Origin of the sequence: Dictyobacter alpinus (genome assembly GCF_003967575.1) — a bacterium.
GTDB lineage: Bacteria > Chloroflexota > Ktedonobacteria > Ktedonobacterales > Ktedonobacteraceae > Dictyobacter > Dictyobacter alpinus.
In genome coordinates this window covers 461,371-519,041 of the sequence record NZ_BIFT01000002.1, presented here as the reverse complement: position 1 = coordinate 519,041, position 57,671 = coordinate 461,371, and the positions used below count along the sequence as shown (strand labels likewise).

The following is a 57,671-nucleotide window of genomic DNA, read 5'->3' as shown; positions in this document are numbered from 1 at the left end:
CACTTCATCCAGCGTCTCTTGGAGGAAATGACCAGTCACGGTCAAACACTCCAGATTGAGGAGATCCCGTAGCTCTTGCATCAGCGCGGGCACACCTCCAGCTTCATCGAAATCTGGCATTAGGAATTTCCCCGATGGTTGTAAGTTTAAGAGCATCGGTGTTCTTCGCGCATATGCATCAAAGTCGTCCAATGTTAGCGGGACGCGCAGCCGTTGGGCGATCGCAATGAGATGAATGACCGCATTGGTCGAGCCGCCAATGGACATATAGACGCGCAAGGCATTCTCGAAGGCCGCGCGCGTCATGATCTGAGAGGGTCGGAGATCCTGCCACACCAATTCAACGCTGCGCCGACCACTGGCCTCAGCTGCCGCCAGTCGCCGAGCGTCCATGGCGGGAATGGTTGCAGTATGCGGAAGCATCATGCCAAGTGCTTCGGAGAGGACCGTCATGGTTGAAGCGGTCCCCATCGTATTACAGGTACCGATACCGCAGGAATAGTTCTTCTCGAACGCCTGCCAGTCTTGTTCGCTCACCTCTCCCATACGGTAGGCATCCAGATAGTGCCAGAGATCGGTCCCCGAACCAAGTTCGTGTCCCTTCCAGCGGCTAGCGCTACGGGTTCCAGCACAGACCTGAATTGCTGGGAGATTGGCGCTAGCCGCACCCATCAGTTGAGCCGGTGTCGTTTTATCGCATCCTGTGAGCAGCACAACCCCATCAATGGGATAGGCCCGGAGTGTTTCCTCAAGCTCCATCGCTAGCAAGTTGCGATACAACATGGCGCTGGGTTTCATGAGTTCCTCACCCAGGGAAATGGTATTAAACTCCAGTGGTACTCCTCCCGCTGCGATCACCCCTCGTTTCACCGCCTCTGCCACCGCCTTGAGTCCGAGATTGCAGGTATTGAGCTCGCTCCAGGAGTTCGCAATGCCGATGACCGGTTTGCCCGTAAAAAACTCTCTGGTCCAGCCCAGGGACCGGAGGACTGAACGGCTCTGCAAGCCCAGTTCGTCGCGACCTTCAAACCATTCTTGACTCCGTAAATTGACCTTATTTCTCTGTTCATTGCTTGCTGATGTCTCCACGATATCTTTCCTTGTTCTCTCTAGTCATTGCATCATCCCTGAAGTGATGACAGGATCTTGTTTTGGCCGCCTACTTAATCGCACCGATTACCATGCCCCTGCGAATATAGCTCTGCAGAAAAATGTAGATCAGGATGGGGGGAACAGATGCCATTAAGAGACTGGTCATCAGCAATGGATAATCAGTGGCATAGCGCCCTCCGATGGTGGCGATGGCGGCCGTGATGGTCTGTTTGTTATCCGTTTGTAAAAACAGTAACGGTGTCAGTAGATCATTCCACCACGCAGTTACATTAAAAATGCTAATAGTAACAATACCAGAGATGCTCATCGGCATCGCAATGCGTACCAATTGATGAAAATAGTTTGCTCCATCAACCCTGGTCGCCTCTAAGATCTCGCCTGGCAGTCCGCGCATTAATGATGTCAGCAGGAAGACCGAGCCCGGAATACTGGTTGCCGCCCACAGTAATACTACTGACAGAAAATTATCGACCAATCCTAGATGGGCCATCGACAGATAGTTGGGAATAATAAAAGTCATGCCAGGGATAATCAGGCTAGCAATAATCAACAGAAAGAAGAGGCGTCGATACGGAAAGCGTAGTTTGGCCAGGGTAAATGAGGCGGGAATCGATACGATGAGTGAGAGTAGCAGGGCCAGCAGGATATACCCGATAGTATTCAAGAGGAGCTGCAGCATATCCAGACTGCTAAACATCGCGATAAAATTATCCAGGTAGGTGATGTGTTGTGGCAAAGCCATCGGGCTAGTAGTGTATTCAACCGTCGTTTTAAAGCTGGTGAAGAGCATGAACAGCAGTGGATAAATCGCGGCCACCGCCAGTAGTGCCAGGATGAGCAGTATTCCTGTGCGTGTCAATGATGATGAAAAGTTCTTCATGCTGGTATCCTTTTTTTAGGAAGCCGCTTTACTCGGCTCCCACTTTATCAAAGAACGCTATCTGCATCCAGGAAAGGATGAGTACAAGAATGAGGAGAATCACTGCCAGGGCGCTGGCATAGCCCAGTGAGCCTCCTGCGAACGCTTTGACGTAGATCATGTAGTCGATGGGTGTCGTCTCATAGCCGGGTCCACCACGAGTGATTGAATACACCAGGGCAAACAGACCAATGAAAATGTAGATGATATTGGTAATCAAAAAGTAAGAAATGGCAGAAGAGAGCGAAGGAACAATGATATGAAACAGGCGTTGCCACCAGTTTGCTCCATCGATGCGCGCCGCCTCGATGAGATCGGTTGAGATCGTCGATAATCCTGCCAGAAAGATCAGCACACCCTGCCCCAGTGTTTGCCAGTAGAATGCTAGAATCAGCACCAGAAATGCCGTTGGGGCGCTATCGATCCACGGCTGTGCCAGCGAACCGAGTCCAAGGGTGGTCAGGACCTGATTGACGGCGCCCTGTGAATCAAAGAGTGTTTTCATGAGAAAGCCCACCACAACCGCTGACAAAATCGTCGGCAGATAGTAGACTGAGCGGAAAAACTTCCAGCCAACTGTCTGTTCAAATAAGAGGACAGACACGATCAGCGTGATCAGTAAGATACCAGGAATTGAGAGTAAAAAGATGAAATTGTTGCGCAGCAGCAATAAAAGTTGTCCCGAAGTAAAAATACTCACATAATTCGTCAGACCAATCCAGCGCTCATTGTCCCCATCCCAGACCGTAAAACTATGGTAGATCGCAACGGCCAGAGGATACCACATAAAGATCAGGATCAAAAGAAAGGCTGGCAGCAGTGAAAGATAGGCGGTAAGCCCCTCCCGCTGGTGTTGAGGCATACGTGTAGAACTGGCAGGTTTGGTGGATACACGAGCGACGTTCAGATTAATGGGCGCGGCTTGTTTTCTATTGACCATAGTTGGCTTCCTTTCATTGGGTGCTCATCGGGCAACTGTGCACAATTCAGAGGCCATTTGACCTCTCTTCAGGTTGTGTGCACAGGTCCTATCATGATGCTTATAATTTGGGCTCCATCAGCAGCTGGTCACGTTTGGCATCAAGTTGTTGTAAAAATTGTCGCGCGCTGTTCTTCCCATTCCAGGTCAACTGCGCCTGGGCGCTGAGTTCGGTTGTCAGTTCACTGGGATAAATATTATCTGGCCAGAAGATGAGGGTAGGATCAAGCGCCCACTGTTGTACCTGGCGTTTGACGGGATTTTTAAAGAGCGCATTTACATCGACATCGACCACATTACTCAAATTCGAGCTGGTTGCAGCCTGGGCGGCCTGTTCTGGCTGGCTCATCAAGAACTTGACGAATTGCACAGCGAGCTCTTTGTGGTGTGAATAGCTGGAAACAATCAGTCCATTGCCTGATCCACCGATCCCCGTATTTTTGATCGTGACCTGTTCGTTATAATCAGGAAGCTTATGCACTCCCAGGTCATTGCCCATCGCCTGACCCATATTCTCTATGGCCCAGGCACCATGAACGATCATTGCGGCTCGACCCTGATAGAAAAGTTGCTCTGCTTCTCCGGCTCCCATGGTTGAGGCGCCCGCGATGGTATATGGTTTTAAGCGTTGCCATTTCTGAATCACATCGACGAGTTCTGGCGTGTTAAAATTACGTTTCCCGGCAATCAGATCTGAGATGCCGGCATCGCCGTTCACCACCTGGGCAATCCAGTAATCCAGACTGAATAAACTATAGCCGTTATCAAACAGGGCGAACGGCGTAGTGCCACTGGCCTTGATTTTTTCCAGTATGCTCAGAAAAGCATCAAAGTTGTGGGGCCAATCCGTTTCTGGCTGGATACCGGCCTTTGCCAGAGCCTTCTTACTGTAATAGATTGCAGTGATGCCGTCAGTACTACAAGGAACGCCATAGATCGTGCCTTTACCAGGAGTGAAGCCGCTGGTGACTGCGTTCCATCCGCGAATACGTCCGATTTCTGTCGGCGTGAAATAGTTGTTGAGCGGTTCCAGATAATGTTTGAATTGCATTAAATAATTGCCGCTCCACAGAGACATCACATCAGGACCCGTTTTGGCGATGCTGGCCACGCGATAAGCCGTGAACATATCTGTCGAGCCTGGCATGACCTGCATATCGATCTTAACTCCAGGATGCTGATCTTCAAAACGTTGAATTGCTTTGTAAATATAGTACTGGTCGCGTGCCTTGGTTTTATCCAATGGATCCGTCGTTGGATAGACCGTGTTCCAGAACCTCAGCCGGACTGTAGTGGATGGTGTCTGTATCATGGGCGCGCAGGCCGATAAGAGTGTTGCGGCGCCAATCGTTGTTCCGCTTCGATGCAGGAACGCACGACGGGATAGGTGGAGAGGAGACATAGGCGTTTACTCCTTTGTAATTTCTTCTCTTCTGATATGAGAAGTGTGATGGTTTACGTCATGTAAATCGAAGGTAAGCAATGCACCACGCGCGAAACGCCCGGCATCGAGAACCGAGAAATCGAGGTGCGCGGCCTCATTGAGCACATCGCTAAGATCCAGGGTGGTTCTGTTATGAAGAAGCAAGGCACTGGCGGCACGAGCGATACCGGCATGCAGGGTGATGCCATGTCCATTCAGTCCGACGGCATGATAGAAATTTTCCAGTCGGGTATCGCGTGAAACGATGGGGAAACCATCCTCGGTGGTTCCGTAGACACAGCACCAGCCATTGAGGAACTGGCTATGGGGCAGATGCCAGTAGCGTCGATAGACCTGTTCTACTGCCTGTGGGTAGTCTGGATCATTGATGCGTTGGACATAATCTGGATCAACGGTGTAGCCTGCTCTGGTCGTGTTGTGATGTTGCCCAAAGAGCAGGGTTCCGCCCAATTCGCCGCGGCACCAGACCGCTTCGCCATTGACCGATGCTGGTATACCGGTCAGGGGGGCCTGCTCTACGCCATCATCGAAGGCTGTGGCAACGCAGACCTGAATGCGTTGTGGCGTGAGTGCTAGTTCTGATCCAGCGAGCGCGGCAACTCTGGCTCCCCATGGTCCACCTGCATTGAGCACCAAGCCCACCTGCCAGTGTCCACGCCGTGTCACCAGTGAGGTGATCCGCTCGCCATCCCGGCGTATTTGCAGCACAGGCGTATTGCGTTTGATCTCCACACGACTGGTCGCGACCGCAAGCCGTTCGTATAACGCCACCAATTCATATGGATCGATAAAGCCTTGATTGGGATAGAAGACCCCGCCTTTAACCCCTTCAGGTTGAATCCAGGGATAGCGGTGTCGCAATGTAGCCGGCTCCAGGAATTCCTGGTGGTAGATACTTTCCGCCCCACCACCAAAGCGTTGCTGATAGGCATCAGGCTCTGGTGGAAAAGTACCGGGCTCATAGACGACCGTGAGTGAGCCCCAGGTGGTGAGCGTAAAGGCATGCTCACGTCGGAGGTGTTGATAACGCTGATAGCCAACGAGCGTTAAAGCGGCATACAATTCACCCATATCATGGAGACATACGACTCCTGCCGAACCACCAGTAGTGCCGCTGGCAGGATTTTGTTTATCAAACACCACAATGTGTTTGGCCCCCTGCATTGCCAGCTCGTAGGCACAACTCATGCCAATAATACCGCCGCCAATAATGGCGATATCTGCTCTCTGCTGTTCCATCTGTTCTGTCCTTGCTTCCCTGTCAATATGCCCGGGAAAGGCACGTGCAAAACGGCTGCGGCCCCCTCATACGTATGAAAAGGCAAATAGTCAATGCTGGTCGCGAGTGATCGTTGCATATCTACTGATATGTATTCGAAGAGTCTCTCTGAAAGCTTGACAGTTGGATCAGATTGTCTTTTTGTATACAAAATATTGTTTGAAAAAGTTCTGAGATACCTGTATGACAAAACTTTGAAGAGGTTTCTATGGCAATAGCGTACCTTGTTTCTCTCGTTTTTGTCAAGACAATGCAACTAATATTCCCAAATCACGGAAATATTAGTTGTGATACCGTCACTATAAGTAGAGTATCTTTTTTGAAATTTTTGCTGCATTGCCATTTTGGCAGGCAAATAGATTGACATGTGCCATAAAGATAGCGTATCCTTGTATACAAAGCATGATGCTTATGCTTTGTGACCTATAAAAATACAAAAAAAGGTGAACCTATGCAAAATCCCCTGGGACCTCTTGCTGTGCCGAAAGCGCCGGGTTATCGAGAAGCTGCTTTTCATGCGATCAAAGAGGCGATTCTGTCTGGACAATTAAAATATGACCAGCCGCTGGTTGAAGAAGATATTGCCATCAAACTACAGGTGAGCCGCACACCTGTACGTGAGGCTCTTGCTATTCTGCATCATGAAGGCTTGATTGCTCCACGTAGTGGACGAGGTTTTTATGTGTGCCGTTTGACCCGCGAGGAGTTTGTTGCTCTTTTTACCGCCAATGAAGTGATCGAGCCATATCTGGTACGCGGCGCGGCGCTGCGCGCGAGTGAGGCCCAACTGCATGATATGGAAGATGCTATCACGCTCGGTAAGCAGTCTGTAGAACAGAACGATATCCCTGGCATGCTCCGCTCTGGTCGTAACTTTCATCGTGTTGTTGGAAGCGCGGCAGGTAATAGCCCGCTGACCCAATTTGTGGTCAGCAACGAAGAGCGTACCGACTTATACTTACTCAGTTGTGAACAGGTCTTAGATATCGCGCAAATGAGCCACTCAAATCAGGAACACGAGCGGATCTATCAGGCCATTGCCCAGCGTGATCCCGAGACCGCCGCTCGGCTGGTCGTCTATCATACGCAATCGGTCCGTGAGCGCCTGTCACCATTTTTCAACGAGGGTGAAACGCAACAGCACGCATAACATTTCCTCAATTGGCTTAGAAGAATAATGAAATAGTGCCTGTAGATAGGATAGAGGATTATGACCACCAAAATTAGCATTATTGGTGCGGGGAGTGCCGTCTTTTCGCTGAGTATTATCCGTGATCTCTGCCTGACTCCCAATTTGAAAGGGAGTACCGTCTGTTTTATGGATATTAACCAGGAGCGGCTGGATGCAGCTTATAATTTGTGCGCGCGTTTTGCCGCGGAAGTTGATGCTACATTACACTTGGAAAAAACGACGGATCGCCTGGAGGCACTACAAGGGTCTGATTTTGTGATTAATACTGCTCTGGTCGGAGGCCATGAAGGATTGCGTGCAGGTTGGGATATTGCCAGGAAGCATGGCTATCGCTTTGGAGGGAGTCTGCATGTGATGCATGATGAGCCCTTCTGGAATAACTTCTATCAACTGCAGTTATTTGATTCGGTGATTCAGGATATTCTGGCGATTTGTCCTGATGCCTGGTATGTCCAATCCGCCAATCCCGTGATGGGTGGCATCACTCACCTGGCCCGTAAATATCCTCAGGCGAAGATTGTTGGTTTGTGTCATGGGTATGGTGAGATTTATGAGATTGCAAAGGTACTGGGACTGGAAGACCGCGAGCAACTGAGCTTTGAAATACCAGGGGTTAACCATTTCGTCTGGCTGACCAAGGCCTACTACAAGGGCGAGAATTTTTACCATGTGCTCGATAAATGGATCGAGACGGAGTCCGAGCAGTACTGGGCCACCATGGATAGACATGGCAGTCTGCGGCCCAAACAGATCGATCTCTATCAACGCTTTGGGGTCCTGCCAATTGGTGATACCGGAAGTGTTGGTGGTGGTTCATGGGGCTGGTGGTATCACACTGACGAACAGACACAGCAACGCTGGCAAGAGGATCCCGAGGACTGGTGGCATTGGTATTTCCAGGCAACGGAAGGCGGTGTTGCCGAGATGAAGCGTATTAGTGCAGATACCAGTACTCGTGTCACCGATCATTATCCGCCCGAGCACTCGCACGAAAGTATCATCACCCTGATTGAATCGTTGGCCTGTGATATTCCCCGTGTCTTAATTGTTGATGTCCAAAACGCTGGCGAATATGTTCCTGGCATTCCCCGTGACTTTGCGGTAGAAGTTCCGGCACTTGTCAGTAAGCGTGGCATTGACGCCATCCAGACGCATGCCTTGCCGCCTGGACCACTCAACTACGCGTTACGCGACTGTGTTGCTCCCTGGAATCTGGAACTGGCCGCCTATGACACTCATCGTAAGCAGGCTCTACTCGAATTGATCTTCATGGATCCCTGGACGAAATCGGAGCAGCAAGCCCAAGCATTGCTGGAAGAGATTCTTGCCCTGCCCGAACATACGGCCATGCGTGAATATTATCGTTAGATCCAGCAATGGAAGGAGAAGGGAACCTATGGCCACTATAGCCTCACGTTCTCAGGAAATCATTGAACAGGCACAACGTTTCATCCCTGGGGGGGTCAGTAGCGCTAATCGTCTGGTAGAGCCTAATCTGGTGTTTACCCGCGCGCAAGGTGCCTATATTTTTGATGCCGAAGGCAAGCGCTATATTGATTACCATGCTGCCTTTGGTCCGCCATTATTGGGACACTGCCAGCCTGAAGTTCAGCAAAGAGTCGTAGAGGCCATGTCGCATACAGATGTCATCGGTGTTGGCTCTAGCGACCTGGAGGCACAACTGGCTGAGAAGATCTGTGAGCATGTGCCCTCCGCCGAAAAAGTTCTTTTTTGTAATTCTGGTTCTGAAGCGACCTACGCCGCTTTACGCCTGGCGCGGGCCATCACGGGTCGTCAGAAAATCATCAAGTTTCAAGGCTGCTATCATGGCTGGCACGATGCTATCCTGATGAATGTCATCACCCCAGCTGAAAAAATAGGCCAGCGTGATCCTCTTTCCGCAGGTATGTTGCCCCAGGCTATCGAGAATACCCTGGTCCTGCCGTTTAATGATCTGAACGCTGTGCAGCAGGTATTGCAAGAGCAGGGTACAGAGATTGCCGCGATTATTCTTGAACTGATTCCACACAATATTGGGACGGTGCTCCCCCAGCAAGCCTTTGTGCAAGGCTTACGGGATCTGACACGGCAACACCAGATTGTGTTGATCTTTGACGAAGTAGTGACCGGTTTCAGACATGGATTGGGAGGCTATCAAAAAGTGCTTGGCGTGACGCCGGACCTGACCACGATGGCCAAGTCCATTGCCAATGGCTTTCCACTGGCTGCCCTGGCCGGGCGGGCCGATCTCCTTGATCACTGTGCCCCTGGTGGGGACGTATTTTTTGCCGGAACCTTTAACGCCCATCCTGCCAGTGTCGCAGCCTCACTGGCCACGATTGAAATTCTTGAGCGACCAGACAGTTATGCCCACCTGTTCAATCTGGGCAAGCGTATGCGTGATGGATTGGCTGAAATCGTGCAGCGCCATGGCATCACAGCGACCGTGGCTGGATTTGGTTCAATTTTTCTGCTGTACTTCATGGAGCCACCAATTGAAAGCTATACAGACCTGTTACGCAATGACGCCAAAAAGTTTGTCGACTATCGGTGTGCATTGATCACACGTGGCATCTACGAATTACCCGTCAATCTCAAACGTAACCATATCAGCCTGGCTCATAGCGCCGCCGATATTGATCAATCGCTGGAAGCAGCCAACGAAGTGTTGAAAGCATTGTAACAGGGAGCGTTATCCAAGGAGGAGTATCGACTATGCGTGGTCTTCAAGGAAAAGGAGTCCTGATTACCGGTGGCAGCAGAGGCATCGGACAGGCAACTGCCCGGCGCTTTCTGGAAGAGGGAGCGCGTGTCTGTATTTGCGGACTTGAGCAAGACGAGGTCGAGCAGACCGTCCAGACATTCTCCGCGCTCGGAGAGATTACTGGCTTTGTGGGGGATGTCAGTGTTGAGGAGCAGGCCCAACACATTGTGGCCGAAGCCGAACGTACGCTTGTTGGCATCGACATCCTGATAGATAATGCAGGCATTGCCTGGGAAGAACCGTTTTTAGAGATAACCAGTGAACACTGGGACAAGATTATCGCTGTCAATCTGCGTGGGATGTTTCTGATTGCTCGTGAAGCGGCTCGTCGTATGGTGGCGCGCGGCAAAGGTGGCGCGATTGTCTTGATGTCTTCAAAAAATGGGCTGGCCAGTGAAGTAAAATACGCGCACTACAACGCATCCAAGGGGGCCATTGTGATGTTGATGAAAACAATGGCCCTGGAACTGGGTCCACAGGGGATCCGTGTCAATGCCCTCTGCCCCGGCTACATCCTTACCCCGCTGGCTGAATCCATTGATTCACCAGAGTTTATCGCCAATTATGTCAACAATATTCCTCTAGGACGCCTGGGACGCCCTGAAGATGTGGCAGCGGCCTATGCATTTCTGGCTTCAGATGATGCCGCATTTATGCATGGAACCGAACTTCTCCTCGATGGCGGCCAGCTGGCTCAGTAGGAAGTTCATCAGTATAGGATCGATGATGAACGTTCGTATGCTGCTGAAATACATCAAGAGAAGAGGCGATGATGAAGGGAGGTAACCGGCAGCCCCGCTAGTTGAAGAATGCCAAGGGGGACGGCGTGGTGCTGCCAGGTTTGTCCATGACCATGATCCTGCGTACAAAAGAAGGACGCCCCAATGGCTCGTTCAGCGTAGTTGGAGCCATCCTGCTGACCTATAGCACGCTGGCTTATCTGGCTTGTTGCTCACCATCATTTTTGTGCTGGCTCAGACTCCGCTTGTCATGCTGGATGCAGTGCCGCTCTTGCTCATGGTCTGGCTCTTATTGAGCGCGAACTACTGGGGACCGTTGCTTGTTGCCGATCACCAGCAGGATCGCTTTGTTGTGCTCAAAGCCTCGATCACATTCACCTGGCGCTATCCTGGACAGACGCTGTTGACAGGCATCATTGTGTTGCTGGCATTGGGTATTGGAATTGGTTCAGTCGCGGGCTTCTTTGTGATTATTCCTATATTCATTACACTGCTTCAGCAGAAGCGTTACCTGTGGATCGTTGAGCGGGAGGAACGTAAGCAGAATGGGACGTCAGGCAAGCCACGTGTGGCTTGTGATACTACACAATTGTTAGACAATAAAGAAAGGGCACGTTTACGGCACAAGATCGCCGAAAGCGTGTAAAAACGTATGACTATACTCACGACGCGCACGTCTCGCTACGACCTTACCTGTCAGAGTGAGAATCCTGCTTTTCAGACAGAGATAGCCGTTACCGCAGTAGAACCAGGGATCGATCTGGTTTCTATCAGACTCACCACAAGCGAACCGGCCATCCCATCTCCAGTCACCATTGCCTGGACACTCCCCATTGTGGATATACACTCTTCGTGGAATCCGGCCAGTGATCTGGAGAAGAATTTATTAATCTCAAGTGGTTTTGGTGCCAAAGTAACGACAAAGGCACCGGTGATCAGTCTCCATAATCTGGCAGGGCACAACCGTTTGACTTTTGCCTACTCCGATGGCCTGCATGCGGTCCGTATGCAAGCCGAAGTTCATGATCAAAGTTCGACCTATGCCTGTGCCGTCAGGCTTTTTACAGAAGGGGCCACACCCTTTACCGTGTATGAAGAGACACTGCGGCTGGATACACGAGACGTCCCGTTTTATACATCTCTGGATGATGTGCAACGCTGGTGGGCGATTCGACCAGACTATGCGCCGATTGCTGTCCCTGAGCATGCCCGGTTGCCCATGTATTCTTCCTGGTATAGTTTCCGTCAGCACGTGAGTGCAGACGCGCTTGAGCACCAATGTCGATTGGCGAAAGCACTGGGTTGTGAGGGCATTATCGTCGATGATGGTTGGCAGACCGTCGATACGAGCGCGGGTTATGGCTATTGTGGGGATTGGAGCGTCGCGCGTGAGAAGATTCCGGACATGAAAGCGCACGTTGCTCGTGTGCACGAACTGGGCATGAAATATTTGCTCTGGTATGCCACGCCCTTTGCCGGTAAATATAGTCAGGCCTATCAACGCTTTGCAGATCGTCTGTTAAACTATCGTGAAGAGGTCTACCAGGCGGGTGTCCTGGATCCTCGTTATCCTGATATACGTGAGTATCTGATCACCATATTTGAGCGGGCATTGCGCGACTGGGACCTGGATGGGTTCAAGCTCGATTTTATTGATAGCTTTAGCCTGCAATCCGATACTGCCTATGCACAGCAACGAGGTGAGGGACAGGACTATGTGCTGGTGGTGGATGCGGTGGATCGCCTCCTGGCAGAGATGATCCAGCGTTTGCAAAAGATCAAACCAGATGTCTTGATCGAGTTTCGCCAGTCCTATATCGGGCCACGCCTCAAAAAATATGCCAATATGTTTCGTGCTGTGGATTGTCCTAATGACGCGCTAGTCAACCGGGCCCGAACGATTGATGTTCGCCTGCTCAACGGCAGGAGCGCCACCCATTCTGATATGTTTACCTGGAATAGTGAAGAGCCCGTGGAGAGTGCCGCGCTGCAACTGATCAATGGTTTGTTCTCAGTCCCACAACTCTCCGTCATGATCGATACACTTCCGCAGCGGCATATCGATATGGTGCGTTTCTGGCTCTCCTTCTGGCGCGAGCATCGTGATGTCTTGCTGGATGGCACGCTCATGCCTGTTCATCCGGAAGGCCTCTATCCACTTGTGCAGGCAGTCACAGACAAGAAACATATCGCTGTGATCTATCACGATATGGTTGTCAATCCTGGTTTGCATGTTCCTCGTGAACTAATGCTTGTCAACGGAACCCAGACAGGACGCGTTGTGTTGGAATTGGATGAGGCGATCGGTAGCAGGACCTGCGAAATACGCGATTGTTGTGGTGTCGTCTTGTCCGATGAAAAGCGTTTGTTTGACAAAGGGTTGACACGCCTGGAAATTCCAGCCTCAGGTCTGGCAATCCTCAAGTGATTCTGGCAGGCCTGATTCCCTTCGAGTTTCTGAGTCGGCAACACATAGAGTGTGTGCCCCTGTGAAAAAGAGAGAAGGAAGACATCGTGAGTCATAATTGGGATATTAGGATTGGGACATTGGTTGATGGCAAAGGGAGTAATCCTGCTGAATTTATCCGGCAAATACTCCCGTACGGTTTTGAAAGTTTTTCATTGACATTCTGGGAAACGCTGGGTGAGGTTGATCTACGGCAACTGGCCGCCTCAGTGCAAGAGGTACTGGCCGATACGGATGTGACGATCAGCGCCTTGAGCATTTTTGGTAATCCACTGGAGGAGACAGAGGTTGATCGAGAGACACTTCGTGGCTGGGAGGCGCTGATCGATCATGCACATCTCTTTGGGGCAGATATCGTGAGCGGCTTTACCGGTCGCGTGCGCGGTCAATCCATTGATGCCTCCATCCCGCGTTTTACGCATATATTTGAGCCATTGACCAGACGTGCCGCCGACAACGGTATACGGCTCGCCTTTGAAAATTGTAGCATGGAAGGAACGTGGCAGACGGGAGATTGGAATATTGCCCATGGGCCTGACGCCTGGGAATTGCTATTTCATGCCTTGCCGGCTGAAAATCTTGGACTCGAATGGGAGCCATGCCATCAGTTGGTCAACTTGATTGATCCTCTGCCCCAGTTACGTGACTGGGTGAAAAAGATCTTCCATGTTCATGGCAAAGATTGTACTATTCGGTGGGATACAATCAAGAAATATGGTATTCATGGATCGCAATCATATGCCAATCACCGCACACCCGGCTTTGGTGAAAGTAATTGGACCGATATCATCAGTGAATTGCGGCGAGGCGGTTTTACCGGTGCTATTGATATTGAAGGAGCGCATGATCCTGTCTATACCGGGGAACTTGAGATGACTGGTCAGGTTCATGGCTTACAGTATCTCAAAACTTGTCGCGGTGGTGAGTACATTCCCAATCCTAATGTATAAATAGACAAGTGGCCAAATGAGTCATCTCGAATGGAATGAAAGGGATCCTATCTGCTCTGGAACAGATAGGATCCCTTTGCCTGTGCTGATCTATCGAGACAATCACACTGATAGTTGGACGCCACCTGTGCCATACCAATCGAACTCGACGGTCCTGCCATTGATCAACCATCTTCGTGGACTGGTTGTCTCCAGGACATCTAATGGCTGTGCGGGCGCGTGTACTTGAGCGGCCTGTTCAAAGGCCATACGTAACGCTTTTTCTTGCTCAATTCCTACTGCATCGGCCGCAGCTGAAACAAACAGTGGTGTACCGCTCTCGGCCAGGAGTTGGAGCCATTGTCGATTCAGTTCCCAGGGCACATCTCTGGTTAAGCCCACACAATCCGCATCTACCGCGAAAAAGGTGGTATGTTGCGGCATACGGAACGCCAGTGTATTCACCCCCATCTTGCGCGTACGCTCCCACTCGCGACCACTGGTATCATCACCAGTACGTTGCAACGCAAACACGCCTGCAGCCAGATGTCCAACCGTATTACAGCCCATTACCAGTGCATTGCCTGCCGATTCCGCAATACACCGATAGAATTGCACAATGATTTCAGCGCTCGTCTTGCTACGATCAGCAAATGCCCACTGGTGTTCGGTTAATTTTGCACCCATCTGGAACCCCCATAACCCAAAAATATCAAAGGTGCTAAAATCATGTTTGAGGAGCTCAAATCCCCAATCTACCAAGCGCTTGATCGACGTTCCTATATATTCGCGTACCTCCCCCAGACTGGGATCAAGGACCAGACCATCACCAGACATTGCCAGACGTCCCGTTGCAAACGTCCAATCAGATGGGACCTTCTCGCTGGTCAGCAAGGGTCGAAACCAGATACCTGGCCGCACCCCAGTCCGCTTCATCTCAGTTGCCAGCTTTTGCATATCCTCAAAATCGCGATTAGGGAGCCAGGGACCTCCATTACCGTTTTTGCTATGACAAAGCTGCCAGCCATCATCAATGACCATAAATGGATGATGAGGGCTGGCAGAGGCTAGCGAGGCCATCAGTTTTGAGTCATCGAGAATTTCCTGATACGAGCTATTGCCATACGCATGATACCAGTTATTTCCTCCATAAACTGGCTGTTTTGGTAAGACAGGGCGTGCACACATTTGACGACAAAACTGTTGGGCTGCCGCAAACAGCCCTTCACCTTCATTTCCTAGACGAGACACAATCTCCGCGACCAGAAGCTCACGCGTCCCCAGTTCTACCCCTGCACTCCCATTGCGTACATCCAGCCACAGGCTTACCCCGCTACTATCCACCTGCCAGAAACAAAATGCAGCCGCCCCGGTTTTAACGCCGTATCCATGCACCAGGCTGCCATCATAAGTAAGAAAGTACCAGGGCAAAATACGCTCAGGCACGAGGTTGCGCCAGCCAAGCTCCCCATATCCCCGTTCCCATTCATCGCTTAAATATACTAACTCAGGTGCAACTCGTTGCTGCCAGCGCAATACCAGCCGTTTCAACGGCCGTTGGCTTTCACGTACGATTACCTGTTGTTCATAGGTAGCTTCCCCTACAAACAATGCCAGCTCTCGCAGTTGCCAGTTGCCAGCATTCCTTTGGTGTAACTCCATCCATCCATCGTCGAACTGTGCCCGTACACTATCGGGCGAACGCTTAATATCTAAATATTGCATCATCACAAAGCATCTTTCTATCCTGTCTACATTTCTCATATACGATAGACCAAAGAAAACGTTCTATTTATTAGTCTCCCTGGAAATCAAGACGGCAGATCCAACACCCGACACAGGTATCGCTGGTGTGGATGTCGGGGTACGTTATCTGGCTGTCACGAGTGACACCAAGGGCGCATGGACCTTCCCCGGGAGCTTCAACGCAGTTTTTGTTATGCAAGAACGAGAGAGCAATACCAGATTGAAAAAGGGTGGGGAATGTCACGTTTCCTCAGAGAAAACGTACTATTTATAGCGATATTTTGTCACAATATTTACTGAAATAGTTGTCTTGATGAGAAATAAGAACTCCTATGATGGAAGAGGGAACGATGAAGTACGAAGAGTTCATTGAACAGGTACAAACGCGCGCCCAGCTTGCTTCGAATAGTGAGGCGGGGCGTGCCACACGCGCTATGCTTGAAACGCTCGCGGAGTGTATATCGAAGGACGAACGCTATGACGCGGCTTCTCAACTGCCGAGAGGACTCGCGCTATACCTGAAGCAGCCATTTCTCGGCATCAGTAAGCAACCAGGTCCACGTCCCGGGCGAGAGTGTTCTTTGGACGATTTTTTCCAACGTATGAGCATACGAGAAGATGTGCCACTAGCAACTGCTCGTGAACATGCTCGTGTTGTGATGAGTGTATTAAGTGATGCTTTGTCAAAAGGTGAATTGGAACATATTCGTGAGCAGCTACCAATCGAATTCTTCTATGAATTTTTTGCGAAGAAGTAGAATTTGATGGAAGTTCGTAAAAGGAGCTATAGAAATAGCAGAGAATGAGGGACATAATATGCCGAAAAGACATCAAAGGCGCCCAACGTTGGAGATTATCCATGGACGTACGAATCCTGATAAGAGTACTGTTATCACAACTGGAACCTATAAGAAGAAAGAAACCTATGAGAAAGAGGCGCGTGAGCACGACAATCCCGCCAAATTGCCGCAGGGAACCAAAGTTCCTCCAAAAAGGGTGTTTCCTCCTGAGGTAACGACAAAGAAACAGAACTCCAAGGCAATGATGGAAGAAGGGAAACGTCGGAGTGGTAGCGACTCAAACGCGACCAAACCTCGCAAAGATTCCAGGCTGCCTCCGAACCCGCAGAAAGAGCCAAGACCTAAACATGTTCAGGAAGACGATTTTGTGGCGGATTTACGGCCCGATAACTTTGCGGGAGCAAACTATGGTCTGCTCTCTGAGCCTCAAGATATAGGACTTCGAGCTAGCGATATTAAGGAGTTGTATGGTACGTTAGCCGATCTTACCCATGATGAATTGCGTAATATCGTGATCGTGCCGCTAGGAACCCCTCTCGAGCAAGGGGCAAAGTATATTGATCTGCAACATCTAGAGAGGGGCGAGTTTGTCGCCATGGCTGGGATGGTTGCGGATGAGGATCATTACTATGTTCCTAAGAAGCGCACTGATTATGTGCTCTGGAACCGTCTCAGACAAATACACAATCCAGCACGTCTCGATGAGCCAGAAACCTCAGATGGGTAATACATCTATAGATACAATGTATCAGGAATTGCATGGCTTATCCGAAATTTGGAATGGGCCTGTTTCTTGCTGGATTTGTTTATCGTTATCATGCTTGGGTGCGCCCCCGAGCATGCGTCCTCTGCACCTCATCCTTGTGCCATCCTGGCAGTTGAGGCGGCCATACCGCGCCCAAAGTACGACGCTGCGAGGAGAAATCGCGGCGTCGTACTTTGGCTGTGACCTACATACCTTACCCAAGCACTGGAATCATCTCATTAAAAGGGAGCTCGATCGGCCGTTACATTACTTATGCTTCTACGAAGAAGTATTGAGTATCAGTGGTCCGTTCTCGCCTATGTTCTGGCCATCTGCAGTACGATGCAGCCAGAGACTGTCACGATGTTGCAGGACCTGGGTGTCAAAGCGCAGGCTGTTCAGGCAGACTTAAACGCACCAAGCGTCGTGACCGAGAGTAAGCGCATGGTCGAAGATGTCGCAGAGCACTTCGGACGCCTTGGTTGAATCAAAGGTCACTGTATTCCAGCCGATGTTTCATCCCGAACGTAAATATGTCATTGTTGGGACATTTCAGACTGGTTCAATGACAATGATGGCACGACCGACAAGTACAATTGATCCGAAAAAAATGAAAAGAAACGAGTCCATCAAAGAAAATCTAGCTCAAGAGAGGGATGCACTCCAGAAAGTCCTGGATACATATTGTCCTTCGAAGTAATTCCCATGTGTGAGGAGACGGACGAGTAGCAGCCGAAACATCGCTATCTGGAGAAGCATCCTGCTCGCTTGCATCTTTCGCTCGTCATTTTTTGAGAGACCCCTATCATGGGGGGAGCGCTGTGGAATAGGCGGATGACCTGGCCTTTTTCCATTAGCACTTCCCCAGATAGTGGTTGGAGTATGCACCGTATCTACGCGCCTCTGATAGGCCCGAGGCGATCCCGTCCATGTCATGGAATAGTAGTATCCTGTGAGGCACCCTTGCCAGAGTGCCGGAGTTGCGATGTCAACAAAGAATCCACCCACATTCCTTACATTTCAATTCTCTCTATCCTCCGCTGGTCGTTTCCAGGAGCTTTTTCAAGTTCGCAAAGTCTGTGGCATTCTGATGTTGGATACTTTGAACAAGAAAAGGCGCAAGAAGTTTACGCAGGCCACGTCCGTTCAGGTCTACCTGTATCTGCATGCGTGTTCCTTGAGGTGTGGGTTCAAAGGTCATGATACCTGTTGAAGGAAGAGGACCTTCCATCCGAAATCCTCGCCGGTAAGGTGGCTGAAACTCGGTTACTTCCCAGGAAACCCGCATTGTTCGACCGAAAAGCTGTCGCGTTTCCACGACCTGCGTTCCTATGCCCAGAGGGCCCTTGGAGACAATTTTTGCTTCTTTGACTCCGTGTTGCCAGCGTGGGTATGCTGAAAAATCGTGAACAAAATGAAAAACATCCTCGATAGGACGATAAATGACAATGCTTGAGGCAACGTGTGCCATTGGTCTGGTCCTTTCTTTCTTCCAGATGAATAACAGCAAAAGCTCCTCTGTCATTCGTCTTTTTCAATTGCTGATGCATCCATTGGAATACCATCTATCTTCCAGTGTCTTACAGCACCTGTTGCAGACCAATCAAGTTTCCTTCCGGGTCCTTAAAACGGCGTACTCTGGCTTGCCCGCCTTCGGGCAGGTCGAGCGTGGCAATCACTTCGAAACGGACTCCTTTTGCCTCCAATGCATCTCCTGCGGCATCAATGTCATCCACCGTAAACACGAGATGATCATAGCCAGCAGGATTGTGCATAAACTGCGGAATAGAACGAGATAGACCTTTTTCGGCACTATCTGTCTGGAAAACGACAAACTTTGCTGCCCCCAATTGCGCGAAAAAAGCGGTGGCATCTGGTGTAAGGGGAGGAGACTGCAACCCCAACACCTCTGTGTAGAAGTGATACATTCGAGGAAGATTATGAACAGCGATACCGATATTATCCAGAGATTTGAGAGAGGTCCTATCAGACGTAGAGATGCTTTCGTTGCCTGCCATAAGAGAAAACTCCTGTACTTTTGTGCTACACTATTCACATCATGAAGGTGAACCGTAGTTCACCTTTTTAGTATAGTGAACTATGGTTCACTTTGTCAAGGGATGAAAGGAGAAAATGCCAACGTGACTTCTGGAAAAAAGCGACCGCAACGGCGGGCCGATGCTCAACGGAACCGCCCCCGTATCCTTGAAGCTGCTCGTACACGCTTTGCAGTCGAAGGATTACATGCACAGGTGGATGATATCGCCCGTGATGCTGCTGTGGCTGTGGGAACGATTTATCATCATTTTGGCACCAAGGAAGGACTTTTAGAGGCGGTCGTGCTGGATCGATTCCGAGAAACGGCTGAATATATACACACCCTCCTCATGGATGGCGACGCCTGGAGTGGCATCGAACGCGTCCTACGCTACCTTGCTGAGCGACAACTTACTGATCGAGCCTTTAAGGAGGTCGTTGCAGCCCATCAAGAGTTGCGTGAACGAGTATCGCTGGTGATGCATGAAATGACACCACTCCTCCAACAGCTAGTAGATCGCGCCCAGGCTGCGAAGCAATTACGTGCAGATGTGATGGCAGAGGATCTTTTGCTCCTCGTGGCGATTCTACCTGGGAGTGAGATTGATCCTGCGAAACGGACGCGCTACCTTGAGATTATCATTGATGGACTGAGAATACGTGGAAATTCTTCTATAGGGGACCGTACCCAATGAGTTATGCATGTACTGCAATATGGTTGTTTCCTGGATATGTATGATGTGGATCAGAAGAAGTTTATTCGAGCCTTAATCAGCTCATCTCAAAAACATGACGTTAACATCATGTTTTGGTCAAAAAAAGCCTGCTCATTGTTCTCTTTTTTCAAGCCAGCGCTCGAAGCGTTCGATATTGGCCTGGAGATCAACACGAAATTGCTGTAGCGCACCGATTTTCTGGTCTGCATCGGCCAGATGCTGGCGCAAGATGGCGAGAACTTTCTGTTTTGGCTGTATTCCACCAGGATCAGTGAAATAGAGGTCGATAACGTCACGTATTTCATCCAGGCTGAGTCCAAGTTTCTTGAGCTGATCAATTTTGCGCAGGCGGGCAAGCGTCTCCTCGGTATAATAGTGCTGACCATGGCCTTCACGCTCACCTGGGGGGATCAGTCCAATGCTCTCGTAATAGCGAACGGTGCGCGCAGTTACCCCTGCTCGTTCCGTCACATCACCGATGCGCATACGGTCATTCATCGCTCATCTCTCAAATATTACGTTAACGTCATGTTGATAGAATAGAATTTGAGCGAGGCATTGGTCAAGGCCTATCTCTGAAATTTCCAATGATACATTCATCTTCGGAAGTCATTATCTGATGTGTGCTCATATCTGCCAGTGCTTGCAGATCGCGTTCAAGGTGATCGATCATACTTGCCGAATACCGCTTCTATTCAATATCTCCACTGCTTCCATGGAGCACGCAATGACGGAATATTCTGTCCAGGGGTGTGGGTTTATATATATATGTAAGCAACAAAAACACGAATGTTTCTTCCCCACTGTTGCTAAAACGGTCGCTACAGAGCTGCGCCAACCATTTCCCAACACGCTTGGTATTTTAACCACAAACTCTCTTTCCCAGTCATTGATGAGCGTAAGAGGGCAAGATACTGTCGACCAGTCAGATACAATGGCCGCGCCCGGTGAGGCGTGAGACAGAATACAGATAGAGCAACAACAAAATGATACGGATCCAGCCCCTGTTAGCGGCTGTACACCATACACTTATGTTATCAACACTCCTTAATTCAGAACAAGAACAGTGCAACGATCTGCATGTGGCTGTGCTTCCCCTGGAGGCAACACAGCAGGTTGATCAACCAACGAGCTCATTGCTCGATGAAAATGAAGATGAATTTGCCCGCGTCGATACCGAGGATGATGAAGCGATAGATGAGGATGAAGCCATAGCATCTGGCGAGGAGGGAGAGAAGGCTACGTCATTTGGTTCGACCGAGGCAACTTCCGACGAGGCGATTACTCTGTACCTGCGCGAGATCGGGCGCGCGCCACTGCTGTGCTACGAGCAAGAGATGCGTCTGGGACACATGATCGCTATGGCCTGCCAGGAGCAGGTTCGGGCCGCCCAGTCCAATACTCTCCCCCCATCGTCATATTTTACAGGCCGGTGAACGGGCCAGATGCCAGATGATCGAGGCAAACTTGCGTCTGGTAGTCAGCGTGGCCAGAAAATATGTGGGCCGTGGACTCAGCTTGCTCGACCTGATTCAGGAGGGCAATAATGGCCTGATGCAGGCAGTTGAGCGCTACGATTATACCAGAGGATACCGCTTAAGCACCTATGCAACGTGGACGATCCGTCACTCTATCATCCGTGCGATCGCGAATCAGGGACGCGCAATCCGGTTGCCGGTCCACTTGATTGAAGAGTTGAACCAGTTCAGACCGCTAATACAATTTCCTTCGGACCGAGGATGAGAGCCCGCCTCTCAAAGGTCCCAGGTACATATATGAGTACAGTACAAGAGAATGTATCCAAACAGCCGCGCCGTAAAGCCATTCCGCTGACCATGGCCAGTGGACCAAGCCATTACACCCCTGGTGAGCAAGAGCTGCCGGTTCAGCTCACCTCTATGGAAGAGATGCTGCAGTGGGCTCAGAACTGGGCGCGCTCGAAGTCCGTCTGGCCTCTGGGCTATGGCCTGGCCTGTTGCGCGATCGAAATGATGGCGTCGGCTCAGGCGCACTACGATCTGTCGCGCTTTGGGTCCGAGGTGTTCCGTTCGAGTCCCCGACAGGCGGACCTGATGATTGTCGCGGGCACCGTATCCACGAAGATGGCGCCCCGCCTGCGCTTGTTGTGGGAACAGATGCCAGAGCCTAAATGGGTGATCAGCATGGGGCAGTGCGCCAATTCTGGCGGCGAATTCTACGATAGCTACTACACTGTGCAAGGCGTCGATACCATCGTCCCGGTGGATGTCTATGTCCCCGGTTGCCCACCACGTCCAGAGGCGTTAATCGAGGGCATCCTCAAACTACGTGAGAAAATCGCCAAGCAGGGTTTGCATATCCGCGGCGAGGAAGAGCTGGAGCTTGCTACAAAATAGCAGTTCTCAGCTCCTTATCATCAGCTTTGCTGGAAAGTCTTATAGTCGTTTATTCCTGATTTTTGTCCTCCGAGGACGCTTCAGTGGAGGTGACATAGATCACGCTGTCCCAGGAGTTATGGATGCCGATGAGGAGAAAGAGAATCGCAGCCACGCCGAAGACGAACATGGCGATCTTTGAATTGCCCTCAAGCAGCCCGGCCCCGAGGAGCAGGGAGGCATAGGCTAGAAACGGAAAGACCGTATGCCAGAGCCAGTCTTCCAGCACCGGATGATACGCCGTCTGTCTTCGCGCACGCCAGGCAGTAACCAGACAGTAGATAGCTCCAGCCAGACCACATATCCCCATAAGCAGGCTTACATTCCAGAGTGCAGACCAGGGAGCGCTGAGAATCACAGAGACAAGGAAAGCAGCGCAAAAATGTACGACCGTTGGTGTCGTGAATGCGCCGATAGCTTGAGCCGATCGGATCCGTGCTCGCGCTCTTTCCGCCATCAAGGTCACAACCACAAACACCAATCCGGTCAGTGCCGCAGAGGCGGAACCAACGATCACATAAAAACTTTCCCAGGTACTCGGTAGCAATGCCGCCGGCTGTTGCATAGCCTTCTTCTGCCTTTCACGATCCAGACCTATGCTGGAGGTCATCGAGAGCAATTGTGACTCGCCCATACTCTTTATTAAATAGGGACATGTCTATTTATAGAGAATACGTTCAGGATGGCAATGCCGATACAGGAGCCACGGCCTATGAAATTTTTTGCAGAGAAGAGAGTCTTTAGCAGAAACAGACTCACCCAAGCCGTTCTATGAGCTGAGGAAGCAGGAAACCATGATCCGCGATTAATATGGGTACCTGATCAGGCAAGGTGGCCCAAAAGAACTTGAAGAGAGGCCAATCATGTGAAGTAGAAGAGAACCGTTCTGCATGTTGCCATACTGCTTGCGGTCGCCCCTGATAGCGGAGATGGTAAAAATATCGATAGTGGATCTCTTCGCGCCCAAAATCCGCCATATCACGTTCTTGCTCACCCAGGAACGCATCCAGAACAAGGTGAGTCAAGCCCGTCTCTTCCCACGCTTCGCGTAAAACGGCCTGTTCCGGGGTTTCGCCCTCCTCAATCGTTCCAGCGGGAACCTGTATCCCTGCTTCTGGTGCTTTCAGGTGGCTGAAGACGAGCAATTTTTGCTGGTGCGTGATGTATGCAAACGCTTTTCTTTTGACCTGCTTCAAGGTTCTTCTCCCCTTGTGTGGTACTCTTCATCCTCTCCAACATGGAGTTGCTGCCCTGTCTTTATCGAGCGTTGCAAACGTGTCGAGTGGCCTGAAATCCTGCCTTGCCACGGTTAGTTGTAGATAGTGTAGGTGTCGAATAATTTGAGCTCGCTCTCATCAGGACGCTGAAATATGTGCCAATAGCTCTCAAATTGTGGCCTGCTCATTGACACAGCCCCGTGAGCTAGCTTCTCATTTCTCTTCTCCAACCTGCGCCAGATTTCATCAAAAGAGAGGTCAAAAAAGTGCATTTCCGTGCGGGCGTTGCATTTTTTTGCGTCCATGCGCTTTTGGCTGCGTTCAGATTTTTGCCAGAGGCCATCTTCCAGGATGACATCCTGGCCGTTGCTGAGAAGCGTAAGCGCAAGCGTATAGAGCCGAGCCTGCAGTTTTTCGTGAAAATCCTCATTGCTATGATCTATGCCTAAATGCTCTTGCCATTCGTCAGTACAGATGCGAATGCCCTTGCCTGTCTGCTCGAGTCTTTTTGCAAGGGTTGTTTTACCAGATCCCGGCAAGCCACAGAACAGGATAAGTGTTGGTTGCTTCTGCAATGCCATACGTGTCCCTCTCTACCGAAAAAACGACCTCCAACTGAGCTGATAACGAGTTTTCCTGCGAGTGTACTCAACTTTCAAGCAATTAGCAAGATGTTCTCTCAGAAACTACCCGTAGAAACCTTTTGTTTCAGTGGGCACTCATGTGTCAATCTTGGAATTGAAAAAAGATGGGAAGCGTGTTGCTGTCTGCGCTACTACTATGTTTTTATCACCGCTCGGTAAAGGGACGTTTGCAGGGAGGTAAGCATGCCTACCTCCCTGCAAACGTCCCTTACCATACAATACGATTCATTTCTTTATGGGATAGAATATCCAGGCATACCAAGTGTCTTCCGTTGCAGGCTTCCTTCAGGATATTGCGGATTAAAGGCTCCATTCGTAATATATAGGTTGAAACGATCTTTTCCGGCTCCTCCGAATGCAACCGCTGTTGGATTATTGAAACCATTGCTTTGATCAAGCAGTTGGAACACATGGCCTGTTGGGTCGACACGAATAATTGTCTGGTCTAAGATATTGGCAATATAGAGATTTCCGCGAATATCAAATGCGAAATCATCACTATTAGCGAAGGCTGAACCTTGAAATTGAATTTTCGGGATGCCAGGCCTCCCCTGTGGCTGGATAGGAATACGCACGATGATCGATTGAGATGGATTCGAAACATAGACGATCTCATGGAAAACTTTAATCCCATCAGCACCATAGGGAGTGGTGCCAGGAGTCGTATTTCGAGCGAGCAGGGCATTCGTACTCCAGACCTCAGCTTTTGAGGCGCCGGGAACAACGCGCCAGATACATCCGAGCAGATCATCAGCAATATAAAGATTTCCTCTTCCATCGTGCGCCATCCCATTTGGACTGGCCGTTGGTGGGAGTGATGCCATACGATTGAACGAATTATTTGCATAGATTTGCCATACCCCGGCAAGGTGCTCATCTTGTGAAAGCACAACGACCTTCACCTCTTGCTGGTCAGTGATCACAATTCCATTGACACGGGTCACATTATGAGCCGATTGAGGAAAGGAAATGCGTTGTGTCTCTCCGTTTGGTCGGCGTTTCCAGATTGACCACCCCACGGCAATCAGGGTGTCGGGCTCCATAAAGGGTCGCGACGAGGCCGCCCAATGAGTGACCAATGACAAATGGGTTATCTAGACCAACGTGAGCAATAACGGCTTCAAGGTCGTTCACATCATCTTCGAAATGCCGCTTCCCTTCGCAAGGTGTTGAAGGAAATCTAGAGCAACCACTCGATGATAGGTGCTCAGAAATGGAACTGTGCGGTGCCAGTCACAGAGATTGCGTCCTCCGCCATGGAGCAAGACAACTGGCAGACCATTTCCTCCAAAATCACGAACTGCAATGGATATCTCACCAATCTGTATGCTACTATCAATATAGTTATCCACGATACATCTCTCGTTTCTCTTATTCCTGTTTCCTGAAAGGGTTTTCCTGAGTTCTAGACACCATCCGCTCTTTTGGAGCATCATGCCTTTCTTTTCCGCTTTTCGGGGATCGGGCATATAAGTGAGTCAAAGCAAGGTTGGAACCGCATTCGTATACAGAGACCACATTGACGACACCTTTCATCACCTGGATCTATTATGTCACCAGACTATTTCTTTCTGCAATCGCTTAAAAATTCAGTAATGACAATTTACAGGGCTGAGCACGATTGAGACCTCGTAGCGTGGTTTCCGACCATTTGTCCTTAATATTATACCGTCTGGACGGTATAATATTTTTATGACACGAGATATTCGCACTCGACGCACCACACAAAAAATTGTTCAGGCAGCCAGCGAGCTTATCTTAACACAAGGCGTTGCCCATCTGACGCTGGAGGCTGTAGCAAAAAAGGCGGGTGTAAGCAAGGGAGGTCTGCTTCACCACTATCCGAGCAAAGAGGCTCTGATTTCCGGACTGGTCAATCATCTGGATAGGCAGTTTGATGAGGAACTACAGCATGTACTTGCGGCAGAACAACCTGAGCCAGGAAGCTGGTTGCGGGCCTATATCCGCACCTCCCTTCAGATGGAGAGCGAGATGCTGGAACAGGGCGTGGGATTGCTTGCGACCCTCGCTACCAATCCCGAACTCCTGGCACCTTTCCAACAGAGTTTTGCACGCTATCAACAGCAGGCTCAACAGGCGGGAATTGATCCAGTAATGGGAACTATTATTCGCCTGGCCGTTGATGGGCTGTGGTTGTCCGATCTCTTTCATCTTACCCCTCCGGTTGGGGACTTACGCGAACAGGTCGTCGCGAAATTAATAGAGATGAGCCGTACGACAGAGGAGTAATCGCTATGCACACATCAGAAATCCCGCAATCTCCGTCAGCGGAGAAAAAGCGCTGGCTCTGGCTTGGCGCGACCTTGATCGTCCTTTCCACCTTGCTGTGGGTCTGCTTGTTTGCGCTCCCATTTCTGCCAGTAAATGCAGGAGCCAAAGTTGGCATAGGCGTTGGGTTGGCGGTGATCGCTGAAATCACCTTTTGGATAGGAGGAGCACTTGTAGGAACGCGTGTCATCGCACGGTACCGGCGTTTTCTCAATCCGCGACGTTGGCTGAAAGAAAGAGGCGGGCAGATCCAGTTACATGAGCAGAAAAACATGGCAAACAAAAAGATGTAAAGCGCAGAAGATACCAGTTGGGAAGTGGTTTCTCCAGGAAACGTTGTACGAGTGCTCATAGATACCAACCCTTGCTCTCAGTATTTATGAGAAGCGGACTATCAGCTCCATGGGAGCACTTTTCCGGCAACCAGCCTTCCTCTTTTTTTAATCTGTTTTAAAACAAAATGGTGAATCCTTGCAAATAATTGGGATTTTTATGAGAAAAAAGGAGATATGTCTTGTTTTCTTCGAAAAATCTTGACATTTGACTGAGGTACAGGTATTATTGTTTTAAAACAAGGGACAAAAAACCTGGAAAGCGAGTCGTTATACATGGACGCAAGTATCAAGAGTTTTGATGAGAATGATTTGCAGGGGCCGAAACTGCGTCGTTCTGAGCAGACGCGGCGCGCCAATGTCAAGGTGGCTGAGGTGTGTGAGCGTCTGCGGGCACTTGCGGCTGAGTTGGGACCAGGGAGTCGTCTGCCCAGGATGCGTGAGCTTTGTAGTACCTTCAATATTTCTAGTGCGACCTTGACCACGGCCCTGGACCTGCTCGAGTATGAACAGATTTTTTATCGTAAAGAGCGCCAGGGTATTTTTGTCTCTAATACACTCCTAAAGCGTTCAGTCCATGTCGTCTTTAATATTTCGATGATTGCTGACCATGCGACCTCTCCTTTCTGGTCATTGCTCTGGGGACGGTTGGCACAGATCTCAGAGCAGCGCTCAAAAACCAAAAATGAGCAGATTTCGTTTCACTTTCCCGGTCATACGATGCCGCACCAGTTACCAGATGAACATATTGCTTTGCTCAACTCGCCTGCGGTAGATGGCAGCGTGATCGTTGGTTTCAATGCCCATTCGGCCGATCATGTTCCCCTGCTCACCAAGCCCCACGTGGTCTTTGCGGGGGGTGGTGACTGGATGGTGAAATATGATGAGATGGAGGCGTCACGTCTGGCTGCCGAAGCATTGGTACGGAAACAGTGTCAGCGCATTGCGTATTGGTCTGCATGGGAGCAACATGTCGACGATGTTTCTGTTCAAGCCCATCATTTCTATCAGGCATTGCAGCAATGCAATCTTCCCGCAGATCCTGCCCTTTTTCGTTATGTTCCAGAGATGAGCACGCCAATGAGTCGCCCACTGACCTACCAGGAACGAGGCTACTTACTGGCCAAGGAGGTCTTTGGCTCCTCTCGGGCAGAAAAGCCAGATGGGATTTACATCAGTGACGATCTGATGACTGATGGCGCATTGGCAGCCTTTAACGAATTAGGCATTCATGTTGGAAAAGAGGTCGAAATTGTCTCGCTCTCAAATCTTGATTCACCCATTCTCTTTGGAAGTACGCAGCATATGACATTGCTCGAACAAGATCCTGAACTTCTCGTCAAAAGTATGTTTTTACTCCTGGAGGTCTTGATGAATGGTGAACATCCACATGAGGATACCGTCTATGTACCCTATCGCCTCCGTGAGGGATAAATCACACGGCTAGCGCTTCACACGCAGTGATTCTCTAAAATATTCCCGGGTCTAGCAAAAAATACAAATGGTCGTACGGATGACCATTTGTAGGGTAGTCATTGTCTTTTTTAGCCAATGAATTTGCTTGTATGTCTTTAAGGCATGCATGTAAAGGATAACTAGTGTCCATGGTTGTCTCATTCGCAACGGAAAATTGTTCACATGCTAGAGAATTTCTCTAGGTAAAGCAAAGGAGCGTACTCATGACGCATCTTCCCAGCATGAATCGACGTCGATTCATGCAAGCTGCCGCGACAACTGCTACAATGGCCTCACTTGCCGATGTCCTTGCTGCCTGTTCCAACACTGCTAGCAGTGGTAAGAGTAAGACGGCTACTATCAAACACTGGGATTTCTATGTCACCCAGGGACCCTGGGTCGACAATGAGATCAAGCTTTTCCAGCAAGCGCATCCTGACATCAAGATCAAGAAGACGACCCAGGCCAATGCCCAGTATGATAATCTGGTCGCCCTGGCCCAGAGAAGTACCAATATTCCTGACCTGGCGCTTATCCCTCAGACTCCCACATTTTATGAGCAAGTAAAGAAAAACTGGTGGCTGCCCATAAATAAGTGGGCTGATGAGAAGTGGCGCTCCAGGTTCCCGGACCTGGCCCTGCACGAAGGCAGCAATATCTTTGATGGTAAGCTCTATAGCGCGCCCTTGAACGCCCTGGCAGTTCCCTTCCAACTCTATATCAACAATGATGTCTTCAGGAAGGCCGGGCTGGTAAATAGTGATGGATCGGTGAAAATTCCTCGCACCTGGGATGATGTCACGCACGCTGCTGAGGCGATCACCAAAAAGAGCGGTGGACAGACGTATGGCCTGGGCTTTGGCAATGGTTCGTTCCCATTATTGAACTGGTGGCTCTTTATCTTCCTCATCGGTGCTGATTGCCCTGGGGGTCCAGGCGATCTTGATCTACGTACTGGCAAATATACCTTTGCGAGCAATCGTAATTACGCAGACTGGATTCATCTCTTCAAAGAGTGGAAAACCAAAAACTATATCTATCCCAACTCCCTGACTATCTCTGACGAGGTTGCGCGTGCCTACTTTGAGCGTGGCAAGTTTGGTATGACTGTGGGCGGTGTCTGGGATCAGTCCGAGTGGAAGCAACACCAGTTCACCGATTACAGTCTCACCACCCTGATTACACCAAACGAGAAGCCTGAGAGCCTCTTTCCAGTCAAGCCAGGGGGCTATACATTCGCCATCTCAACTAAAACCAAGTATCCTGATGAAACCTTTGCCTGGTTCGATTGGCTCTACAGTGTTGAGGCCGGCAAGCGCTGGGTACAGATGGGTGAAGATCTCTCTATTTTCCCCCAGAACAACAAGCCCGAGTACAATTCGTTCAAGCCGTATTCTCAGTACATCGCCACAGCCAAATTCTCGGTCACCGGTCCTGATCCCACGATCCGTAATCCTGATGTCAGCTATGTCTCACCCCAGCCAGTGACGCCCGCCATGAACGATATTCTCACGGGCTACTATACTGGTCAGGTGACTGACCTCCAGGGAGCGCTCCAGACCTTCCAGGATAAGTCGCAGCAGGCACTCAATGATGCGATCAAACTGGCGCAAAAGCAGGGGCATAAAGTGAGTGCGGATGACTATATCTTCTCGGATTGGGATCCCACTAAACCTTATATCACCAGGAAGAAGTAGACCCTGTGCGTTTCGAACATGACTGCCGTCTGATCATCCAGGATGTCTGTTTCATCTTTTATAGAGGAAGCACGTCCTGGAATGGTTGGCAACGAGCCTGTCTTTCTATGCCTGCCTGTCGGTGAAGCATTCCGAGGAAGGAAATTCAACATGCAAGTCGTATCTCCTCCACCTACTTCTGCACCTGCGCGTTCTCGTCTTGCGTATTCGCGCTCGACAGGAATCTGGCAGCAGGTGAAAAAAAACGCCTGGTCGTATGCCTACCTGGTGCCTATGCTACTGCTGCTGCTCGCGTTTATTATCTATCCCAATATCGCTTCGCTGGGCTATACATTCTATCAGTGGAACGGTATTGGTGATCCTGCTGGCTATGTTGGGCTCGATAACTTTGCGCGGGTTGTGCGCGATCCGTTCTTCTGGGGGGCATTCCAGCACACGCTGATTTATACCGCGGTGCTGGTTCCGATTCAGCTCGTGCTGGCACTGGCACTGGCGCTGGTGCTCAACAATACCAGACTGCGCTTCTCCACCTTTTATCGTGCCGTCTACTTTATTCCCTCGGTCACCTCGCCTGCGGTTGTCGCGGTCGTCATTCAATTGATCTTGACAAACTTTGGCGATGACCTGAATCAGCTTTTAATTACCTTGCGTCTCTCCCATGAACATATTGATTGGCTAGGGAACCCGACGTATGCCCTGGGCATCATTATCGTCATTGGCATCTGGCTTGGCCTGGGCATTAATCTGGTCTACTTTATGGCTGGTCTGCAAACTATCCCAGCCGAACTGTACGAGGCGGCTCGCATTGATGGAGCCAGTAGCCTCAATTGCTTTGTCTATGTCACCATTCCTATGCTACGTTCCATTGGCTTGATCATTATCATTCTGGCGCTGCTTGGGAGCTTGCAGGTCTTTGACCTGGTGCTGGTAATGACCAATGGTGGGCCTTATGGCGCAACGGAGGTCGTCAATAGCTATATCTATCACCAGGGCTTTGGTGATGCGCGCTTAAACTTACAGCCAAACGTTGGCTTTGCCTCGGCCGCCTCGCTCTTCTATGGCCTGGTTCTGATGGCTCTCTCTATCGTGCAAATTTTTGTGTTCCGCTCGCTCAACAAGCACAATACGCAGCAGTCGGCAGGCTAGAAAGGGAACATTCCGATGCAAACAACTTCTATTGGCCGGGCACAAAGAACGGCACCGCGTCCCAGACCCAGGCCCTCGTCTTTCAAGAAACGTCTGAGGGACTGGAAAATGCTTCCGGTCCACCTGTTTTTGTTGGTTGGTGGTTTCTTCTGGATCTATCCTTTTCTCTGGATGTTGGGAAGTTCGGTCAAAACAACCAAAGACTTTTTTGATCGCGGCCTGAATATCTTGCCTGGAGAGGTGGCTTGGGATAACTATATCCGTGCCTGGAACGACGGTAATTTTGGCCAGTACTTTATTAATACGATTGTGGTCTCGATCTGTGTCGTGTTCCTCGTTATTCTGGTCACGGCGATGGCGGGTTACTCGCTTTCACGTACCACTTTTCCTGGCAAAGGTCTGGTACTTGGCCTGATTGCACTGACCCTCTTCCTCCCCCATGGCTATACCATTATTCCGATTTTTGACCTGATTACACAACTTGGTCTGCTCAATACGCTTGGCTCCGTGATTATCGTGGAGACCGCGGGAGGTGTAGTCTTTAGCACCTTCCTGTTTATGGGCTATTTCTCGTCAATTGCCAAAGAAATTGAAGATGCAGCCCGTGTGGATGGTGCGAGCTTCCACCAGCGTTTCTGGATGATCATGTTACCGCTCTCCGGTCCAATCATTGCCACGGTCGCATTAATGACCTTTATTGGCTCGTGGAACAATTTCTTTGTGCCCCTGGTCTTTACATTGGGGGTGCCAGAGCTACGGACGCTGGCTGTCGGTATGTTTGCCTTCGTAGGCCAGAATACCATTGATTGGACCTCGCTGGCCGCTGGCTCGGTAATTACGCTGGCTCCCATTATCCTGGTCTTTGTCTTGCTGCAACGCTACTTTATCAATGGCGTTGCAGGAGCAGTGAAATCATAGGCATTCCCTTACTTGCAGGAGAGACTTTTCATGGATGAACATCGTTGTATTCGATTGCTGACGCGAGGTGATGACCTGGGGGCCTTTCAGGCAGGAAATCGCGCCATTGTCGACGCTTTTCAACACGGCATTCTGCGCAATACGTCGCTTATGGTGCCTGCACCGAATTTTCAGCATGCTGTCAACCTCGTAAAGCAGTTTCCGGGCCTCTGCCTGGGCTTGCATATAACGCTGACATCGGAGTGGGATACTCCCCGTTGGGGTCCGGTCTCTCCGCCTGAAACAGTTCCTTCGCTGGTTGACCAGGATGGCTACTTTTTCCGTACCACCAGGGAACTGTTTCACCATGGGGTCAATAGTGATGAAGTGATACGCGAGGTTAAGGCTCAACTTCACCAGGCACGTTCCTGTGGACTAGACATACGCTATCTAGATGAGCATATGGGAATAGGATGGATCTTTCACCCGGGAGATGCTCAGCGTAGACCACTGAATGAGGCATTCAAAGCCATTGCCTACGAGGAGGGTCTGGTCTGGGAGAAGGGTATTGCCAATCTGGTGTACCTTCCACCAATTCGGCAGGTGCTGCCAGAGACCTTGCGCCAACTCCAGGCCGGAACATATCTCCTGGTGACTCATCCTACCTATATTGATGAGGAGACGCAGCACGTTATCGGGCAGGAGCATACCCAACCTGGCGGCTTTGCCCGCTCTCGCTGGCCTGATTACCAGCTTCTCTGCGAACCAGAAATCATGCGCATCATTGATGAACGTCGTATTCAACTCATCCGCTTTGACGAGGTCGCACACTAAGAAACGGTCATACGCAGGAGAGGATGACCTGTAAAGACTGTGAGAGGGAGGTGATCGCTTCCCACATTGAAGCTCACGCGAAAAGAATGCAGATATTCTCATAAAATAGCAAACTTTTTCATGATGAAAAGGAGGTATCCATGTTCTATGGCTTCAGGCAAAGACGCGTTCGCGCCATGGTTGCACTGGTAAGCGTTGGATTGCTTACCATGATGCTCTTTGTTTCAGCAAAATTTTATACTGCCAATGCCAGTAATTCTGCTAGTACGCCAGATTATACCTGGAAGCAGCTCAAGGTTGGTGGCGGTGGCTATATCACCGGCATGGCTCTCCACCCGACCGTTGCGGGTCTGATCTACATTCGTACTGATGTTGGTGGAGCATACAAGCTTGGCCCCAATGACACCTGGCAGCAGTTGATCACGGCAAGTGCCGTTCCCAATCCTACCCCCAATGACTATAGCGTGGAAAGTCTCGCCGTCAGTGCATCCAATGCCCAGACGCTCTATCTGGCTGTTGGGAATGATCTCAATAGTCAGAATGGGCGTATTCTCAAGAGCACCAACCAGGGTCAGTCCTTTACAGATAGCGGACAACGTTGGACGATGGGGGGGAACGCCGATTATCGGCAGGGAGGCGAACGTCTGGCCGTTGATCCTCATAACGATAATGTGGTTTACTTTGGCTCACGGACAGAGGGCCTCTGGGTAAGTACGGACGGCGCTCAGACCTGGAGCCAGGTCTCGACAAGCAGTGTGCCTGTTGGTACCAATAGTGGCACCCCTGCCGGTGACAAATTCGTTCTGTTTGACCCCAATAGCGGAACAACCAATGGCAAAACCAATCGCATCTATGTCGGTGTTGCCGGTCTGGGTGTCTATCTGTCCAACGATGCCGGTGCGACCTGGAGCAACGTTGTTCCTGTAAGCTCGACACAGTTTCCCTTTAGTGCAAGTATGGCCTCAGATGGAACGCTTTATGTTGGTATCAATGCGACATCAGGGGCGGGTGCCGTTGAGAAGTATGTACCAGCCACCAACGTCGCAACCGTTATCTCCCCCTCTACCGGAGCGAACGACTATGAAGTTGCCGCCGATCCCCACAATTCGCAGCGCGTCATTGTCGGCTCAGGTGGATTCACTGGCGGTAATCTGTGGCGTACCACCAATGGCGGTAGCAGTTGGGATACCCTGGAAAACAGCGTCTCCTCATCAACTATCCCCTGGATTGCCTCTACCAATGAAAGCGACTATCTCTCCAGCGCTTTGATCACCTTTGATCCGTTTGTCGCAGACAAGCTCTGGTTTCCACAAGGGACCGGTGTATGGTATTCCACCGATAATACCGGTTCAACGATTCACTGGAATTTCTACTCCAAAGGCATTGAAGAGGTTGTCGCCAACGACTTGATTGCAGCCCCTGGTGACGCGCCGATCTCAAATATTTTTGATCGGCAGGGCTTCTACCATGCCGATGTTGATAGCTATCCCGCGCAAACACTGGTAGATAATACCTTCTGGGGCGGAACGAGCCTGGATTATAGCGGTGGACATCCAGGTACCATCGTCACCATTCAGGTAAAAAACAACTACTATCCTTCGCTGACGGGGCGAGGTGCTACTTCGACGGATGGCGGCAAAACCTGGAAGCTCTTTGGGAGCACACCCGATAACAATGTCGGCGGTAATATTGCCATCTCAGCGACCGATACCAATAACCTGGTCTGGTTGCCCAGTACTGGCAACTTTGGTCAGGGGAACTCGCCCTACTACTCAACCGATGGTGGACAGAGCTGGCATCAGAGTACAGGCATTGTCGATCCGAAGGATTCACACTGGCTCTTCTGGTGGGGCTCCAAGCGTGCTCTCACCTCTGACAAGGTCAACAATGCTTTCTATGCCATCACTTTCTCTCCCAGTAACTCGCAAGCTGGCAGCTTCTATACTTCAACGGATGGTGGGAAGACCTTTGTCGAGGCATCAAACTCGCCGGCATGTGAACAGAATGGAGATTGCCACGTCTTTGGACAGATTCATGCCGCCCCGGGTGAGGCTGGACATGTCTGGTCGAGCGGTGCCAAAGATGGCCTATGGTATACCACCAATGCCGGCCAGACGCCATGGACTAAGGTTCCCAATGTGCAGGAGGCCCGCTCCTTCGGCTTTGGGAAGGCCCTGCCAGGCTCCAGTTATCCCGCCATCTACCTTTATGGCAAGGCCAATGGTGATAGCGCCTTTGGCATCTATCGTTCCGCTGACCAGGGCGCGACCTGGAGCCTGCTTTCAGCAGCCCCTCTGGGCATCTATGATCAAGTCAATGTCACCACAGGGGATATGAATAGAGCCGGTCGTGTCTATGTGGGCTTTAGTGGCAACGGCTTTGCCTACGGCGATGACCAGAACATCGATCCATCTGCGACACCCACCCCTACTCCTACTCCATTACCTTTGCCCTGGCAGCACCAGGACATTGGCGTGACGGGCAAGGCTGGTTCTGCATCCTATCATAAAGGTATCTTCTCGGTGAGTGGTTCTGGAGCTGATATTGGAGGAACGGCTGATAGTTTTCAGTATGTCTATCAACCATTCTCTGGTGACGGCACTATTATTGCTCGCGTTGATGGTCTGCAGAATACCGATCCATGGGCCAAAGCGGGTGTCATGATTCGTGAGAGCCTGAACGAGAACGCATGTTTTGCTGACGTGCTTGTGACACCAGGAAAGGGCACCGTCTTTGAGCGCCGTTCCACTCCTGGAAGCACTGCGGTATCAACGGCAGGTTCAAAAGGAAGCGCCCCTTATTGGGTCAAGCTCACACGCGCTAAAAATACATTTACCGCATATGTTTCCAACAATGGCACGGGCTGGAAGAAGGTCGGTTCAACCACCCTCACCATGAGCCAGTCTGCTTATATCGGTCTGGCTGTAACGGCCCACAACACAAGCAAGCTCAATACCGCGAAGTTGAGCAAAGTTAGCCTGTCTATCACGTACAATTCGGTCAAAGTTCGCGGTCAATAACCTCGTTTATCACGAGTCGTCTACGGAAAATCTGGATAGAAGGAAAGAACAATCGCGTTCTTTCCTTCCTGCGTCATGCATCTGATCGTGTCATCGGATTGTCATCTGTGCACGCTATACTGTTCCTATCGTGCCATTGCGCTGGCGGTAGGATCGCTGCCCCAGAGGCTGGAGCACATTCATTTTCTGAGGAGCGTCATATGATGGTGAAGGTACGGCAATACGTAGGTTGGAGTCTGGGCCTACTGGTCATTCTTGGCATCGGGATGGTAATGATCTCTCCTTATGTCCAACTCAATCCAGCTCAAAGCAGGATCAGATTAGAGAGTTCTTTCTCCCTCCATTATGCTCTGCTGACAACGCACATATTCCTTGCATTCATTGCGCTGGTCATTGGTCCCCTGCAGTTCATCCCGGGAGTGCGGCGAAGATTTCTTTTCGTGCATCAAAACATTGGGCGTGTTTACCTGAGTTGTGTGTTGATCAGCGGTATAGCTGGCTTTATTGTTGGGCTCTATACACGTGATTTTACAAGCCAGATAGCTTTTCTCACGTTAGCTGTGCTCTGGCTTATAAGCGCGACTATGGCCTATCGTGCCATTCGCAGGCGACGTATAGCAGAACATTTTACCTGGATGGTACGTAACTATGCGTTTACGTTGGTCGCGGTTGTCGCTCGTATTATCGTTCCATTGAGCATCCTGGTGCAGCTTCTTCGCGGTCACCTTTCTCGTCCCCTGAATATCAGTCAGATCCTCGATACAACGCTCGGCACTGGCATCTGGCTGGCACTGGTGCTCAATCTTCTTGTGGCAGAGTGGCTCATTCTGCAACGAGTTCAGCGAACAGCAAAAAGGGGAGTAATTTGAAAGTATCATAAACGTATATCCTGGCCGTTGAAGATAACCAGCACTACGGTGTTGTAAACATGTTCGCAGGCGGGGACATCATGGTATGATTGATCATAATCATCATGAGAGGTTCAAGCATAACTATGAGTGAGAGAGGTGAGGAGCAGCTACCTCTGTTACGTACGAAGGTGCGCATACCATTGCTTACCAGTCGTCTGGTGACGCGTCAACGGTTACTGGCGCAACTTGAGGTTAGCAGAGAACGTCGACTGACGCTGGTTTCAGCTCCCGCTGGAGCTGGTAAGACGACGATCCTGGTTGAGTGGCTGAAATCAGTGCCAGCGACGTGCTACGCATGGCTGGCACTGGATGCGGACGATAATGATCCAGCCTGTTTCTGGCGCTATGTGCTGGCTGGCCTGGAAACGTTTGTACCGGGCCTGAGTGCTGTGTGCCTGCCTCTGCTCCAGGCGCGCTCCAATCAATATTTTCTGACTGTCCTGATCAATACTTTGAATGACCACCTGGCTGAAAGTGGCACGACCTCAATACTGGTGTTTGAGGACTATCACGTTATCACCGAGCCCACATTGCATCAGGCGGTAAGCTTTTTGTTGGAACATCTGCAGTCTTTGCACATTATCATCTCTACCCGGGCTGATCCACCATTGCCTCTGGCACGCCTGCGTGGGCGAGGACACCTGCTCGAATTGCGCGATGCTGATCTATGTTTTACCCTGCAAGAAGGACGTACCTTTTTGCGTGAAGCCATGCACTTATCGCTATCACCTGAACAGGATCAAATTTTGCTAGAGCAGACAGAGGGTTGGATCACAGGTCTGCAACTGGCGGCGCTCTTAGTGCAGGAGCAGGCTGATATCGATCGTGTCCTGCAAGGACTGCAAGACAGCCATCGTTATATTCTGGACTATCTGACCGATGAAGTATTGCAGGGTCAATCGGCAGAGGTGCGTAAATTTTTATTCTCAACCTCGATCTTGGAACGATTTTCTGCTCCTTTGTGTGATGCACTCCTCCAACAGGAGGACAGTCAGGAGCGCTTACGCCAACTTGAGCAGGCCAATCTTTTCCTGAGTCCTTTAGATGAAGAGAGGCGCTGGTTCCGCTATCACCACTTGTTCTCAGGAGTATTGCGTATCCGTTTACAGCAAGCAGGCGGTGAACACCAGTCTCTGCTGCACCGACGAGCCAGCGCGTGGTATGCGGCTCGTTGTGAGCGGCAGGAGCCGTTGCCCCCGCTGACCAGCGAACTAGAAGATGTGGTGCAGGCACGTTATGCCTTGCAGGTTGGTCGACCACAAGAAGCATTACTGATTATCGATCGCCTGTTGCCCGATGCCAAAGCTGGTGGACGCGCTGACCGTGTGTTACGAATGCAATTATTACAGAGTCTGGCCTATCATTTGCTGGAAAATGAGCAGGAGGCGCTGATATGCTTTGAAGATCTGCTACCGCTGGCCGAGCGAGAAGGCTATCTGCGCGTTTTTCTGGATGCCGGTATGCTGCTGCATGGCCTCTTTATCCATCTGGCAGAACGCCTGATGACCTCTCCCGTCATTCGTGCGGTACAGCGTGCCTGGCATCAGGGAATACCCGCCACACCCGCGCCACCTCCCCAGCGCTATACCTCCCTGGGAGCGCAGGCACTCGTTGAGCCATTAAGTGAGCGCGAAATGGAGATCCTGCGCTTGATTGCCAGCGGCGCCTCGAATCAGCAGATCGCCGACACGTTGATAATTACTGTCAATACCGTGAAGCGTCATATCAGCAATCTTCTCTCCAAGCTTGGGGGGAGCAACCGCACCCAGGCTCTCGTTCAGGCCCGCAAAATAGGACTCCTCTAATCCCTTCTTCCATAAAGGATGCTACCTCGAATAGTACCTGGGTAGCATCATCTTCGTCTATATCACTGCTACACTACGACATGTAAAGCGTTTGCTGCCAATGCAAGAAAGGAAACGACATGTCCGAGGGCCGCTATAGTATTCGCCTGCGTGGTCACCTCTCTGAGGAATGGATGAACTGGTTTGAAGGTCTGGCCGTTACCAATACACCTGAAGGGGAATGTGTGCTGCGCAGCGAGCTCGTTGATCAGGCATCGCTACATAGCATCCTCATGAAGATACGTGACCTGCGCATACCATTGCTGGAACTTACCCGCGTGGATGAGTCCCATGCTAAAGCCCAATCCTAAATCTTCCTATCCATCAATAAGCCGTCAAAATCTAATTTTTGCATCTATCGGGAGAATTGCATCATGAAACTGGCATCACAACAAACACAGCGCTTTAAACCACACTGGCTTCCTCTGGTCACACAGGGAGGCATCTTGCTCTACCTTGTTTTGGTAGTCACGCTCCATGTCTTACGACCCGACTATACCCCGCTCTTTCATGCCGAAAGTGACTTTGCCGTAGGGCCTTTTAGTTTCCTGATGACCATCGCTTTCGTCGTACGCGGCCTGCTCTCGCTGGCCCTGCTTCCTGTTCTCTGGCCGCTGGCCGCTTCCACATCTATGCGCAGGCATCCAGGATTACTGAGTCTGACGCTCTGGGGAATCGGTTCCCTGTTGCTGGCCTGTTTCCCAACTGATTTAGAGGGTACTACTCACCACACGCTACATGGAGGACTGCACCTGTTGCTCGCGGTGATCGCCTTTACTGGTATGCTGGTCGCCACCTTCAGGCTACCACGTCTGTTTGAACGGGACTGGCGCGCGACGCTATCAGGCCGAGGATTGTCTATTATTGCCTGGTTGATGCTTATTGCCTTTGTCACCATGTTTACCGCTATTGGCATAGAAATGGGTCAGCATAGCTCTGGTTACTTTGGCCTCTTTGAACGCATCTTCATCGGCCTGAGTCTGCTCTGGCTCTGGCTGGTTGCCCACCACCTGCGCAAAACAAGCGCTTAGATCCGCCAGAGCATACAGGCGATGAAAAGATACCGTTAGACAAGGATTCACGAGCTTTTCCATCTTGAAGAGCCTGTCTGCTATGGTAGTGCATTGACAAAGGCGAATTTCACATGGTACATTTGCTTTACATCGTTGTAAAAAGTAAAAAGAATAGGTGGAATGACCGTCTATTCACAAGCAAAGGAGCTGCACATGTCGCGACTCTTTCCAATAGCGAGGGCAGCGCTATTGAAACATTCGTATGGGTCTAGCATTTTTTCTCTCGTGGTAGTGTTGCTATTTTCGCTGGCCGGCAATGCCCAGGCCAGCACGACCACGAGTACGGCTTCGCTGCCAACGGGCACGCAGGCTGGTCCCACCTCCTATCATAATCCGATTATTCCTCAGAACCTGGCTGATCCATCCATTATAAAAGGGCTGGATGGGTATTATTATGTGATTGCCACCTCGGATCGCTGGCAGGATGGATCATACCATATCCTCCCGATTCATCGTTCGACGGATCTGGTACACTGGCAGTTTGTGGGTGATGCCATGGCCAGCCGACCCGATTGGGTTGATGCCAACGCGGGCTTGTGGGCGCCTGACATTCAGTATTTTAACCACAAATATTATATGTACTACACGGCCTCGGCTACGAAAGCTCTGCCGAAATATGGGACTGGCGCGAGTCCCAGTTCGATAGGTGTGGCGGTCGCCGATAGTTTGACTGGTCCCTGGCAGGATGTGGGTCCTTCAGCGGGCGGCAGCTTCCAGCATGGGCCGATCGTACCACCGCGTGCCTGTGTCTACAATACTGATCCCAACTGTTATTACTGGACCTTTGATCCGGCGGTCTTTACCGACCACGATGGACAACGCTATCTGTATTATGGGAGCTATTATGGTGGCACACTGGTGCAGAAACTGGCTACTGACGGTCTGCAGGTCAGTGGTCCCGCATACCAGATTGGGCACTGGGATCGCTATGAAGGCACCTATGTGATCCGCCATGATGTCAATGGCAAAGCATATTACTATAACTTCTCTTCCACCGCTAATTGTTGTGTCGGTCCTGAGAGTCCCTATAGTGTCGTGGTGAGCCGGGCGACCTCGCCGCTGGGACCATTTATCGACCAGAATGGCTTTCCAATGGTCACGCCGAGCGGACAGCCGGTGCCAACGCAGCGCCCTTCCACCGATCCAGCCGGAGTCAACAGCGGCGCGCAAGGTGGTGGCTATCCAACACTCAAGCAGAACGGCAACAAGTGGCGGGGGATAGGGCACAACGCCATCATCACCGACCTATCTGGGCAAGATTGGATCATCTATCATGGTGTGGATGAGAACAATGGCTGGGTGAATGGCTCAGGCATCTCATTTCGCCAGTTACTGATGGATCGTATTGACTGGACAGCTGACGGCTGGCCAACGGTCAACGATGGTAAGGGTCCATCATTGACCAACGTTGCTCCAGTGACTACGCCAATCGTTGGTGATACCTTCAACGCTGCCAACAATAGCGATCTGGGTATCAGTTGGCAGAGCGTAAATGGCAACTGGCAGGTGATTTCCGGTGATGCGGCTGCCGGCGGGTATGTAGAGCAGAAGAGCGCGAATGACCAGGCCCTGCTCATCAGCCAGAAAACGGTCCCTCAGGGAGCGCATACGGAACTGGATTTGCGTCTGCAAACGGGTGGAACGAATGGACGCTATGGTGCCTTTGTCTCTTATACGCAGAAGGGGCAGAGCAATACGCACGGGACCTTTATCGCAGCCTTTGTTGATCCTGTTCACAAGACGCTGGTAACCGCTGCCTACCAGAATGGTCATGTGATTCAACAGGTGCAGTCGACACCGTTACCAGCCAACTTTGATGCCACCGACTGGCACCAACTGACTATTGATGAACTTACCAGTCAGCCAGGGCAGGCACGTTACCGCTTTGAGCTCTCTGATTCGCAGCGTGATCCGGTTGCTGTACAGGAGCGCGCCTTCCCGGCTTCATTCCACCACAACGACGGTCGGGTTGGCTTTATCACTGAGAATGCTACAGCCGACTTCGATAATATAGCGACTGCGCCGCTGACACATCATGTAGCGCCGCCACAGCAGGTACCACAGACGGGCACTCTGCTTGCTCCATACTCTGATGAGTTCAATAGCACACTGGGGCAGCAGTGGTCCTGGGTTCGTGAAGACCCCTCTCGGCACACATTGGCGAATGGACAACTCTCGATTACCGTCAATGGTGATCTCTATCGCAACGCCAACGACGCAACCAATCTGCTGGTAGAGAACGCGCCCTCCGGTAATTATATGCTGGAGACAAAGATGACCTTTGACCCGGACACGAATTACCAGCAGGCGGGTCTGCTCGTCTATAGCGATGACGACCATTACATCAAAGCCGGGGTCACGCACCATGAATCGCTGAACAAGGTCATCGCTGGTCATGAAAACCTGGATCCGGCTCCGTTAGATCAGACGAGCTGTGATGTACAACCGGCGGCAGGCAGCAACGTCGCCATCAAGGCCTATACGGCCCAGCAGTGTCCATTGGAGGGTGAGAGCTGGGATTACCTCTCAAATCCGAATCCGACCATAAATGGCAGCACAGCCGCCAATCCAATGGTCACCACGTGGCTACGCATCTATCGGACCGGCACCATCTATACACCTTACAGCAGCCTGGACGGCGTACACTGGGTGAAAGGGAACGCATGGGACCTGAATCCTGCTTCGGCCGCCTATCCTATCAAAATTGGTCTCTATGCTTTCTCATCGGGACCTGCCAATACCATTCCCGCACAGTTTGACTATGTTCATGTGTATCGCCAGCCCTGAGCTGTGCGTGAATGAGTAACAAAAGGAGAGATCGGATGAGTCTGATCTCTCCTTTTTCGCTTCTGGTGCGAGTAGCATTATTTTGACCGTATGGTCTGCGGGTCATCCGTTTCCGATCATCGTGCTCAAACCTGATGAAGCAAATGCCTCAAGGCGATGTAGACTTGCTCCACATGACTCGCGAACAATTAAGACTTTCCTTCGCATGATTTGCATCACATGCTCATCTGTGATTGTCCTGGTAAACGAACCCAATGCAAAAACCTTCATGATTCTTCTCCTTGTTCAAAGGTTATTGCGAAACTTCATGACGTAACGTGTGTCGGTACCCGAGCACAGTCACTCCTTCGCCAGGCCGAAAGTCGGTTTCGGGAGAGCGGACATAGCCCAGACGCTCATACATGCGTATCGCGTCCTGCATGATCTCTGCCGTGTGCAATCCAATGGCCTGTGCTCCTGCCTCCCGGGCACGCCGTTCGCACTCCTTCATAAGAGCGGTACCAATCCCTTGTCCACGCGCCTGCGGGAGAACCGCGAGCAACCGGACTTCTGGATAGGAGACGCCGCTGGTCGCATGTGTATAGGGATCAGACTCTGGTGGATAGAGCAAAACACTACCAATGATCGATCCATTCTGCTCAGCGACAATCCGTTCAAAGTTGCCTTCCCCATTCAGGGTTGCGATGAGATTGTGTCGATAGACTGTCCAGAAAGCTGGGGGCATCACCGCTTGATACTGCGCATACACAGCGAGGGTAAGATCTTGGATGATCCCCCGCTCATCGTCCCTGGCATTTCGAAGAGAAAAATATTTCTCCATCATCTACGTTCCCTTCTCTGGTCGTTCGGCCATCAGTTCTTGTAAGCAGAGCAAGAAGACTACTTATGCAAGCAAATGTCTTGTGATGCTTTGTGATGCATTCCTCATCTCCATTATGAGTCATCCCTAATTTTTCAAAAGAAGGACTAGGCAAAATGGATCTCGTCATTTAGACTGTTGAATATGAAAAGCAAACAATCACTAAATGAGGAGATCCATCGTTATTATGTCAGAATTGTCAGAAACCTTCAAACGCTTGGAACAAGATCCGCAGGGGGGATCACAGCATCTGCTTCAGTTGCTTGAACAGTTTTTGCAGCCTTTTTTGCTCAGGCTCGATGATGTCTTAGACAAACGGTTGGTGCGCACCTTACTGCAATGCCTGGTTGCCATCATCCGCCTGCGTCAAAATCCACAAGCTTTGTGGCTGAGTGAGCTTGGTTCCTATCTGCAAGGCTATGATGGGTACTCAACGAGTGCCACCGCAGGCACCAAGCGGGTTGGAAAGCTGTTGCGATCCGTGAAGTGGACCGTGGGGCTCATTGATGACTATCTGCTGGAAAAAGCAGATGAGGAGGTACGCACCCTCAAAGAGCAATGCAAGCGGATCCTCTGCATCTGGGATGGAAGTGTGCTGGAGAAAGCCGAAAGCGAAAAGTTGGAAGGACTCTGCCCGGTTCTCTCGAGTAAAGCCAAGAGGCGGCAGCGGACAAAGCGGGGCTTCGTGTTCAATTGGCCTGCTGCTCGTCCGGTCAGGGTCATGGGAATGCAGTGGAATGCTGCACTCATTGTCGGAATGCAAGGGCTTCCCCATCTGGCAGTCACGAAGTGGTGGTCAACCAAAGGCGTCTTTGCCACCAGGCTCCGAGATGCGGAAGAAGAGGGATTGCGGATCTGTGTCAGAAAATGGGGTTCTTTGCTGGTTCATGTCTTTGATCGCGGCTATGCCTCAGGATATTGGCTGCGCGTGCTCGCCAAGTATCGAGCCCGTTTCATTATCCGCTGGGTCAAACATCACGTGTTTCTGACACTGGCCGGAGAGGAAAAGAAGCTGTGGCAAATTGGCCAGGGGAAGAAGTATCGCGCGCACAAAGAGATCTGGGATGGCAGAACGGGAGAAAAGATGGCCTGTGATTTGTGGTGGACAGCCCTTCGCCATCCTCAGACGCATGAACCATTGTTTCTCGTGAAAGCGCGGGTCAAAAAAGGCATCATGTATTTGATCACCAATGAGCCAGTCCACACCGAAGAGCAAGCATGGGATGTATTCTTCAGTTATCGTCGGAGATGGCAAATTGAGGTGAGTTTTCGCTATGCGAAATGTGAATTGGCCTTGGAATGTCCTCGGTTGTGGTCGTTAGAAGCTCGACTCAAGTTGCTTGGTATGGTCATGCTCGTCTATGCCTTCCTGCTTTCCTTGCTTGATCCGAGGCATCACGAACTCGTGCAAGCGCTCTTGCGCTTCCGATGTCACCGAACCGGAAAGCGGTGCCTGCACGTGCAGGCACCACTCTATCGGATCCGATGGGCACTCAGTCGCTTGTGGGACGATGACCGTCCCCGCTTCGGTTGTTTCCTCCCACCTTCTGATGATCCCCTCACGGTTTGCTCACTCATCCGAGACCTTGAGCGATTTCAGAAAAATTGGGGATGACTCATGTATAGGCGTACACACACTTGGGCAAAAACGTCAGATGCTTATCTCTTCCAGTTGAGAAAGAAGCATCCGGAGCGTCTTCAACTGCTCTATTCCGAGAGTGTCTTCAACGGCTGTCTGGGACTTCTCCCACAAGGGAGCGGCGAGAGCCACAGTTTCACGTCCCTTCTGCGTGATATGGACGGTATGCTCTCGTCGGTCGCTTCCTCTACCTAAAGAGACCAATCCGTCGCGTGCGAGAATACGCACATTCCTGCCAACGGTTGAACGATCACTTCCTAGTGTGTGAGCAAGATTCGTAAGACTCTGCTCTGTTTCCTCCTGAAGAAGATTTTTCAGAAGCAGATGTTGCGTTACCGTGAGACCACTGGGTGCAAGGACACGATCATAGACCTCAGTGAGGGTCTGTGCTGCGTAGCGTAGCGTTATACAATGACAAGAAAATGTTCTTTCCATATTGCGAGTATATACCCGCATATAAGCGGCGTCAAGAGTGTGCATTCTCATGGACCGATCTCTTCAACGTTTCCCGCAGAAGACCGACCCATCTTGATCATTCTTGCCCTGATCCTCTCGCGACTTGGGTTAGAAATCAACGACGCTTTTCTGTTTCGTCGAGGAGATTCTCTCGCACACTCGTTGTCGCGCTCTCATGGCAATCATCGCTGATTATGGTGCCCCACGATGTCAGGTGTGATGGACAAGAAGTTGCCCAGGTGATTGCTCAAGTGACCCTCATAGCCAGAGCTTGCTCATAAGGATGAGCCAAGTTGTTTGGTGGCCCATCCTTATGAGCAAGAACGGCTCATTCATACCGCAATGGATGGCAAAGTTCTGCGTGCTCTTCACTCTTGAGAAACGTTTCGTTTCTTTCTCTTCCCGAGAAGAATAACGCATTATCTGGCAATGACGCCAAGTAATGCAGCAGAACCTCGCATCTTTCGCAGAAGTTGGGTATACTTGCTTGAGAGGACGGGCAGCCCGCGTTGCGAGCTGCTTCATTGAGAGCGTTGTAGTGGTGCAACTGATCAATGATCGCTCATTCTCAACGCCGACCGGCGTCAATTGTGGCCCTTTGAAGAGGTTCCAGGGGAAGACGAGCCGAAAGAAGTGCAGGTGCTCATCTCTGGTTGTATGCGTACTACTTTAACCCAGTCGAGCAGGCTCAACCTGCTCCTTCCGAAACGGGTAGCGCTCATAGCACAAGGCAAGTAATCAGGAAAAAGGACTCTGTATGACAACAATGAAGGCAGAAGCAGCGACGGTGCGTCTCCAGTTGACCTGCATGCAGTCGCCAGATACCTCGTGTGTGCAAGGATCGACAATCTTCGGTCTCCAAGATCGGCAACAGAATGTTCATTCTGGGCAACAGAACCCAGACAGTTCTCTCTTCTACGACGTTGAGGTTCCAGTGGAACGAACACAGCAAACCGATACCGTTCGCTTTCGGGGTCCCTATGTTCATGGCACTCCGAGGGTTCCTTTTCTCTATTTGAGTCTCAAGTCTCTGGAGGGAGAGCAGCCTTCCTGGATCAGACGACTGAAAATCCCTCTCCCCATGGTGAAATGGGACGAGATCGATAGGGGATCAAGAACCACTCTTTTTGTCGCACGGATTGCTGGAACCGGCAGTGGAACCGTTCCCTTGCTCGATGGAGGTTGGACCAGGCGAGATGATCAGCACCCTGTTTGATCTGTTGAGTGATAACGCGTGCAATCAGCATGAACTGGCCTTTCTCCTGTAAAGAGTAGTGTCAATAGAAACTCATCTGAACTGCAGCGTATGCAAACGCTCCGCGGCTTCATCCCAGCTTGCGTGCTGATCAGCGCGAGGGAAAAATGTCTGTATTGGGGCGTGACTGGCAATCTGACGCACCTGCTTCAGGTCATGAAGTTCACCCAGGCCCACCAGTTGCATCAACGCATTGCCAGAAGCCGTCGCCTCGATCGGACCGGCCATAACAGGAAGGCCAAGTGCATCAGCCAGCCATTGGTTCATGGAGGTATTGCGAGCGCCGCCACCCAGGACAGAGATACAGGTAAGATCTCTCCCGGTAATCTGACAGGCCTGGCGAAACACATCACAATACCGTACAACCAGGCTCTCCATAATACAGCGAGCAAATGCGGCGGGAGTCTGGAGCGCTTGCTGGCCGTGCTCCAGAAGATAGACATTGATCGTTGTCAGCATATTCTCTGGCGCTAGAAATCGTGGGTCATCCGGATCAATAAGCGCCTGAAAGGGACGTGCGCCGTCTGCTTCCGCGAACAATGTCTCATAATCTATCCTGTGTCCCTCTCTGGCCCATTGGCGCTGGCATTCCTGTAAAAGCCAGAGGCCCATGACATTTTTCAAGAAACGTGTCGTGCCAAAAACACCACCTTCGTTGGTAAAGTTTGCCTGACACGCTACCTCACTCAAAACAGGGTGTGCAAGTTCCATCCCAACTAACGACCAGGTGCCAGAGCTAATATATCCCCAATGCTCCTTTCCAGAAACTGGAGCCGCGACAATTGCAGACGCTGTATCATGGGTTGCTGGTGCAATCACCCGGGCCTGACCAAGGTCATTGCGCAGTGCCGGCAAGACATCGCCAAGGATACTGCCAGCTTCAACAACCTCCGGGAAGATATGCGCTGGAATCTCTACTTCCTGCAAGAGATCACGTGCCCAGGCTCCAGCCAGTGGATCCCAGCATTGCGTTGTTGAGGCGTTTGTCCTTTCTCCTTCGAGAGAGCCACAGAGCCAGCTATGGAATATATCCGGTATCATTAGCAGGCGATGAGCATAGTGTAGCTGATCGGGCTGCATCAATCGCTGGGCATAGAGTTGATACAGGGTATTAAAAGGAAGGAATTGGATGCCTGTGCGCGCATAGAGGCGTTCCCTCCCAATGCGTGCACATACCTCTTCCATCAATCTATCGGTGCGGTGATCACGATACTGAAATACCTGCCCCAACAACAATCTCTGTTCATCAACCAGGCCATAGTCAACCGCCCAGGTATCGATACCGATGCTATCCAGCGTGCCATACGTCTGCCTGGCTTTTCGCAGTCCTGCAAGCATCTCATCCCACAGAGACAATACGTTCCAGAAACGATGACCATTGACCACGATAGAGCGATTCGCGAAGCGATAGATCTCATCCAATTGAAAATGTTCACCATCAAAGTGAGCGACCATGACACGCCCACTCTCGGCTCCGAGATCAATGGCTGCAACAATGCGCTGCTTCACCGGGGTGTCCCTTTCTTAGCGAGTATATGCGGCCGCCACGCCACCATCAACATTAAGAATGTTCCCTGTACTCTTCAGAGCACGTGTCGGTGAGGCAAAAAATGCTACGGCTTCCGCGATATCCTGTGGAACAATATTTACACCCAGCGTTGTCCGTTTCCGGTAGATCTCTTCAAGCTGATCAGGTGCAACCCCATAGGTCGCAGCACGTTCCTGTCTCCATGATCCTTCCCAGATTCGCGAACCAGCCAGAACCGCATCGGGATTGACGGTATTGACACGAATACCAAGGGCTCCCCCTTCCTCGGCCAGGCAACGGGCCAGATGTACTTCCGCTGCCTTGGCGGTCGAGTATGCGGCGGCGTTCTTGCCAGCTACCAGCGCATTTTTGCTGGCAACAAAGACCATCGCACCCCCACGCCCCTGTTGCTGTAAGAGACGAAAACCTTCGCGAGCGACCAGAAAATAGCCGGTGACAAGCACGTTCCAATTCCTATTCCATTCGGCAAGACTGGTATCGGTAATGGCAGCACTGGACGCGAGACCGGCATTGTTCACCAGGATATCAATTCCTCCAAACTGTAAAACTGCCTGACCAAATGCAGCGCGCACACTCCCTTCATCTGTGACATCCATCCTGACGGCAAGTGCACGCCCGGCGCCAAACTGTTGATTGATCTCAGCTGCTACACGTTCTGCTCCAACCAGATCAATGTCTGTCACAACGATATGCGCACCCTCTTGTGCGACACGACGGCAGATTGCAGAACCAATGCCACCGGCTGCTCCTGTGACCAGGGCAATGTGGCGAGCAAAATCGCGTTCCGGCGGCGCCAGTTTGAGCTTATATTGTTCCAACGGCCAGTATTCAACGGCATAGCTCTCAGAATCGCTGAGAGAGACAAAACCTCCGCATGCTTCAGCGCCTCGCATGACGGCAATGGCGCGATGATACAGCTGGGCTGCGATATGCGCAAAGAGCGCATCCTTCCCGGTTGAGAACATCCCAATGCCTGGGATAAGGATAATGCGCGGGTATGGATCAACAACAGCCTCAGCCGCACGCACAACGTTCATGGGCGCATCAGGATCTAAATCTTGTTCCGCATGCTCTTCCAGATAGCGTTCATACCGTTCGACATATCCGGCTATTGCTGTGGTCAACCCCTGTTGGAGGCTCTCAAGCCCCTCGGTGGGTGTCCATCCAACCAGCAATGGCCAGGGTTTGGTATGCACAAGGTGATCAGGACAGGCTGCACCAATCTTTGTCAGATGAGGAGCCTGTTCACTCCCCACAAAAGCAAGAATGTCTTCGCTATCTTCAAAATGCAGAACCTGTCGTGTATGAGCAGAGACAAGGCCTCGAAGTGTAGGCGCAATCTGTGTGGCAATGACCTGCCGTTCCGCAGGAGCAAGCGCGGCAACGCGTTCTGACCCAAACTGCGCCTGTCCGGGTTGCTGTGCGATACGAGCTTCAACAAACTGGCGGGCCTTTGCGATGGCTGCCATCGTCGAGGTAAAGCACTCCTCATCACTCTCTCCCCAGGTAATGAGACCATGCTTGGCGAGGATCACCAGTTTCGCATGGGGATGAGCCCGCACGCTCAGGGCTACTTCGCGTGCCAGTGCGAAGCCGGGACGGCGATAAGGGATCCAGACAAGATCAGTTCCAAAGCATTCGCGAGCCAGATGTTCTCCATCAGCTGCACAGGCAAAATAATTGGTGGCATCGGCATGCGTATGATCAATATGCGCAAAAGGAAGAAACGCGTGCAGGAATGTCTCAATCGATGGCCGAGGTTGGCCTGGTTGATAGAAACAGTGTGCTAGATAGGCGACCATCTCACTATCGCTCATCTGCTCTCGTTCCAACAACGGGAGCAGATCGTCGAGGTAGAGACCGGTAAATGAGGCCTCAGAACAACTGGCAAGATCTGAACCCGACCCTTTGACCCAGAGCACCTGTGTGGTACGACCGCGAAAATCAATCTCCTCAGATTTTGCTGACGTGTTTCCTCCACCCCAGTTACACACGGAACGATCAGCCCCTAATTTCCGTGAGCGTGCAACCAGAAGAGCCAACGCCTTCGGCTCTTGTTCTGCGCTATCCGTCATGATATTCCCTCATCTCTCGCTCAGACCGTGTCTGGCACGAGAAGCAATAGTGGTCTGGCTCATGACTACGAGCCAGGTGTTTCTTAGCGGTACGAGAAAAGATATTTCGTTTTGTTTCTATTTCTTTCAAAAAGATACATTAATCTATGGGCGTTGTCAATATCTGTTGAAGATTCGTTGGATATGTAGGAAAATACAGTAGATAAAAAGAGTAAAAATCAATAGAACATGCAATCAATTGACAGCAGCCACGTTTTATGGTATAAAAACAAAACGAAACGAAATAGCTTGGACCCCGGTGATAGGATCTGCCTGATGCATATCAATAGCTGTTTCTTGGTGAGACAATAGTGGTGAGAGGATGATCCGGGGAGATACCAGTGGCGAAAAGGATAGACTATCAAAGCATGCATAGTGAAAAGCATAAAACGAAACAAAACGAAACAGTTATTGATGACGACACTGCATTGTTTAGCTCTGAGCGACGACAACAGATCATGATGGTCGTAGAGAAAGAGCGACGGGTGATGGTCTCGGACCTTCGTGAACGCTTTGCCGTCTCTGATGTGACCATTCGTAAAGATCTGAACTGGTTAGAAGCACAGGGGCTGGTTCTGCGTACCCACGGAGGAGCAATTTTAAACACGTCAGTCTCAAATCCCAGCGAGTTGAGTATCGATGTGCGACAACAGCTCCACCATGTCGAAAAAGAACGGATCGGGGAGGTAGCTGCCAGCATGATTCATGATGGCGAAACTATTGCGCTTGATGCCAGCACAACCGCTCTTGCCATTGTTCCATTTTTGCATACCAAACGTGACCTGACTGTGATCACTAATGGGGTTCGTGCAGGCATAGATCTCCTCCAGATTCCTGGAGTATCGGTCATGCTTCCTGGTGGCATGTTACGGAAGGAATCCCACTCACTCGTTGGTCACTGGGGGCAATCTATTTTGGAACAGATTCATATTAGTAAAGCCTTTGTTGGTGCCCGGGGGCTGACGCTGCATGCTGGTCTGACCGATGTCAATGCTGAAGAAGTGGAACTGAAGCAGGCCATTGTCAACTCAGCACAAGAAGTTATTGCCGTGATCGACTCGACCAAATGGGGGCAGGTGACGCTCGCAACCTTTTGTCCTATCGAGCGACTCCAATGCATCATCACCGATACCCAGGCCCCCACACAGATGGTTACCCAGTTTCGTAATATGGGCATCGATATACAGATTGTCAGCGCACCATAAGGGAAAAGCACACTTTCAGTCAGACATTTTCTATCGCTCCGGGATACAACTCAATGAGCATACGCTGGTTTTCTCGCAGATGAGGACCTGGATCATACAAAGAATGTTTATTATGAGTTTCAAGATGGAGAAACACAAGGAGCAACACGATGGCCGAAGAGTTATTTGAGCAGTCGCGCATGGCGTTGGCCCGGCAGGGCATGGATGTTGAACAGATCATCGGGCAGATGCAGGCGTTCTCTATTGAGACGCCATCCTGGGGATATGGCAATTCGGGAACACGTTTCAAAGTCTTTCCCTGGCCTGGCGCGGCATCTACGCTCTATGAGAAACTGGAAGATGCCGCCCAGGTTCAGCGAGTAACGGGCTGTTGCCCAACGGTTGCCTTGCATATTCCCTGGGATCTGGTTGATGACTGGTCAAAGGTGAAAGAGTATGCCGAGCATCTGGGATTACGGCTTGGGGCGGTGAACCCCAACCTGTTTCAGGATGGCGTCTATCGCTTTGGAAGTCTCTGCCATTTTGATCCAAAAGTACGGACGCAGGCCATTGAGCACGTACTGGAGTGTATCCAGATCGCGCAAACCATTGATTCAAAGGTCATCAGTCTCTGGCTGGCAGACGGCACAAACTATCCCGGTCAGGATGATCTGCGACGACGGCGTCATCGTTTACATGACGCTCTCCAGACTATCGTTGCCGCATTACCCGCTGACATGCGTCTCTTCATCGAATATAAGTTCTTTGAACCTGCCTTCTACTCGACAGATCTCCCTGATTGGGGAACCTCACTTCTCATGGCACAAAAACTGGGACCACAGGCCGAAGTACTGGTCGATACAGGTCACCATCCTCAGGGGACTAATATTGCACAGATTGTGGCACAACTGCTTGAAGAGGAACGTCTGGGAGGATTTCATTTTAATGATCGTAAGTATGCTGATGACGATCTGATGGCCGGTTCTCTCAATCCTTTCGAACTGTTCTGCATTTTTAACGAGATCATTGGCGCGCAGCATGAGGGAAATACCAATGCCGGACGTATTGCGTATATGATTGATCAATCACACAATATTGAGCCAAAGATTGAAGCCATGATTCAAAGCATCATGCATATCCAGATCGCCTATGCCAAAGCTCTCCTGGTTGACCGCGTTGCCCTCCAACAAGTGCAGGAGCAGGGTGATGTTTTAGCGGCCTATCGTGTGCTTCAAGATGCGTATGAAACGGATGTTCGTCCTTTGCTCGCAGAAGTTCGTGTGCGACAGGGACTGGAACCGGATCCGATTGGTGCATTCCGTTCGAGTGGCTATGCCGAGCGTATTGCACGTGAACGCACAGGACGTGCTGGCGTTCTCGGTGGCTATCCTGGCGCGTGACGTAATCAGAACCACTACTGGCAAGAACCTTGAGCATAGACTCAGGGTTCTTACGTTTTTATTCAACCTGAAGGTTACGGCGCACCCCTTTGATACGTGGTCTCAATTCCAACACATATTGGAGATGAGATTTCAGCGTCCGCCCGAGCAGGAGTGGTGCCAGGACGTTGATCGCGGCAACACACAATTCATAGCCACGCCTAATGGTAACGCTTGCTAAATACTCGGTTGTTGCTTTGATTAATGTAGGAAAACATATGCGCGCGCACGCTTCCAGCATCGCTCATTGTTCCTGTTTCCTCCCCAGGAGCCGCTGCGCCGAAGAGCATTGGTCTTCCCCCAAGTCCACAGGCAACTTTACGCCGGTAGGCAGGTGGCTGGCGAGGTATCAGTTGCTTGATCCTTTTCCATCCATCCCCCGACAAACCGGACGTGCGACATTCACCGCATCCGGCTTTTCCGTTCGTTCACTCCGATCTTTTCTATCGCGTGGGCTGGCCGGCATGGATAGCCTGATGACAGAAGTGACACACCACAAGGGTCTTTCTTCGGCGTGCTGCCATGATTTTGACCCATCGTGGTCGCTCTTTTCCATCTTTATTGAGGTCTGCGAGTTTGCGAATGTGGTGAACTTTGACGTTTTCCAGCGATAAGCAACCGGCCACACGCACTTTGCTGGAGAGCCAATTCTACGCTATTACTAACAAAATCACCCTCTTATCTTCGAATGTTACACTTTCCCCCTCTATTCAGACTGTTATTTTGAACAAATCGCATGCGAACTGTATCTCAAATAACGTTAGGAATAAATTATGCAGCAATCGCTGGATCTGAAGAGGATGGAGAAAACACCTGGAGTTGCAATTCTTTACCAGCGTTATGCGCCAGGCATTTTGACCTACCTGCGCCTCCATGTCTCTTCACGCGAAGATGCAGAAGACCTTCTGGTGGACACATTTCTTGCTGGATGTGAGAGCCAATCGTTTCAAGCTCTTCCAGAGGAGAGGCAGCGGCTCTGGCTGTGGCGTGTGGCGCGCAATAAAGTTGCTGATTATTATCGTTCTCCTTCTCAACGTACGATGGTGAATGTCGATGAATTGGCGGATGCCCTCTATGCTGATGAAGATCAGATGCCTGAACTGCTTGCTGAACGGGGAGAGGAGTATCTGCGCTTGCGCTCACAGGTGCAGCAACTTCCCTGGCTCCAACAACAGATATTGCGGCTGCGCTTTGTCAATAATCTGAATAGTATGGAGATTGCCAGGCTAGTGGGGAAAAGCGATGCGGCTGTGCGCATGATGCTATTGCGTACTTTGAATCTGTTACGTTCCGCCTATTCAGAGAAGTGAGAAAGGAAGAGTTTATGCCTGAGCGTGATGACTACTCTTCTTTAGAAGAGTTTGATGAGCTGATGAGACAATTCTCTTCTACCTCACGGATAGAAGATGATCGTGATCTGCGCTTTATTGATGACCTGCAGCGTGCTTGCCATGATAATGGGGCAGCGGAAGATATGCGTTCCCTCCAACGGTCATGGGAACGAATTATGTCGGCACAACAACCGACGGAATATTCTAATGAGAAAAGGAAGGTCATTCCTATGAGCATAGTGACAAAGGAAGCAAAGAGAACCTCTCCACGGCGTACATTTAGCCAACGTTTCGGTGTGTTTATCGCTGTTGCTGTGGCCATGTGTGTTATAGCCAGCATGGTCCTTACCTTTACCTGGATGCATAATTCGAATAAGGCGAATATGAATGTATTGAGCAAGCCTCCGATAAGCTCTACTCCGACTTCTCCAGGTAAACAGGGAGATACCATTACCTCCTATCAGCAAGAAGGCTTTAGCGTTTATAGTGTACGCTGGTCACCTGATGGTAAGCGTATTGCTTCGACGGGCGAGAGTTTCGCTTCATGGGATGCATTGACGGGTAAGAACAGTGTGACCTACTTGACGTTGCCCAATCCGATAGATCTTGTAAAGCAAGGAAAAAAGAAGAATGAAATCGATTGGTTCTATCCTGCAGCCCAGTGGTCACCTGATAGCAGCAAGATTGCGCTGCCTTTTCATTCCAATATTCAAATCTGGGACAGCAATACGAACACGTTGATAAAAACTGTGAAGTATCCCCAGTCAATGCCTGGCCAGCCTGAATTATCGATCAGATTTGTACATTGGTCTGCGGATGGAAAAGATATTAGTGCGATTACCACTGGCGAAGGCCGTCCCAATGTACTTACGGTGTTTGATGTAGCGACGGGAGAGAAGAAGGCTGAGATAAAGTTGGCGCTGCTTGGCACATTTAATCAAGTTGTCTGGTCACCTGATAACAATTATCTGGCGGTAGTATACTTTGATAAATCGCTGGTCTATGTTCTGAATCTGCATACTGGCCAGATCAGTTATACCTATAATGGACCCGCAACCGTAGGTAGTGTTGCCTGGTCGCCTGATAGCAGGCGTATTGCCACCGGCTTTGGTGATGGTAAGGACATTACGCAGGTATGGGATGCATTGACTGGAAGAAATGTTGTGACCCATAACGGTGGCACCTTATCTGTCTGGTCACCTGATGGCAAATACATTGCTATGGAGTATATGGATCCAAATGGCAAAGAGGCCAACGGTCAGGTTCAGGTTTGGCAAGTCACGACGGGCAAAACCATCTATACATATGAGCATAGCCAGGGAATTATATTCACCCTTGATTGGTCGCCCAATAGCAAGTATATCGTCTCGGCAGGGATGAACGGCGATGACAAGAAGACGGCTGAGGTTCTTGTCTGGCGAGCTATTCCCTAACACTTTTTAGTAAATCCAGCTAGACTAAAGCAGAAGAGAGAGCTTACTCCGATTCGGTGTAAAATGTTATCTTCATAAAAAGGGTCGGCATCCAAACCTGAAAACGCGTTTTCAGGTTTGGATGCCGACCCTACCTAAGCCATTTGAGACCCTCCCCCAACCAACTTGCGCCATACAGATGTTGGAAGCCGACTTCCTGGAGAGAGGGGAGGAGCGAGCGTTTTTTTCCGGACGTTGGAGCAACTGTTTGCGGAGCGAGAGGCGGGATATGCGGCCAAAGGGGAATGGCCGATTCCTGACTCCTCTCATCGCACAGGCGCGCAAATGGAATCATCGCAACACATTACTCGCTGTAGCAGACCTTGCAGTCCATCGTGCGCGCTCGTATCGGTCAGTGGCAGCAAGCCAGACGACTTATGAAGGTAGCGCAGCCAGAGGTGATAAAATCGGCGGTATTCATATGGGCACCATCGGACGTTTCCTCTACGAGCAGGGGAACGCGCACCGCCGTCGAGAGATGTTTATAGGCGGTGATGCTGAACTCGCGCATGAACAGGCGCCAGACGGACCTTCTACTGCTTAGATATCTCGTACAGTTCCCAGGCAATCCCATCAGGATCGTAAAAGCTGATGTAGCTGATCGGCATCATGGTTTCTTGCTCAACTCCGTTATTAGGAACACCTGCAAGGTCGAGGTGCCGTTTCATCTCCTCAAGCTCATTGGCAGAAGGCACCCCCAAGGCGACATGATCCAGGCCGACACGGTAGGGATCAAAGCGATCATCAGCGTGGGTCTGCGTCGCATTTCCACGAAAGGCAATGGTTGATCCATATGCATTACAGATGAGAAGGTCTGGTAATTCCAGAAGCGGCTCAAAGCCAAGTATGTCTGCATAAAAGTGCCGAGCACGGGCCAAATCGGTGACGCGCAAACCAATATGGGCAAGTCCTGTTGATGCAAGTTTCATTCTTTCTCTCCTTCTTCGTATTCTTCTCATAAAGATAATCAAAACGACAAATACTTTTAAAAAGACATCTTACTCTCTTTTATACCCTGTCTGGAGACAGGACTGCTTGATGCTTCAAGACAAAATCCTCGATCCTCATAGGAGACCGACCGGTAATTCGCTCGACAAGGTCGTTTGTACCGCTAAACAGGCCATTATCCATGTCAATGGCGGCTTCACGCAGATGCTGACTGGCATGCGACTCCTCTCCCAAAGCATCGGGTCGATTGGATTCCGCGTACCCTGTCAGAGAATCATTGCGTGCAACATTCTCGCCTCCTGCAGTGAACGTCTCGCGTAGCACCTCGAACGGGACCTGCTGATACCCTATCTCTCTTTTGAGGACGCGACTCACCTCGGCAGCAAGCTCCGCAAAGGTGTATTCGATCGGGCCATAGAGTGGGTACACCTGCCCTTGATGAGGCTTCGGGTCCTGGAGAATGCGTGCGATCACACGTCCTTGATCCTCCCCCGCTATAAAGGCAGCCTTTCCTGCTCCATAAGGGACATACATTGTCCCCTGTTGGATCATGGGAGAGAGGTACAACAGCCATTCAGCAAAGAAGGTAGGCCGAAGATGGGTGACAGGAACACCCGACCAGTCGAAAACTCGCTCAGAAAGCCAGTGGTCAAAGGCATCGTGACTGTGTGCGTCCTTACGCGCAATCTTTTGTGACATATTGACAATCGCGTCAACCTCAGCCTCTCTTGCGGCCTGAGCAAATTGGGCTGTAGCCTGCACCATCCCAGGCGCAATGGGAAAACAGAAGTAGGCTCGCTTCACGCCTTGCAATGCCGCCCTGACCGCATGGAAGTCACGCAAGTCGCCAAAGACGACCTCGACGCCTTGCTTTTGCAACTGCTCTGAGCGCTCGTCTTCTCGGTGTGCAAGTGCACGGATACTCTGGTGTCCATGTGCCTGTAATACGGCAATCACTGCTCTGCCCGTGACACCTGTTGCGGCGGTGATGAGAT

Annotated in this window: 56 protein-coding genes and 1 pseudogene (2 of these 57 only partly in view); 33 read left to right on the top strand and 24 right to left on the bottom strand. The window is 50.7% G+C overall.

The window, feature by feature from the left end:
- From EL633_RS24415 to EL633_RS24395, 5 genes are all read right to left on the bottom strand, one after another.
- Nucleotides 1-1,089: the 5' portion of a dihydroxy-acid dehydratase gene (locus tag EL633_RS24415; RefSeq protein ID WP_126629895.1), read on the bottom strand. Its footprint begins 672 nt before the window's first position; the window shows 1,089 of its 1,761 coding nt (coding positions 1-1,089); it begins with the start codon at nt 1,087-1,089; its stop codon lies beyond the left edge, outside the window.
- A gap of 70 nt (nt 1,090-1,159) precedes the next feature.
- Nucleotides 1,160-1,993: a carbohydrate ABC transporter permease gene (locus EL633_RS24410; RefSeq protein WP_126629894.1), complete on the bottom strand. Its 834-nt coding sequence runs from the start codon at nt 1,991-1,993 to the stop codon at nt 1,160-1,162.
- Between the two features lie 28 nt (nt 1,994-2,021).
- Nucleotides 2,022-2,972 carry a carbohydrate ABC transporter permease gene (locus EL633_RS24405; RefSeq protein ID WP_126629893.1) on the bottom strand — a complete coding sequence of 317 codons (951 nt, stop codon included), beginning with the start codon at nt 2,970-2,972 and terminating at the stop codon, nt 2,022-2,024.
- A 100-nt stretch (nt 2,973-3,072) separates the two neighbouring features.
- The gene (locus EL633_RS24400; RefSeq protein WP_126629892.1) at nt 3,073-4,413 is read right to left on the bottom strand and encodes an ABC transporter substrate-binding protein; all 1,341 of its coding nucleotides are present in this window, start codon (nt 4,411-4,413) and stop codon (nt 3,073-3,075) included.
- A gap of 6 nt (nt 4,414-4,419) precedes the next feature.
- Nucleotides 4,420-5,694, bottom strand: coding sequence for an NAD(P)/FAD-dependent oxidoreductase (locus EL633_RS24395; protein WP_126629891.1), 1,275 nt, complete (start codon nt 5,692-5,694; stop codon nt 4,420-4,422).
- 491 nt (nt 5,695-6,185) lie between these two features.
- Between EL633_RS24395 and EL633_RS24390 the strand changes: the two genes are divergently transcribed.
- From EL633_RS24390 to EL633_RS24360, 7 genes are all read left to right on the top strand, one after another.
- Entirely contained in the window at nt 6,186-6,884 is a 699-nt protein-coding gene (locus tag EL633_RS24390) for a GntR family transcriptional regulator (RefSeq protein WP_126629890.1), read from the top strand.
- A 60-nt stretch (nt 6,885-6,944) separates the two neighbouring features.
- Complete coding sequence (locus EL633_RS24385) at nt 6,945-8,294, top strand: family 4 glycosyl hydrolase (protein WP_126629889.1); 1,350 nt, start codon at nt 6,945-6,947, stop codon at nt 8,292-8,294.
- A gap of 28 nt (nt 8,295-8,322) precedes the next feature.
- Nucleotides 8,323-9,609 carry an aspartate aminotransferase family protein gene (locus tag EL633_RS24380; RefSeq protein ID WP_126629888.1) on the top strand — a complete coding sequence of 429 codons (1,287 nt, stop codon included), beginning with the start codon at nt 8,323-8,325 and terminating at the stop codon, nt 9,607-9,609.
- 32 nt (nt 9,610-9,641) lie between these two features.
- Nucleotides 9,642-10,391 carry an SDR family NAD(P)-dependent oxidoreductase gene (locus EL633_RS24375; protein WP_126629887.1) on the top strand — a complete coding sequence of 250 codons (750 nt, stop codon included), beginning with the start codon at nt 9,642-9,644 and terminating at the stop codon, nt 10,389-10,391.
- A 244-nt stretch (nt 10,392-10,635) separates the two neighbouring features.
- Complete coding sequence (locus EL633_RS24370) at nt 10,636-11,076, top strand: hypothetical protein (protein ID WP_126629886.1); 441 nt, start codon at nt 10,636-10,638, stop codon at nt 11,074-11,076.
- A gap of 6 nt (nt 11,077-11,082) precedes the next feature.
- Nucleotides 11,083-12,858 carry a glycoside hydrolase family 36 protein gene (locus EL633_RS24365; protein WP_126629885.1) on the top strand — a complete coding sequence of 592 codons (1,776 nt, stop codon included), beginning with the start codon at nt 11,083-11,085 and terminating at the stop codon, nt 12,856-12,858.
- 86 nt (nt 12,859-12,944) lie between these two features.
- The gene (locus EL633_RS24360; protein ID WP_218027570.1) at nt 12,945-13,847 is read left to right on the top strand and encodes a sugar phosphate isomerase/epimerase family protein; all 903 of its coding nucleotides are present in this window, start codon (nt 12,945-12,947) and stop codon (nt 13,845-13,847) included.
- Nucleotides 13,848-13,949: 102 nt separating this feature from the next.
- Here EL633_RS24360 and EL633_RS24355 read toward each other — a convergent pair whose 3' ends face one another.
- A complete protein-coding gene (locus EL633_RS24355; protein ID WP_218027569.1) occupies nt 13,950-15,554 on the bottom strand; it encodes an alpha-amylase family protein in 1,605 nt (534 codons plus the stop codon).
- 368 nt (nt 15,555-15,922) lie between these two features.
- Here EL633_RS24355 and EL633_RS24345 point away from each other — a divergent pair, with 368 nt between their 5' ends.
- The 3 genes from EL633_RS24345 to EL633_RS24335 all read left to right on the top strand — a co-directional run bounded on the left by EL633_RS24345 (nt 15,923) and on the right by EL633_RS24335 (nt 17,603).
- Nucleotides 15,923-16,330, top strand: coding sequence for a DUF2267 domain-containing protein (locus tag EL633_RS24345; protein ID WP_126629882.1), 408 nt, complete (start codon nt 15,923-15,925; stop codon nt 16,328-16,330).
- Nucleotides 16,331-16,388: 58 nt separating this feature from the next.
- A complete protein-coding gene (locus EL633_RS37340) occupies nt 16,389-17,099 on the top strand; it encodes a hypothetical protein (protein WP_218027568.1) in 711 nt (236 codons plus the stop codon).
- Nucleotides 17,100-17,390: 291 nt separating this feature from the next.
- Nucleotides 17,391-17,603, top strand: coding sequence for a hypothetical protein (locus tag EL633_RS24335; protein ID WP_126629881.1), 213 nt, complete (start codon nt 17,391-17,393; stop codon nt 17,601-17,603).
- 544 nt (nt 17,604-18,147) lie between these two features.
- Here EL633_RS24335 and EL633_RS24330 read toward each other — a convergent pair.
- Both EL633_RS24330 and EL633_RS24325 read right to left on the bottom strand, forming a co-directional pair.
- Nucleotides 18,148-18,588, bottom strand: a complete 441-nt coding sequence (locus EL633_RS24330) for an SRPBCC family protein (RefSeq protein ID WP_161982399.1) — start codon at nt 18,586-18,588, stop codon at nt 18,148-18,150.
- A gap of 109 nt (nt 18,589-18,697) precedes the next feature.
- Complete coding sequence (locus tag EL633_RS24325; RefSeq protein WP_126629879.1) at nt 18,698-19,135, bottom strand: VOC family protein; 438 nt, start codon at nt 19,133-19,135, stop codon at nt 18,698-18,700.
- A gap of 123 nt (nt 19,136-19,258) precedes the next feature.
- Here EL633_RS24325 and EL633_RS24320 point away from each other — a divergent pair, with 123 nt between their 5' ends.
- On the top strand, nt 19,259-19,849 hold the full coding sequence (locus tag EL633_RS24320) for a TetR/AcrR family transcriptional regulator (protein ID WP_161982398.1): 591 nt from the start codon (nt 19,259-19,261) through the stop codon (nt 19,847-19,849).
- Nucleotides 19,850-19,981: 132 nt separating this feature from the next.
- Here the strand turns inward: EL633_RS24320 and EL633_RS24315 are convergent, their stop codons facing one another.
- Complete coding sequence (locus tag EL633_RS24315; RefSeq protein WP_126629877.1) at nt 19,982-20,368, bottom strand: MerR family transcriptional regulator; 387 nt, start codon at nt 20,366-20,368, stop codon at nt 19,982-19,984.
- A gap of 488 nt (nt 20,369-20,856) precedes the next feature.
- On the opposite strand from EL633_RS24315, the gene EL633_RS24310 reads away from it, so the two are divergent.
- From EL633_RS24310 to EL633_RS24300, 3 genes are all read left to right on the top strand, one after another.
- Complete coding sequence (locus EL633_RS24310) at nt 20,857-21,306, top strand: sigma-70 factor domain-containing protein (RefSeq protein ID WP_126629876.1); 450 nt, start codon at nt 20,857-20,859, stop codon at nt 21,304-21,306.
- 16 nt (nt 21,307-21,322) lie between these two features.
- A complete protein-coding gene (locus EL633_RS24305; protein WP_126629875.1) occupies nt 21,323-21,613 on the top strand; it encodes a sigma-70 family RNA polymerase sigma factor in 291 nt (96 codons plus the stop codon).
- 92 nt (nt 21,614-21,705) lie between these two features.
- Nucleotides 21,706-22,245, top strand: coding sequence for an NADH-quinone oxidoreductase subunit B (locus tag EL633_RS24300; RefSeq protein WP_126631872.1), 540 nt, complete (start codon nt 21,706-21,708; stop codon nt 22,243-22,245).
- Between the two features lie 49 nt (nt 22,246-22,294).
- Here the strand turns inward: EL633_RS24300 and EL633_RS24295 are convergent, their stop codons facing one another.
- The 6 genes from EL633_RS24295 to EL633_RS24270 all read right to left on the bottom strand — a co-directional run bounded on the left by EL633_RS24295 (nt 22,295) and on the right by EL633_RS24270 (nt 25,497).
- On the bottom strand, nt 22,295-22,918 hold the full coding sequence (locus tag EL633_RS24295) for a hypothetical protein (protein WP_126629874.1): 624 nt from the start codon (nt 22,916-22,918) through the stop codon (nt 22,295-22,297).
- A gap of 121 nt (nt 22,919-23,039) precedes the next feature.
- Entirely contained in the window at nt 23,040-23,480 is a 441-nt protein-coding gene (locus EL633_RS24290) for an NUDIX hydrolase (protein WP_126629873.1), read from the bottom strand.
- Between the two features lie 113 nt (nt 23,481-23,593).
- Nucleotides 23,594-24,082, bottom strand: a complete 489-nt coding sequence (locus EL633_RS24285; protein WP_126629872.1) for a P-loop nucleotide/nucleoside kinase family protein — start codon at nt 24,080-24,082, stop codon at nt 23,594-23,596.
- A gap of 296 nt (nt 24,083-24,378) precedes the next feature.
- Complete coding sequence (locus tag EL633_RS37140) at nt 24,379-25,164, bottom strand: SMP-30/gluconolactonase/LRE family protein (RefSeq protein ID WP_371865598.1); 786 nt, start codon at nt 25,162-25,164, stop codon at nt 24,379-24,381.
- Nucleotides 25,091-25,279 (bottom strand): alpha/beta fold hydrolase, encoded by a 189-nt coding sequence (locus EL633_RS38290; RefSeq protein WP_371865571.1) that lies wholly within the window; start codon nt 25,277-25,279, stop codon nt 25,091-25,093. Before EL633_RS38290 ends, EL633_RS37140 begins: the two co-directional genes overlap by 74 nt.
- On the bottom strand, nt 25,276-25,497 hold the full coding sequence (locus EL633_RS24270; protein WP_126629870.1) for an alpha/beta fold hydrolase: 222 nt from the start codon (nt 25,495-25,497) through the stop codon (nt 25,276-25,278). The genes EL633_RS38290 and EL633_RS24270 overlap by 4 nt, the downstream gene beginning before the upstream one ends.
- A 340-nt stretch (nt 25,498-25,837) precedes the next feature.
- On the opposite strand from EL633_RS24270, the gene EL633_RS24265 reads away from it, so the two are divergent.
- The 13 genes from EL633_RS24265 to EL633_RS24205 all read left to right on the top strand — a co-directional run bounded on the left by EL633_RS24265 (nt 25,838) and on the right by EL633_RS24205 (nt 42,430).
- Entirely contained in the window at nt 25,838-26,395 is a 558-nt protein-coding gene (locus tag EL633_RS24265; RefSeq protein WP_126629869.1) for a TetR/AcrR family transcriptional regulator, read from the top strand.
- 5 nt (nt 26,396-26,400) lie between these two features.
- Nucleotides 26,401-26,727: a transporter suffix domain-containing protein gene (locus EL633_RS24260; RefSeq protein WP_126629868.1), complete on the top strand. Its 327-nt coding sequence runs from the start codon at nt 26,401-26,403 to the stop codon at nt 26,725-26,727.
- A 315-nt stretch (nt 26,728-27,042) separates the two neighbouring features.
- Nucleotides 27,043-28,200, top strand: coding sequence for a substrate-binding domain-containing protein (locus tag EL633_RS24255; RefSeq protein ID WP_126629867.1), 1,158 nt, complete (start codon nt 27,043-27,045; stop codon nt 28,198-28,200).
- A 245-nt stretch (nt 28,201-28,445) separates the two neighbouring features.
- Complete coding sequence (locus tag EL633_RS24250) at nt 28,446-29,918, top strand: ABC transporter substrate-binding protein (RefSeq protein ID WP_126629866.1); 1,473 nt, start codon at nt 28,446-28,448, stop codon at nt 29,916-29,918.
- A gap of 150 nt (nt 29,919-30,068) precedes the next feature.
- Entirely contained in the window at nt 30,069-31,064 is a 996-nt protein-coding gene (locus tag EL633_RS24245) for a carbohydrate ABC transporter permease (RefSeq protein ID WP_126629865.1), read from the top strand.
- 15 nt (nt 31,065-31,079) lie between these two features.
- A complete protein-coding gene (locus tag EL633_RS24240) occupies nt 31,080-31,982 on the top strand; it encodes a carbohydrate ABC transporter permease (RefSeq protein ID WP_126629864.1) in 903 nt (300 codons plus the stop codon).
- A 30-nt stretch (nt 31,983-32,012) separates the two neighbouring features.
- Nucleotides 32,013-32,795 (top strand): ChbG/HpnK family deacetylase, encoded by a 783-nt coding sequence (locus tag EL633_RS24235; protein ID WP_126629863.1) that lies wholly within the window; start codon nt 32,013-32,015, stop codon nt 32,793-32,795.
- A gap of 140 nt (nt 32,796-32,935) precedes the next feature.
- A complete protein-coding gene (locus EL633_RS24230; protein ID WP_126629862.1) occupies nt 32,936-35,815 on the top strand; it encodes a hypothetical protein in 2,880 nt (959 codons plus the stop codon).
- 200 nt (nt 35,816-36,015) lie between these two features.
- Nucleotides 36,016-36,684, top strand: coding sequence for a DUF2306 domain-containing protein (locus EL633_RS24225; RefSeq protein ID WP_126629861.1), 669 nt, complete (start codon nt 36,016-36,018; stop codon nt 36,682-36,684).
- A 125-nt stretch (nt 36,685-36,809) separates the two neighbouring features.
- The gene (locus EL633_RS24220) at nt 36,810-38,531 is read left to right on the top strand and encodes a helix-turn-helix transcriptional regulator (protein ID WP_161982397.1); all 1,722 of its coding nucleotides are present in this window, start codon (nt 36,810-36,812) and stop codon (nt 38,529-38,531) included.
- Between the two features lie 119 nt (nt 38,532-38,650).
- Nucleotides 38,651-38,881 (top strand): DUF8691 family protein, encoded by a 231-nt coding sequence (locus EL633_RS24215; protein WP_126629859.1) that lies wholly within the window; start codon nt 38,651-38,653, stop codon nt 38,879-38,881.
- A 63-nt stretch (nt 38,882-38,944) separates the two neighbouring features.
- The gene (locus EL633_RS24210) at nt 38,945-39,601 is read left to right on the top strand and encodes a DUF998 domain-containing protein (RefSeq protein WP_126629858.1); all 657 of its coding nucleotides are present in this window, start codon (nt 38,945-38,947) and stop codon (nt 39,599-39,601) included.
- A gap of 195 nt (nt 39,602-39,796) precedes the next feature.
- Nucleotides 39,797-42,430 (top strand): family 43 glycosylhydrolase, encoded by a 2,634-nt coding sequence (locus EL633_RS24205; protein ID WP_161982396.1) that lies wholly within the window; start codon nt 39,797-39,799, stop codon nt 42,428-42,430.
- Between the two features lie 292 nt (nt 42,431-42,722).
- On the opposite strand, the gene EL633_RS24200 is transcribed toward EL633_RS24205, so the two are convergent.
- The gene (locus tag EL633_RS24200; RefSeq protein ID WP_126629856.1) at nt 42,723-43,253 is read right to left on the bottom strand and encodes a GNAT family N-acetyltransferase; all 531 of its coding nucleotides are present in this window, start codon (nt 43,251-43,253) and stop codon (nt 42,723-42,725) included.
- A 223-nt stretch (nt 43,254-43,476) separates the two neighbouring features.
- On the opposite strand from EL633_RS24200, the gene EL633_RS24195 reads away from it, so the two are divergent.
- Complete coding sequence (locus tag EL633_RS24195) at nt 43,477-44,904, top strand: hypothetical protein (RefSeq protein ID WP_126629191.1); 1,428 nt, start codon at nt 43,477-43,479, stop codon at nt 44,902-44,904.
- Between the two features lie 36 nt (nt 44,905-44,940).
- On the opposite strand, the gene EL633_RS24190 is transcribed toward EL633_RS24195, so the two are convergent.
- Nucleotides 44,941-45,414: a MarR family winged helix-turn-helix transcriptional regulator gene (locus tag EL633_RS24190; RefSeq protein WP_126629855.1), complete on the bottom strand. Its 474-nt coding sequence runs from the start codon at nt 45,412-45,414 to the stop codon at nt 44,941-44,943.
- A gap of 727 nt (nt 45,415-46,141) precedes the next feature.
- Between EL633_RS24190 and EL633_RS24180 the strand changes: the two genes are divergently transcribed.
- Complete coding sequence (locus EL633_RS24180) at nt 46,142-46,600, top strand: DUF5990 family protein (RefSeq protein WP_126629854.1); 459 nt, start codon at nt 46,142-46,144, stop codon at nt 46,598-46,600.
- A 72-nt stretch (nt 46,601-46,672) separates the two neighbouring features.
- Here EL633_RS24180 and EL633_RS24175 read toward each other — a convergent pair whose 3' ends face one another.
- Entirely contained in the window at nt 46,673-48,148 is a 1,476-nt protein-coding gene (locus tag EL633_RS24175; protein WP_126629853.1) for a rhamnulokinase, read from the bottom strand.
- 15 nt (nt 48,149-48,163) lie between these two features.
- Entirely contained in the window at nt 48,164-50,263 is a 2,100-nt protein-coding gene (locus EL633_RS24170) for a bifunctional aldolase/short-chain dehydrogenase (protein ID WP_126629852.1), read from the bottom strand.
- A gap of 407 nt (nt 50,264-50,670) precedes the next feature.
- On the opposite strand from EL633_RS24170, the gene EL633_RS24165 reads away from it, so the two are divergent.
- Together EL633_RS24165 and rhaI are read left to right on the top strand one after the other, a co-directional pair.
- A complete protein-coding gene (locus EL633_RS24165; protein WP_126629851.1) occupies nt 50,671-51,507 on the top strand; it encodes a DeoR/GlpR family DNA-binding transcription regulator in 837 nt (278 codons plus the stop codon).
- Between the two features lie 149 nt (nt 51,508-51,656).
- Entirely contained in the window at nt 51,657-52,886 is a 1,230-nt protein-coding gene (gene rhaI, locus EL633_RS24160) for an L-rhamnose isomerase (RefSeq protein ID WP_126629850.1), read from the top strand.
- Between the two features lie 58 nt (nt 52,887-52,944).
- Here rhaI and EL633_RS24155 read toward each other — a convergent pair whose 3' ends face one another.
- Nucleotides 52,945-53,166 (bottom strand): hypothetical protein, encoded by a 222-nt coding sequence (locus EL633_RS24155; RefSeq protein ID WP_126629849.1) that lies wholly within the window; start codon nt 53,164-53,166, stop codon nt 52,945-52,947.
- 202 nt (nt 53,167-53,368) lie between these two features.
- Nucleotides 53,369-53,551 carry an HNH endonuclease gene (locus EL633_RS38285; protein ID WP_371865569.1) on the bottom strand — a complete coding sequence of 61 codons (183 nt, stop codon included), beginning with the start codon at nt 53,549-53,551 and terminating at the stop codon, nt 53,369-53,371.
- A gap of 147 nt (nt 53,552-53,698) precedes the next feature.
- Between EL633_RS38285 and EL633_RS24145 the strand changes: the two genes are divergently transcribed.
- Both EL633_RS24145 and EL633_RS24140 read left to right on the top strand, forming a co-directional pair.
- Entirely contained in the window at nt 53,699-54,235 is a 537-nt protein-coding gene (locus tag EL633_RS24145) for an RNA polymerase sigma factor (RefSeq protein ID WP_246039246.1), read from the top strand.
- Between the two features lie 14 nt (nt 54,236-54,249).
- Nucleotides 54,250-55,689: a WD40 repeat domain-containing protein gene (locus EL633_RS24140; RefSeq protein ID WP_126629848.1), complete on the top strand. Its 1,440-nt coding sequence runs from the start codon at nt 54,250-54,252 to the stop codon at nt 55,687-55,689.
- Between the two features lie 418 nt (nt 55,690-56,107).
- On the opposite strand, the pseudogene EL633_RS38280 reads toward EL633_RS24140, so the two are convergent.
- From EL633_RS38280 to EL633_RS24125, 3 genes and pseudogenes are all read right to left on the bottom strand, one after another.
- Nucleotides 56,108-56,239: pseudogene (locus EL633_RS38280) on the bottom strand (enolase C-terminal domain-like protein); the annotation flags it as partial.
- 22 nt (nt 56,240-56,261) lie between these two features.
- A complete protein-coding gene (locus EL633_RS24130; protein ID WP_161982395.1) occupies nt 56,262-56,657 on the bottom strand; it encodes a VOC family protein in 396 nt (131 codons plus the stop codon).
- Nucleotides 56,658-56,736: 79 nt separating this feature from the next.
- Nucleotides 56,737-57,671 carry the 3' portion of an NmrA family NAD(P)-binding protein gene (locus EL633_RS24125; protein WP_126629846.1) on the bottom strand. Its footprint extends 19 nt past the window's final position, so 935 of the gene's 954 nt are visible here — the last part of the coding sequence; its start codon lies beyond the right edge, outside the window — the gene reads right to left on this strand; its stop codon occupies nt 56,737-56,739.

Excerpts from the sequence above, each read along its gene's own strand:
- EL633_RS24410 (WP_126629894.1), bottom strand. The coding sequence starts at position 1,993 with ATGAAGAACTTTTCATCATCATTGACACGCACAGGAATACTGCTCATC.
- EL633_RS24405 (WP_126629893.1), bottom strand. The coding sequence starts at position 2,972 with ATGGTCAATAGAAAACAAGCCGCGCCCATTAATCTGAACGTCGCTCGT.
- EL633_RS24400 (WP_126629892.1), bottom strand. The coding sequence starts at position 4,413 with ATGTCTCCTCTCCACCTATCCCGTCGTGCGTTCCTGCATCGAAGCGGA.
- EL633_RS24395 (WP_126629891.1), bottom strand. The coding sequence starts at position 5,694 with ATGGAACAGCAGAGAGCAGATATCGCCATTATTGGCGGCGGTATTATT.
- EL633_RS24390 (WP_126629890.1), top strand. The coding sequence starts at position 6,186 with ATGCAAAATCCCCTGGGACCTCTTGCTGTGCCGAAAGCGCCGGGTTAT.
- EL633_RS24385 (WP_126629889.1), top strand. The coding sequence starts at position 6,945 with ATGACCACCAAAATTAGCATTATTGGTGCGGGGAGTGCCGTCTTTTCG.
- EL633_RS24380 (WP_126629888.1), top strand. The coding sequence starts at position 8,323 with ATGGCCACTATAGCCTCACGTTCTCAGGAAATCATTGAACAGGCACAA.
- EL633_RS24375 (WP_126629887.1), top strand. The coding sequence starts at position 9,642 with ATGCGTGGTCTTCAAGGAAAAGGAGTCCTGATTACCGGTGGCAGCAGA.
- EL633_RS24365 (WP_126629885.1), top strand. The coding sequence starts at position 11,083 with ATGACTATACTCACGACGCGCACGTCTCGCTACGACCTTACCTGTCAG.
- EL633_RS24355 (WP_218027569.1), bottom strand. The coding sequence starts at position 15,554 with ATGATGCAATATTTAGATATTAAGCGTTCGCCCGATAGTGTACGGGCA.
- EL633_RS24345 (WP_126629882.1), top strand. The coding sequence starts at position 15,923 with ATGAAGTACGAAGAGTTCATTGAACAGGTACAAACGCGCGCCCAGCTT.
- EL633_RS37340 (WP_218027568.1), top strand. The coding sequence starts at position 16,389 with ATGCCGAAAAGACATCAAAGGCGCCCAACGTTGGAGATTATCCATGGA.
- EL633_RS24335 (WP_126629881.1), top strand. The coding sequence starts at position 17,391 with ATGCTTCTACGAAGAAGTATTGAGTATCAGTGGTCCGTTCTCGCCTAT.
- EL633_RS24330 (WP_161982399.1), bottom strand. The coding sequence starts at position 18,588 with ATGGCACACGTTGCCTCAAGCATTGTCATTTATCGTCCTATCGAGGAT.
- EL633_RS24325 (WP_126629879.1), bottom strand. The coding sequence starts at position 19,135 with ATGGCAGGCAACGAAAGCATCTCTACGTCTGATAGGACCTCTCTCAAA.
- EL633_RS24315 (WP_126629877.1), bottom strand. The coding sequence starts at position 20,368 with ATGAATGACCGTATGCGCATCGGTGATGTGACGGAACGAGCAGGGGTA.
- EL633_RS24310 (WP_126629876.1), top strand. The coding sequence starts at position 20,857 with ATGATACGGATCCAGCCCCTGTTAGCGGCTGTACACCATACACTTATG.
- EL633_RS24305 (WP_126629875.1), top strand. The coding sequence starts at position 21,323 with ATGATCGAGGCAAACTTGCGTCTGGTAGTCAGCGTGGCCAGAAAATAT.
- EL633_RS24300 (WP_126631872.1), top strand. The coding sequence starts at position 21,706 with ATGGCCAGTGGACCAAGCCATTACACCCCTGGTGAGCAAGAGCTGCCG.
- EL633_RS24295 (WP_126629874.1), bottom strand. The coding sequence starts at position 22,918 with ATGGGCGAGTCACAATTGCTCTCGATGACCTCCAGCATAGGTCTGGAT.
- EL633_RS24285 (WP_126629872.1), bottom strand. The coding sequence starts at position 24,082 with ATGGCATTGCAGAAGCAACCAACACTTATCCTGTTCTGTGGCTTGCCG.
- EL633_RS24265 (WP_126629869.1), top strand. The coding sequence starts at position 25,838 with ATGACACGAGATATTCGCACTCGACGCACCACACAAAAAATTGTTCAG.
- EL633_RS24260 (WP_126629868.1), top strand. The coding sequence starts at position 26,401 with ATGCACACATCAGAAATCCCGCAATCTCCGTCAGCGGAGAAAAAGCGC.
- EL633_RS24255 (WP_126629867.1), top strand. The coding sequence starts at position 27,043 with ATGGACGCAAGTATCAAGAGTTTTGATGAGAATGATTTGCAGGGGCCG.
- EL633_RS24250 (WP_126629866.1), top strand. The coding sequence starts at position 28,446 with ATGACGCATCTTCCCAGCATGAATCGACGTCGATTCATGCAAGCTGCC.
- EL633_RS24245 (WP_126629865.1), top strand. The coding sequence starts at position 30,069 with ATGCAAGTCGTATCTCCTCCACCTACTTCTGCACCTGCGCGTTCTCGT.
- EL633_RS24240 (WP_126629864.1), top strand. The coding sequence starts at position 31,080 with ATGCAAACAACTTCTATTGGCCGGGCACAAAGAACGGCACCGCGTCCC.
- EL633_RS24235 (WP_126629863.1), top strand. The coding sequence starts at position 32,013 with ATGGATGAACATCGTTGTATTCGATTGCTGACGCGAGGTGATGACCTG.
- EL633_RS24230 (WP_126629862.1), top strand. The coding sequence starts at position 32,936 with ATGTTCTATGGCTTCAGGCAAAGACGCGTTCGCGCCATGGTTGCACTG.
- EL633_RS24225 (WP_126629861.1), top strand. The coding sequence starts at position 36,016 with ATGATGGTGAAGGTACGGCAATACGTAGGTTGGAGTCTGGGCCTACTG.
- EL633_RS24220 (WP_161982397.1), top strand. The coding sequence starts at position 36,810 with ATGAGTGAGAGAGGTGAGGAGCAGCTACCTCTGTTACGTACGAAGGTG.
- EL633_RS24215 (WP_126629859.1), top strand. The coding sequence starts at position 38,651 with ATGTCCGAGGGCCGCTATAGTATTCGCCTGCGTGGTCACCTCTCTGAG.
- EL633_RS24210 (WP_126629858.1), top strand. The coding sequence starts at position 38,945 with ATGAAACTGGCATCACAACAAACACAGCGCTTTAAACCACACTGGCTT.
- EL633_RS24205 (WP_161982396.1), top strand. The coding sequence starts at position 39,797 with ATGTCGCGACTCTTTCCAATAGCGAGGGCAGCGCTATTGAAACATTCG.
- EL633_RS24200 (WP_126629856.1), bottom strand. The coding sequence starts at position 43,253 with ATGATGGAGAAATATTTTTCTCTTCGAAATGCCAGGGACGATGAGCGG.
- EL633_RS24195 (WP_126629191.1), top strand. The coding sequence starts at position 43,477 with ATGTCAGAATTGTCAGAAACCTTCAAACGCTTGGAACAAGATCCGCAG.
- EL633_RS24190 (WP_126629855.1), bottom strand. The coding sequence starts at position 45,414 with ATGAGAATGCACACTCTTGACGCCGCTTATATGCGGGTATATACTCGC.
- EL633_RS24180 (WP_126629854.1), top strand. The coding sequence starts at position 46,142 with ATGACAACAATGAAGGCAGAAGCAGCGACGGTGCGTCTCCAGTTGACC.
- EL633_RS24170 (WP_126629852.1), bottom strand. The coding sequence starts at position 50,263 with ATGACGGATAGCGCAGAACAAGAGCCGAAGGCGTTGGCTCTTCTGGTT.
- EL633_RS24165 (WP_126629851.1), top strand. The coding sequence starts at position 50,671 with ATGCATAGTGAAAAGCATAAAACGAAACAAAACGAAACAGTTATTGAT.
- rhaI (WP_126629850.1), top strand. The coding sequence starts at position 51,657 with ATGGCCGAAGAGTTATTTGAGCAGTCGCGCATGGCGTTGGCCCGGCAG.
- EL633_RS24155 (WP_126629849.1), bottom strand. The coding sequence starts at position 53,166 with ATGCTGGAAGCGTGCGCGCGCATATGTTTTCCTACATTAATCAAAGCA.
- EL633_RS24145 (WP_246039246.1), top strand. The coding sequence starts at position 53,699 with ATGCAGCAATCGCTGGATCTGAAGAGGATGGAGAAAACACCTGGAGTT.
- EL633_RS24140 (WP_126629848.1), top strand. The coding sequence starts at position 54,250 with ATGCCTGAGCGTGATGACTACTCTTCTTTAGAAGAGTTTGATGAGCTG.
- EL633_RS24130 (WP_161982395.1), bottom strand. The coding sequence starts at position 56,657 with ATGAAACTTGCATCAACAGGACTTGCCCATATTGGTTTGCGCGTCACC.